Source organism: Streptomyces sp. NPDC006368, from assembly GCF_040612535.1.
Classification (GTDB): Bacteria; Actinomycetota; Actinomycetes; order Streptomycetales; family Streptomycetaceae; genus Streptomyces.
This window is the reverse complement of record NZ_JBEXQK010000001.1, coordinates 1-55,017: the sequence shown is the minus strand read 5'-3', so window position 1 is coordinate 55,017 and position 55,017 is coordinate 1. Positions and strand designations below refer to the sequence as shown.

55 protein-coding genes, 1 rRNA gene and 1 pseudogene are annotated in these 55,017 nt (G+C 71.2%); 17 read left to right on the top strand and 40 right to left on the bottom strand.

All coding sequences use genetic code 11. The annotated features are described in order from the left end of the window. Positions 1 to 281: 281 nt before the first annotated feature. From ABZZ38_RS00285 to ABZZ38_RS00265, 5 genes are all read right to left on the bottom strand, one after another. Positions 282 to 581, bottom strand: a complete 300-nt coding sequence (locus tag ABZZ38_RS00285; RefSeq protein WP_356734270.1) for a DUF4229 domain-containing protein — start codon at positions 579 to 581, stop codon at positions 282 to 284. Between the two features lie 64 nt (positions 582 to 645). Further along, positions 646 to 1,173, bottom strand: coding sequence for a GNAT family N-acetyltransferase (locus ABZZ38_RS00280; protein ID WP_356734269.1), 528 nt, complete (start codon positions 1,171 to 1,173; stop codon positions 646 to 648). Positions 1,174 to 1,192: 19 nt separating this feature from the next. Continuing rightward, a complete protein-coding gene (locus ABZZ38_RS00275) occupies positions 1,193 to 1,855 on the bottom strand; it encodes a UdgX family uracil-DNA binding protein (RefSeq protein WP_356734268.1) in 663 nt (220 codons plus the stop codon). Between the two features lie 73 nt (positions 1,856 to 1,928). Beyond that, positions 1,929 to 3,092: an aminofutalosine synthase MqnE gene (gene mqnE, locus ABZZ38_RS00270; protein WP_356734267.1), complete on the bottom strand. Its 1,164-nt coding sequence runs from the start codon at positions 3,090 to 3,092 to the stop codon at positions 1,929 to 1,931. A 91-nt stretch (positions 3,093 to 3,183) separates the two neighbouring features. Beyond that, a complete protein-coding gene (locus tag ABZZ38_RS00265; RefSeq protein WP_356734266.1) occupies positions 3,184 to 3,639 on the bottom strand; it encodes an Lrp/AsnC family transcriptional regulator in 456 nt (151 codons plus the stop codon). 115 nt (positions 3,640 to 3,754) lie between these two features. Here ABZZ38_RS00265 and ABZZ38_RS00260 point away from each other — a divergent pair, with 115 nt between their 5' ends. Then, positions 3,755 to 3,910 (top strand): hypothetical protein, encoded by a 156-nt coding sequence (locus ABZZ38_RS00260; RefSeq protein WP_356734265.1) that lies wholly within the window; start codon positions 3,755 to 3,757, stop codon positions 3,908 to 3,910. A 28-nt stretch (positions 3,911 to 3,938) separates the two neighbouring features. On the opposite strand, the gene ABZZ38_RS00255 is transcribed toward ABZZ38_RS00260, so the two are convergent. From ABZZ38_RS00255 to ABZZ38_RS00240, 4 genes are read right to left on the bottom strand one after another with little or no spacing between them, the layout of a single operon-like run. Then, the gene (locus tag ABZZ38_RS00255; RefSeq protein WP_356734263.1) at positions 3,939 to 4,610 is read right to left on the bottom strand and encodes a UbiX family flavin prenyltransferase; all 672 of its coding nucleotides are present in this window, start codon (positions 4,608 to 4,610) and stop codon (positions 3,939 to 3,941) included. Positions 4,611 to 4,651: 41 nt separating this feature from the next. Beyond that, the gene (mqnP, locus tag ABZZ38_RS00250; protein ID WP_356734262.1) at positions 4,652 to 5,584 is read right to left on the bottom strand and encodes a menaquinone biosynthesis prenyltransferase MqnP; all 933 of its coding nucleotides are present in this window, start codon (positions 5,582 to 5,584) and stop codon (positions 4,652 to 4,654) included. After that, the gene (locus ABZZ38_RS00245; protein ID WP_356734261.1) at positions 5,584 to 6,054 is read right to left on the bottom strand and encodes a hypothetical protein; all 471 of its coding nucleotides are present in this window, start codon (positions 6,052 to 6,054) and stop codon (positions 5,584 to 5,586) included. The genes mqnP and ABZZ38_RS00245 overlap by 1 nt, the downstream gene beginning before the upstream one ends. Continuing rightward, on the bottom strand, positions 6,051 to 7,502 hold the full coding sequence (locus ABZZ38_RS00240; RefSeq protein ID WP_356734260.1) for a menaquinone biosynthesis decarboxylase: 1,452 nt from the start codon (positions 7,500 to 7,502) through the stop codon (positions 6,051 to 6,053). The genes ABZZ38_RS00245 and ABZZ38_RS00240 overlap by 4 nt, the downstream gene beginning before the upstream one ends. A gap of 195 nt (positions 7,503 to 7,697) precedes the next feature. Between ABZZ38_RS00240 and ABZZ38_RS00235 the strand changes: the two genes are divergently transcribed. After that, positions 7,698 to 8,117 carry a PLD nuclease N-terminal domain-containing protein gene (locus tag ABZZ38_RS00235; protein ID WP_356734259.1) on the top strand — a complete coding sequence of 140 codons (420 nt, stop codon included), beginning with the start codon at positions 7,698 to 7,700 and terminating at the stop codon, positions 8,115 to 8,117. Between the two features lie 88 nt (positions 8,118 to 8,205). Here the strand turns inward: ABZZ38_RS00235 and ABZZ38_RS00230 are convergent, their stop codons facing one another. The 8 genes and pseudogenes from ABZZ38_RS00230 to hemL form a co-directional block, all read right to left on the bottom strand. Further along, positions 8,206 to 8,718 carry an SRPBCC domain-containing protein gene (locus ABZZ38_RS00230; RefSeq protein ID WP_356734258.1) on the bottom strand — a complete coding sequence of 171 codons (513 nt, stop codon included), beginning with the start codon at positions 8,716 to 8,718 and terminating at the stop codon, positions 8,206 to 8,208. A gap of 37 nt (positions 8,719 to 8,755) precedes the next feature. After that, positions 8,756 to 9,844, bottom strand: a complete 1,089-nt coding sequence (gene ccsB / locus ABZZ38_RS00225) for a c-type cytochrome biogenesis protein CcsB (RefSeq protein ID WP_356734257.1) — start codon at positions 9,842 to 9,844, stop codon at positions 8,756 to 8,758. Further along, positions 9,841 to 11,562: a cytochrome c biogenesis protein ResB gene (locus ABZZ38_RS00220; RefSeq protein ID WP_356734255.1), complete on the bottom strand. Its 1,722-nt coding sequence runs from the start codon at positions 11,560 to 11,562 to the stop codon at positions 9,841 to 9,843. The genes ccsB and ABZZ38_RS00220 overlap by 4 nt, the downstream gene beginning before the upstream one ends. Before the next feature lie 4 nt (positions 11,563 to 11,566). Then, positions 11,567 to 12,304, bottom strand: a complete 738-nt coding sequence (locus ABZZ38_RS00215) for a cytochrome c biogenesis CcdA family protein (protein WP_356734254.1) — start codon at positions 12,302 to 12,304, stop codon at positions 11,567 to 11,569. A gap of 144 nt (positions 12,305 to 12,448) precedes the next feature. Further along, positions 12,449 to 13,051, bottom strand: a pseudogene (locus tag ABZZ38_RS00210) (TlpA disulfide reductase family protein); the annotation flags it as partial. 67 nt (positions 13,052 to 13,118) lie between these two features. Continuing rightward, complete coding sequence (locus ABZZ38_RS00205; protein WP_356734253.1) at positions 13,119 to 14,369, bottom strand: hypothetical protein; 1,251 nt, start codon at positions 14,367 to 14,369, stop codon at positions 13,119 to 13,121. Between the two features lie 191 nt (positions 14,370 to 14,560). Continuing rightward, on the bottom strand, positions 14,561 to 15,262 hold the full coding sequence (locus ABZZ38_RS00200) for a histidine phosphatase family protein (RefSeq protein ID WP_356734252.1): 702 nt from the start codon (positions 15,260 to 15,262) through the stop codon (positions 14,561 to 14,563). Next, a complete protein-coding gene (gene hemL, locus ABZZ38_RS00195) occupies positions 15,259 to 16,566 on the bottom strand; it encodes a glutamate-1-semialdehyde 2,1-aminomutase (RefSeq protein WP_356734251.1) in 1,308 nt (435 codons plus the stop codon). The genes ABZZ38_RS00200 and hemL overlap by 4 nt, the downstream gene beginning before the upstream one ends. Before the next feature lie 306 nt (positions 16,567 to 16,872). Between hemL and ABZZ38_RS00190 the strand changes: the two genes are divergently transcribed. After that, the gene (locus ABZZ38_RS00190; protein ID WP_356734250.1) at positions 16,873 to 17,559 is read left to right on the top strand and encodes a hypothetical protein; all 687 of its coding nucleotides are present in this window, start codon (positions 16,873 to 16,875) and stop codon (positions 17,557 to 17,559) included. Between the two features lie 383 nt (positions 17,560 to 17,942). Here the strand turns inward: ABZZ38_RS00190 and ABZZ38_RS00185 are convergent, their stop codons facing one another. Then, the gene (locus tag ABZZ38_RS00185) at positions 17,943 to 18,638 is read right to left on the bottom strand and encodes a type 1 glutamine amidotransferase domain-containing protein (protein ID WP_356734249.1); all 696 of its coding nucleotides are present in this window, start codon (positions 18,636 to 18,638) and stop codon (positions 17,943 to 17,945) included. Between the two features lie 129 nt (positions 18,639 to 18,767). Between ABZZ38_RS00185 and ABZZ38_RS00180 the strand changes: the two genes are divergently transcribed. After that, positions 18,768 to 19,790, top strand: a complete 1,023-nt coding sequence (locus ABZZ38_RS00180; protein WP_356734248.1) for a LysR family transcriptional regulator — start codon at positions 18,768 to 18,770, stop codon at positions 19,788 to 19,790. 19 nt (positions 19,791 to 19,809) lie between these two features. Here ABZZ38_RS00180 and ABZZ38_RS00175 read toward each other — a convergent pair whose 3' ends face one another. Then, positions 19,810 to 20,241: a hypothetical protein gene (locus ABZZ38_RS00175; protein ID WP_356734247.1), complete on the bottom strand. Its 432-nt coding sequence runs from the start codon at positions 20,239 to 20,241 to the stop codon at positions 19,810 to 19,812. Here ABZZ38_RS00175 and ABZZ38_RS00170 point away from each other — a divergent pair. Together ABZZ38_RS00170 and ABZZ38_RS00165 are read left to right on the top strand one after the other, a co-directional pair. Next, positions 20,240 to 20,764: a GNAT family N-acetyltransferase gene (locus ABZZ38_RS00170; RefSeq protein ID WP_356734246.1), complete on the top strand. Its 525-nt coding sequence runs from the start codon at positions 20,240 to 20,242 to the stop codon at positions 20,762 to 20,764. The two genes, ABZZ38_RS00175 and ABZZ38_RS00170, sit on opposite strands and share 2 nt — an antisense overlap. Before the next feature lie 292 nt (positions 20,765 to 21,056). After that, positions 21,057 to 21,791 carry a Mut7-C RNAse domain-containing protein gene (locus ABZZ38_RS00165; RefSeq protein WP_356734245.1) on the top strand — a complete coding sequence of 245 codons (735 nt, stop codon included), beginning with the start codon at positions 21,057 to 21,059 and terminating at the stop codon, positions 21,789 to 21,791. 83 nt (positions 21,792 to 21,874) lie between these two features. Here ABZZ38_RS00165 and ABZZ38_RS00160 read toward each other — a convergent pair whose 3' ends face one another. Beyond that, positions 21,875 to 22,462, bottom strand: coding sequence for a TetR family transcriptional regulator (locus tag ABZZ38_RS00160; RefSeq protein ID WP_356734244.1), 588 nt, complete (start codon positions 22,460 to 22,462; stop codon positions 21,875 to 21,877). Positions 22,463 to 22,566: 104 nt separating this feature from the next. Here ABZZ38_RS00160 and ABZZ38_RS00155 point away from each other — a divergent pair, with 104 nt between their 5' ends. After that, positions 22,567 to 23,982 carry an FAD-dependent oxidoreductase gene (locus ABZZ38_RS00155; RefSeq protein ID WP_356734243.1) on the top strand — a complete coding sequence of 472 codons (1,416 nt, stop codon included), beginning with the start codon at positions 22,567 to 22,569 and terminating at the stop codon, positions 23,980 to 23,982. A gap of 101 nt (positions 23,983 to 24,083) precedes the next feature. On the opposite strand, the gene ABZZ38_RS00150 is transcribed toward ABZZ38_RS00155, so the two are convergent. After that, complete coding sequence (locus ABZZ38_RS00150; protein ID WP_356734242.1) at positions 24,084 to 24,710, bottom strand: hypothetical protein; 627 nt, start codon at positions 24,708 to 24,710, stop codon at positions 24,084 to 24,086. Between the two features lie 41 nt (positions 24,711 to 24,751). Between ABZZ38_RS00150 and ABZZ38_RS00145 the strand changes: the two genes are divergently transcribed. Continuing rightward, entirely contained in the window at positions 24,752 to 25,102 is a 351-nt protein-coding gene (locus tag ABZZ38_RS00145; RefSeq protein ID WP_356734241.1) for a YnfA family protein, read from the top strand. A 65-nt stretch (positions 25,103 to 25,167) separates the two neighbouring features. Next, positions 25,168 to 25,959 (top strand): SDR family NAD(P)-dependent oxidoreductase, encoded by a 792-nt coding sequence (locus ABZZ38_RS00140; RefSeq protein WP_356734240.1) that lies wholly within the window; start codon positions 25,168 to 25,170, stop codon positions 25,957 to 25,959. A gap of 324 nt (positions 25,960 to 26,283) precedes the next feature. Here ABZZ38_RS00140 and ABZZ38_RS00135 read toward each other — a convergent pair whose 3' ends face one another. Further along, positions 26,284 to 27,477, bottom strand: coding sequence for an RtcB family protein (locus ABZZ38_RS00135; protein WP_356734239.1), 1,194 nt, complete (start codon positions 27,475 to 27,477; stop codon positions 26,284 to 26,286). A gap of 175 nt (positions 27,478 to 27,652) precedes the next feature. On the opposite strand from ABZZ38_RS00135, the gene ABZZ38_RS00130 reads away from it, so the two are divergent. From ABZZ38_RS00130 to ABZZ38_RS00120, 3 genes are all read left to right on the top strand, one after another. Beyond that, a complete protein-coding gene (locus ABZZ38_RS00130) occupies positions 27,653 to 28,528 on the top strand; it encodes a DUF3558 domain-containing protein (protein WP_356734238.1) in 876 nt (291 codons plus the stop codon). Between the two features lie 111 nt (positions 28,529 to 28,639). After that, on the top strand, positions 28,640 to 29,371 hold the full coding sequence (locus ABZZ38_RS00125; protein WP_356734237.1) for a DUF3558 domain-containing protein: 732 nt from the start codon (positions 28,640 to 28,642) through the stop codon (positions 29,369 to 29,371). A gap of 108 nt (positions 29,372 to 29,479) precedes the next feature. Next, on the top strand, positions 29,480 to 30,847 hold the full coding sequence (locus tag ABZZ38_RS00120) for a DUF2637 domain-containing protein (protein WP_356734236.1): 1,368 nt from the start codon (positions 29,480 to 29,482) through the stop codon (positions 30,845 to 30,847). A gap of 19 nt (positions 30,848 to 30,866) precedes the next feature. Here ABZZ38_RS00120 and ABZZ38_RS00115 read toward each other — a convergent pair whose 3' ends face one another. Together ABZZ38_RS00115 and lysS are read right to left on the bottom strand one after the other, a co-directional pair. After that, a complete protein-coding gene (locus tag ABZZ38_RS00115) occupies positions 30,867 to 31,070 on the bottom strand; it encodes a hypothetical protein (protein WP_356734235.1) in 204 nt (67 codons plus the stop codon). 174 nt (positions 31,071 to 31,244) lie between these two features. Next, entirely contained in the window at positions 31,245 to 33,005 is a 1,761-nt protein-coding gene (gene lysS / locus ABZZ38_RS00110) for a lysine--tRNA ligase (protein ID WP_356734234.1), read from the bottom strand. A gap of 173 nt (positions 33,006 to 33,178) precedes the next feature. Between lysS and argS the strand changes: the two genes are divergently transcribed. Continuing rightward, entirely contained in the window at positions 33,179 to 34,945 is a 1,767-nt protein-coding gene (argS, locus tag ABZZ38_RS00105) for an arginine--tRNA ligase (RefSeq protein ID WP_356734233.1), read from the top strand. An 87-nt stretch (positions 34,946 to 35,032) separates the two neighbouring features. Here the strand turns inward: argS and ABZZ38_RS00100 are convergent, their stop codons facing one another. Beyond that, complete coding sequence (locus tag ABZZ38_RS00100; protein ID WP_356734232.1) at positions 35,033 to 36,325, bottom strand: hypothetical protein; 1,293 nt, start codon at positions 36,323 to 36,325, stop codon at positions 35,033 to 35,035. Positions 36,326 to 36,690: 365 nt separating this feature from the next. Between ABZZ38_RS00100 and ABZZ38_RS00095 the strand changes: the two genes are divergently transcribed. Further along, positions 36,691 to 37,425, top strand: coding sequence for a DUF4253 domain-containing protein (locus ABZZ38_RS00095; protein WP_356734231.1), 735 nt, complete (start codon positions 36,691 to 36,693; stop codon positions 37,423 to 37,425). Between the two features lie 8 nt (positions 37,426 to 37,433). On the opposite strand, the gene hemB is transcribed toward ABZZ38_RS00095, so the two are convergent. From hemB to ABZZ38_RS00065, 6 genes are all read right to left on the bottom strand, one after another. Next, positions 37,434 to 38,432, bottom strand: a complete 999-nt coding sequence (hemB, locus tag ABZZ38_RS00090) for a porphobilinogen synthase (RefSeq protein WP_356734230.1) — start codon at positions 38,430 to 38,432, stop codon at positions 37,434 to 37,436. Positions 38,433 to 38,999: 567 nt separating this feature from the next. Next, positions 39,000 to 40,664 (bottom strand): bifunctional uroporphyrinogen-III C-methyltransferase/uroporphyrinogen-III synthase, encoded by a 1,665-nt coding sequence (locus tag ABZZ38_RS00085; protein ID WP_356734229.1) that lies wholly within the window; start codon positions 40,662 to 40,664, stop codon positions 39,000 to 39,002. Then, positions 40,661 to 41,629, bottom strand: coding sequence for a hydroxymethylbilane synthase (gene hemC, locus ABZZ38_RS00080; protein ID WP_356734228.1), 969 nt, complete (start codon positions 41,627 to 41,629; stop codon positions 40,661 to 40,663). The genes ABZZ38_RS00085 and hemC overlap by 4 nt, the downstream gene beginning before the upstream one ends. Continuing rightward, a complete protein-coding gene (locus tag ABZZ38_RS00075) occupies positions 41,626 to 42,981 on the bottom strand; it encodes a glutamyl-tRNA reductase (RefSeq protein WP_356734227.1) in 1,356 nt (451 codons plus the stop codon). The genes hemC and ABZZ38_RS00075 overlap by 4 nt, the downstream gene beginning before the upstream one ends. Further along, complete coding sequence (locus tag ABZZ38_RS00070; protein WP_356734226.1) at positions 42,978 to 43,748, bottom strand: redox-sensing transcriptional repressor Rex; 771 nt, start codon at positions 43,746 to 43,748, stop codon at positions 42,978 to 42,980. The genes ABZZ38_RS00075 and ABZZ38_RS00070 overlap by 4 nt, the downstream gene beginning before the upstream one ends. A 274-nt stretch (positions 43,749 to 44,022) precedes the next feature. After that, positions 44,023 to 44,292: a glutaredoxin family protein gene (locus ABZZ38_RS00065; RefSeq protein WP_356734225.1), complete on the bottom strand. Its 270-nt coding sequence runs from the start codon at positions 44,290 to 44,292 to the stop codon at positions 44,023 to 44,025. 101 nt (positions 44,293 to 44,393) lie between these two features. Between ABZZ38_RS00065 and ABZZ38_RS00060 the strand changes: the two genes are divergently transcribed. From ABZZ38_RS00060 to ABZZ38_RS00050, 3 genes are all read left to right on the top strand, one after another. Continuing rightward, positions 44,394 to 45,284 (top strand): HAD-IB family hydrolase, encoded by an 891-nt coding sequence (locus ABZZ38_RS00060; protein ID WP_356734224.1) that lies wholly within the window; start codon positions 44,394 to 44,396, stop codon positions 45,282 to 45,284. Positions 45,285 to 45,662: 378 nt separating this feature from the next. Beyond that, on the top strand, positions 45,663 to 46,442 hold the full coding sequence (locus ABZZ38_RS00055) for an ECF subfamily RNA polymerase sigma factor, BldN family (protein WP_356734223.1): 780 nt from the start codon (positions 45,663 to 45,665) through the stop codon (positions 46,440 to 46,442). Between the two features lie 214 nt (positions 46,443 to 46,656). Then, positions 46,657 to 47,832, top strand: a complete 1,176-nt coding sequence (locus ABZZ38_RS00050; RefSeq protein ID WP_356734222.1) for a DUF5667 domain-containing protein — start codon at positions 46,657 to 46,659, stop codon at positions 47,830 to 47,832. A 67-nt stretch (positions 47,833 to 47,899) separates the two neighbouring features. On the opposite strand, the gene ABZZ38_RS00045 is transcribed toward ABZZ38_RS00050, so the two are convergent. From ABZZ38_RS00045 to rrf, 9 genes are all read right to left on the bottom strand, one after another. Beyond that, complete coding sequence (locus tag ABZZ38_RS00045; RefSeq protein ID WP_356734221.1) at positions 47,900 to 48,994, bottom strand: lysophospholipid acyltransferase family protein; 1,095 nt, start codon at positions 48,992 to 48,994, stop codon at positions 47,900 to 47,902. A gap of 15 nt (positions 48,995 to 49,009) precedes the next feature. Then, the gene (locus tag ABZZ38_RS00040; protein ID WP_356734220.1) at positions 49,010 to 50,095 is read right to left on the bottom strand and encodes an NAD-dependent epimerase/dehydratase family protein; all 1,086 of its coding nucleotides are present in this window, start codon (positions 50,093 to 50,095) and stop codon (positions 49,010 to 49,012) included. 147 nt (positions 50,096 to 50,242) lie between these two features. Next, the gene (locus ABZZ38_RS00035) at positions 50,243 to 50,341 is read right to left on the bottom strand and encodes an AURKAIP1/COX24 domain-containing protein (RefSeq protein WP_003948845.1); all 99 of its coding nucleotides are present in this window, start codon (positions 50,339 to 50,341) and stop codon (positions 50,243 to 50,245) included. Between the two features lie 131 nt (positions 50,342 to 50,472). Beyond that, positions 50,473 to 50,685: a helix-turn-helix domain-containing protein gene (locus ABZZ38_RS00030; protein ID WP_064070100.1), complete on the bottom strand. Its 213-nt coding sequence runs from the start codon at positions 50,683 to 50,685 to the stop codon at positions 50,473 to 50,475. Between the two features lie 128 nt (positions 50,686 to 50,813). Further along, positions 50,814 to 51,629 (bottom strand): phosphatase, encoded by an 816-nt coding sequence (locus ABZZ38_RS00025; protein WP_356734219.1) that lies wholly within the window; start codon positions 51,627 to 51,629, stop codon positions 50,814 to 50,816. Between the two features lie 181 nt (positions 51,630 to 51,810). After that, positions 51,811 to 52,986: an acetoin utilization protein AcuC gene (locus ABZZ38_RS00020; RefSeq protein ID WP_356734217.1), complete on the bottom strand. Its 1,176-nt coding sequence runs from the start codon at positions 52,984 to 52,986 to the stop codon at positions 51,811 to 51,813. Then, positions 52,955 to 54,130 (bottom strand): MFS transporter, encoded by a 1,176-nt coding sequence (locus tag ABZZ38_RS00015; RefSeq protein WP_356734216.1) that lies wholly within the window; start codon positions 54,128 to 54,130, stop codon positions 52,955 to 52,957. The genes ABZZ38_RS00020 and ABZZ38_RS00015 overlap by 32 nt, the downstream gene beginning before the upstream one ends. A gap of 42 nt (positions 54,131 to 54,172) precedes the next feature. Continuing rightward, positions 54,173 to 54,817, bottom strand: a complete 645-nt coding sequence (locus ABZZ38_RS00010; protein WP_356734215.1) for an HAD family hydrolase — start codon at positions 54,815 to 54,817, stop codon at positions 54,173 to 54,175. 95 nt (positions 54,818 to 54,912) lie between these two features. Next, positions 54,913 to 55,017: ribosomal RNA gene (gene rrf / locus ABZZ38_RS00005) — 5S ribosomal RNA — on the bottom strand; the annotation flags it as partial.

The following is a 55,017-nucleotide window of genomic DNA, read 5'->3' as shown; positions in this document are numbered from 1 at the left end:
TCAGACCTCGCGGCAACAGACCGCGGACATACAGCGGCACAGGTCGACATGCAGGCGCGCCACGAGCGGGGGGCTCATGGCTTCACGGGGGCGCACAGCTGTCTTCACATCGAACACGTTAACACTTGTACTTTGAGATCCTCAAAGCAGTTCTTTGGGACACGGGCCCCGGGAGGCCTCCCGGACGGGCCCGGGAACGCCAACACCCCCGTGCGAAGCGCGGCTTCGGCACGGGGGCGCGGCGGATACGTGGGCTACGTCACTCGACGCCGCCGGGGCGGTCACCGGACGGCGGTGTCCTCCTGGGACCGGTTGGCCTCCAGCCGCGCCTTCGCGCTGTCGACCTTCTCGACGATCCGGGCGGACATCGCGTCACGCTGCTTGCGCAGCAGGACGAAGCTGAGCGGCGCCGAGATCACGATCGCGAGCAGCAGCACCCACAGCAGGTTGGAGTCGCCCAGACCGCGCGGCAGCACCCCCACGTACACCAGTCCCCATAGGGCGAGGAAGCAGCCGGCGAAGATGCCGAAGCGCATGAGGGTGTACCGGATCGTGGCGCTCGTCCTGGCAGAAGCGGACACGGCGGGACCTTCTTCCTACTCGCTTGCTTGCCCCTCAAGTGAAGCACGCGCCGGATGGATCATTTCAGCGGGTGAGCGGCAGATACATGATGACGTCGTCACGGTCGTCCCCCTCGGCGACGCGGATCGCGTCGGGTACGCGCCCGACCTCCTTGTAGCCGCACGAGGCGTAGAACGCTTCGAGCCCGTGGCCGCCGCGGCAGGTGAGCCGTATCGCCTCGATGCCGTCGAAGCCGCGCACGGCCGTCTCGGTCGCGGCCAGCAGGTCCCGCCCGTACCCCTTGCCCTGGTGCCGGGGGTGCACCATCACCGTGTACAGCCACACCCAGTGCTTCATCAGCCGGTGCGCGTTGTACGCGATGAACGCCGTCGCGGCGACGGCGCCCTCCTCGTCGTAGCCGACCACGGCCCGCATGCGTCCCTCGGCCAGGGCGGTGAGGTGCTTGAGCAGTTCGGGCCGGACGTCGTCGGCGGTCACGGGCGGTACGAAGCCGACGGCGCCGCCCGCGTTGGAGACGTCCGTCCACAGGGCGAGGATGCCGTCGCGCGCTGCGGGGTCGATCGGCGGGGCGAGTTGGAAGGTCAGCGGCATGCCGTCGACGATAAACGGCTCAGCTCAGCGCCCGGGCGGCCATCCGCAGGTCGGACACCAGGCCCTCGTACACCGCCTCGCGGTCGTCGGCGCGCAGCACGGCCGACGGGTGGATGGTGGCGAGCAGGCTCTCGCCGCGGTCCTCGTACGGCAGGAGGATGCCGCGCTGCCTGGTCACCCGGAACGACGAGCCGAGCAGCGCCTTCCCGGCGGTCGCGCCGAGCGCGACGATGATCTCGGGGTCCACGAGCCGCACTTCGGCGTCGAGCCACGGCTTGCAGGCGGTCATCTCGCGCAGGCTGGGCGACTTGTGGATACGGCGCTTGCCGCGCTCGGGGACGACCTCGAACTTGAAGTGCTTGACGGCGTTGGTCGTGTACGTGTCGCCGGGGTCGATCCCCGCCTCGTCCAGGGCACGGTCCAGGAGCTTCCCGGCGGGCCCGACGAACGGCGCGCCCTGCCGGTCCTCCTGGTCGCCCGGCTGCTCGCCGACGAGCAGGACGCGGGCGTGGGTGTTGCCGGCCCCGAAGACGGTCCGGGTGGCGTCGCGGTGCAGTGGGCACCCCCGGCACCCGGCGGCGGCCTCCCGCAGCGCCTCGATCCCTCCCCGCGCGGGCAGGAACGGCTCCGCGGTGTACGCGTCCTCCGGCGCTGCCGGGGTACGGCCCGTGCGGCTGACCATGCGCCCCGGGTACCCGCCGGAGGCGCGCGCGAACACGGGGGCCGGGCGGTGGTGGAGCCCCGCCCCCGGTGGGTCAGACGCGCATCGGCTGCGGGGACTCGCGGCGGTCCGGGTCCGGGCCCGGGTACTCGCGGATGATCTCGTAGCGCGTGTTGCGCTCCACCGGGCGGAAGCCGGCGTCCCGGATCAGGTCCAGCAGGTCCTCGCGGCTCAGCTTGTTGGGCGTGCCGTAGTTGTCGGCGTCGTGCGTGATCTTGTACTCGACGACCGAGCCGTCCATGTCGTCCGCGCCGTGCTGGAGTGCGAGCTGCGCGGTCTGCACGCCGTGCATGACCCAGAAGACCTTGACGTGCGGGACGTTGTCGAACAGCAGCCGCGAGACCGCGAAGGTCTTCAGGGCCTCCGCTCCCGTGGCCATCGTCGTCCGCGCCTGCAGGCGGTTGCGGATCTTGCCGTCCTTCATGTCCACGAAGTCGTGCTGGTAGCGCAGCGGGATGAAGACCTGGAAACCGCCGGTCTCGTCCTGGAGCTCACGCAGCCGCAGCACGTGGTCCACGCGGTGGCGGGGCTCCTCGATGTGGCCGTACAGCATCGTGCACGGGGTCTTCAGGCCCTTCTCGTGCGCGAGGCGGTGGATCCGCGACCAGTCCTCCCAGTGGGTGCGGTGGTCCACGATGTGCTGACGGACCTCCCAGTCGAAGATCTCCGCGCCACCGCCGGTCAGCGACTCCAGACCGGCCTCGATCAGCTCGTCGAGGATGTCGGAGGCGGACATCCCGGAGATCGTCTCGAAGTGGTGGATCTCGGTCGCCGTGAAGGCCTTCAGGGAGACGTTCGGCAGCGCCTTCTTCAGCTCGCTCAGGGAGCGCGGGTAGTACCGCCACGGCAGGTTCGGGTGGAGCCCGTTGACGATGTGCAGCTCGGTGAGGCTGTCGTTCTCCATCGCCTTGGCGAGGCGGACGGCCTCCTCGATGCGCATGGTGTACGCGTCCTTCTCGCCCGGCTTGCGCTGGAAGGAGCAGTACGCGCACGACGCGGTGCACACGTTCGTCATGTTGAGGTGCCGGTTGACGTTGAAGTGCACGACGTCGCCGTTCTTGCGCGTGCGCACCTCGTGGGCGAGACCGCCGAGCCAGGCCAGGTCGTCCGACTCGTAGAGGGCGATGCCGTCCTCGCGGGTCAGCCGCTCCCCGGAACGGACCTTCTCCTCCAGCTCGCGCTTGAGCCCCGCGTCCATACGGCCGCCTCCCATACCTGTGTCAATCGGGCTCCCCCACCGTACTCCCCCGTGTTTTCCCGGCGGGGGCGGCCCCGTCGGCGGTCGCGCGTCAGTCCCCCTCGGGCAGATCGCCCACCCGGTTCTCCCACTTCGTCGAGAGCACGATCGTCGTCCGCGTGCGGGAGACGCCCTTGGTGCCCGACAGCCGGCGGATGGTCTTCTCCAGGCCGTCCACGTCCGTGGCGCGCACCTTGAGCATGTACGAGTCGTCGCCCGCGATGAACCAGCAGTCCTCGATCTCGGCCAGGTCCTTCAGCCGGCGCGCGACGTCCTCGTGGTCGGCGGCGTCGGAGAGCGAGATGCCGATCAGCGCCGTGACGCCGAGGCCCAGCGAGGCGGAGTCGACGGTGGCGCGGTAGCCCGTGATGACGCCCGCCGCCTCCAGGCGATTGATGCGGTCGGTGACGGAGGGCCCGGAGAGGCCCACGAGCCGGCCGAGCTCGGCGTACGAGGCCCTGCCGTTCTCCCGCAGGGCCTGGATGAGCTGCCTATCCACGGCGTCCATATGCCTGAAGCCTTCCATTGTCCAGCGAAACCGCGCGTATGAGTGTAGAATCTAAGGCAATGCAGGGTCGACACCCTGCGAATCATTCAATTGAACAAAGACGATCCGTCAGGAGTTGACCCTCATCGTGTACACGATCGAGATGGCCTACGCCCACATGCGCTCCCTGCAGGAGCTGGCCAACCGCTCGCGTGCCCACCAGCCGCAGGCCGCCCGCCGCGCCGACGAGGCCGCCGCCCGCGCCACCTCGCGCCGCGCCCGCAAGCGCTGATCATCACCCCGGGAGCACCCGGTCCGTCCTAGCCCCGCTGGGGTGACCCCCGGCCGAGCTCTCCCTTCCACCGGCGGTACAGCTCGTGCGGCACCTCCGCCGCGTCGAGCACCCGCCCCGCGACGAAGTCCACCAGATCCTGGATGTGCGTCGCGCCCGCGTAGAACGCCGGAGAGGCGGGCAGCACCACGGCGCCCGCCTCGTCCAGCGCCACCAGATGCCTCAGCGTCTGCCCGTTCAGCGGGGTCTCCCGCACCGCCACCACGAGCCTGCGCCGCTCCTTCAGCGTGACGCTCGCCGCCCGCTGCAACAGGTCCTTCGACAGCCCGAGCGCCACCCCGGCCACGCACGCGGTGGACGCGGGCACGATCAGCATCCCCTTGACCGGGTACGACCCCGACGACGGCCCCGCGGCCAGGTCACCGGCCGCCCAGTGCCGTACGTCCGTCACGTCCACCCGGAACGTGCCGGGCTTGCCGTCCGCACCCCGCGCCAGCCACTCCCGCAGGTCCTCCCGCCAGTGCGCGTCGCGGAAGGCGATCCCCGTCTCGTCGAGCAGCGTCAGCCGCGACGCGCGGGACACCACCAGATCCACGCTCTCGCCCGCCGCGAGCAATCCGCGCAGCACGGCGGCGGCGTACGGGGTTCCCGACGCCCCGGACACCCCCACGACCCAGGGAACGCGCTTGCCGACAGTCATACGCCGAGCCTATCCGGCGTCACGGCGCCCGAGGACGCAGGTCAGGACGGTGACCAGGGGGTCAGGCCCCGAACGACGAGATCGAGCAGGGCACACACGAACAGGGCGATGCCGATGAAGCCGTTGACGGTGAAGAACGCCCTGTTCAGGCGGGACAGGTCGTGCGGGCGGACGATCGTGTGCTCGTAGACGAAGGCGACGGCCACGATGGCCAGGCCCGCCCAGAAGAACGCCCCCGCGCCGGTGGCCAGCGCGTACCAGACCAGCAGGGCGGTGGTCACCCCATGGGCACCCCGCGCCCCGTACAGCGCCGCCGGGATGCCGAAGCGGGCCGGGACCGACCTCACCCCGTGTGCGCGATCCGCCTGGACGTCCTGGCAGGCGAAGATCAGGTCGAAGCCGCCGATCCACACGCCGACGGCGAGGCCCAGTATCACCGCGTCCCACGACCAGGCCCCGGTGACCGCGATCCACGCGCCGACCGGGCCCATGGCCTGGGCCAGGCCCAGGATGGCGTGCGGGAAGTTCGTGAACCGCTTCCCGTAGGGATAGACCACCATCGGTACGACCGCGAGCGGCGCGAGCGCCAGGCACAGCGGGTTGAGCAGCGCCGCCGCGCCGAGGAAGACCACGAGTGCCACCAGCGCGCCGGTCCACGCGGACCGCACCGACACGGCGCCGGTGACGATCTCGCGGTTCGCGGTGCGCGGGTTACGGGCGTCGATCTCGCGGTCGATGACGCGGTTGCAGGCCATCGCGAAGGTCCGCAGGCCCACCATCGCGACGGTGACCAGCAGCAGTTCGAACCAGTGGACGCTCCGGTCGGCCCGGAACATCGCGGTGAGCGAGGCGATGTACGCGAAGGGCAGCGCGAAGACCGAGTGCTCGATCATCACCAGGCGCAGGAAGGCCTTCACCTTCCCGGCCGGCCGCGGCGCGGGGCCGGAACCCACGACGCCGTCGGTGGTCGTCATCATCCGAGGCTCCCGAGGAACGCGTCGAGGTCGGCCAGCAGCCCGGTGACGGACACGGGGCCCGTCTCCACGGTCAGCTCCGTCTCGGGGTCGTCGGGCGGGGTGACGCGCGCCGTGAAGGCGTACGCGCCCTCGCAGGCGGGACGGGCCTCCAGGCGCAGCACGGCGCCGCCGTCGACGGTGAACGGCCCGGACGCCGCCGCCAGCTCGGCGCGCAGCCGCTCGGCGAAACCGGCCGGCTCGGAGTCGCGCACACCGGGCAGTTCGAAGCCGTCGCCCTCGCCGTCGGTCTCACAGAGGACCGCCCAGATGTCTCCGGGACCCGCGAACTCCTCGGGCGCCACGCCCGCCTGCTCGGCGGCCAGCCGGACGCCCGGGTCGGCCGGGTCGAGCTCGGGGCGCACCAGGGCCACGTAGTCGGTGTCGGTGCCGATGAAGAGGGCCGGGCCGCCGGGGGCGATGGGGCTCACAGGCCGTACTCCTTCCAGCGGCGGTCCACCAGCGCCGCCGTCGCCGGGTCCGACTCGACCATGTCCGGCCAGCCGCCGTCGCGGGTGTAGCCCTCCTCGGGCCACTTCCTCGTGGCGTCGATGCCCGCCTTGCCGCCCCAGAACTGCTGGTAGGAGGCGTGGTCCAGGTGGTCCACCGGGCCCTCGACGACCGTCAGGTCACGGGCGTAGTCGGTGTTGCCCAGCGCCCGCCACGACACCTCGTGCATGTTGCGGACGTCGCAGTCGGCGTCGACGATCACGATGAGCTTGGTCAGCGACATCATGTGCGCGCCCCAGATGGCGTGCATGACCTTCTGCGCGTGCTTGGGGTACTTCTTCTCGATCGAGACGATCGCGCAGTTGTGGAAACCGCCCGACTCCGGCAGGTGGTAGTCCACGATGTCCGGCACGATGATCTTCAGCAGCGGCAGGAAGAAACGCTCCGTCGCACGGCCGAGCGGACCGTCCTCCGTCGGCGGCCGGCCCACCACGATCGACTGGAGCAGCGGACGCTTGCGCATCGTCACGCAGTCGATCGTCAGCGCGGGGAACGGCTCCTGCGGCGTGTAGAAGCCGGTGTGGTCGCCGAACGGCCCCTCCGGCAGCATCTCGCCGGGCTCCAGCCAGCCCTCCAGGACGACCTCGGCCTGCGCCGGGACCTGGAGCGGCACGGTCTTGCAGTCGACCATCTCGATCCGCTTGCCCTGGAGGAAGCCGGCGAACAGGTACTCGTCGATGTCCTCCGGCAGCGGCGCCGTCGAGGCGTACGTCACGGCCGGCGGCGCCCCGAAGGCGATCGCGACCGGCAGCCGCTCCCCGCGCCGTGCGGCCACCTGGTAGTGGTTGCGGCTGTCCTTGTGGATCTGCCAGTGCATGCCGATCGTGCGCTTGTCGTGGCGCTGGAGCCGGTACAGGCCGAGGTTGCGGATGCCGTTCTCGGGGTGCTTGGTGTGGGTCAGGCCCAGGTTGAAGAAGGACCCGCCGTCCTTGGGCCAGGTGAAGAGGGCCGGGAGCCTGTCGAGGTCCACGTCGTCGCCCCGCACCACGACCTCCTGCACGGGCGCGTCCTTGACCTTCCTCGGCGGCACGTGCGTCATCGCGCCCAGCTTGCCGAACGCCTCCCGCACGCCCACGAAACCGTGCGGCAGCTCGGGCTTGAGCAGCCCGCCGATCTTCGCGCTGATCTCGTCGTACGACTTCAGTCCCAGCGCCTTGAGCAGCCGCCGGTCCGTCCCGAAGACGTTCATCGCGAGCGGCATCGACGAGCCGCGCACGTTCTCGAAGAGCAGCGCCGGACCGCCGGACTTCTGGACCCGGTCGACGATCTCCCCGACCTCCAGATGGGGGTCGACTTCGGCCTTGATGCGCTTGAGGTCGCCTTCGCGCTCCAGCGCCCTGAGCAGCGAGCGGAGATCGTCGTAAGCCATGGCCCCAGTATGTCCGAGCCTGACCCGTCGGCCCGCCCCGGGGGCGGGCGGTCCCCGCCGGGGCTCCGGCGGCCGTGCCGCGCGGCGGCCGTGCGGTGCAGCGGCCGGGATGGCACAGCCGCCACCGGCTACGCTGGCCTTGTCACCAGGGCTGCCGGAACGCGGCCCGCCGATGCTTCCAGGGGGCTGTCCCACATGCTCAGGGCACTGCTGTACATCCTGCCGCTGGCGCTGACGATCTACGCGTTCATCGACTGCCTGAACACCCCCGAGGACGAGGCAAAGCACCTCCCCAAGCTGGCCTGGATCTTCATCATCCTGCTCTTCTGGGTCGTCGGGCCGATCGTCTGGTTCGCCGCCGGGAAGACGCGGCACGCCACGGCGGGTGGCCGCACGCCGTCCGCGTGGCACCGCGCCCACCGCTCGCAGTGGGTGGCGCCGGACGACAACCCGGAGTTCCTGGAGTCGCTGCGCGACGAGGCCGCCTCTGCCGAGGAACGGGACGAGTCGCTCCTGAAGGACTGGGAAGCCGACCTGCGCCGCCGCGAGGAGGAGCTGAAGAAGCGCGAGCAGGACGGCGACGACGACCCGGAGCACGACGGCCCCAAGCAGTAGAAGGCGGCCCGAAGCGGTAAAGGCGCGAAGCAGCAAAAGGCCCGAAGCGGTAACAGGCGCGGCGAGGAAGACGGGCCCTGCCCGAGTCCTAGGTCGCGTCGAAGTCCCGCGCCTCGTACCGGTCGCGCAGCTCCTGCCAGCGCTCGCGGGACCAGGCCGACCAGTCGGCCGGCTTCCCCTCCAGCGCGTCGACCAGGTACGTGAAGTGGTCGTGCCAGCCCGTCAGGCGGTCCAGCCGCACGTCGTCGGTGCCCCGGAACTCGTTGGCGAAGCGCAGCACGGTCGTGTCCGGCGCGCCGCCCGGCTCCAGGTGCAGCCGGATCCGGCCGTGGACGTCGACGGTGTACTCGACGATCCGCTCCACGTCCCACGCGGTGACCGTGCCGGACACCACGGTGTCCGTGTTCGGCCAGCGCAGGGTGACGGCCCCGCCGAGGTGCGCTTCCAGTACCTCGGCGACGGCGAGCCAGCCGCGCAGCCCGCCGGGCGTGGAGACGGCGAGCCAGACTCGCTGCACGGGGTGGTCCAGACCCACCGCGAACCGCACGATGTGCGTGTCGCCGCGGGTCTCGGTCGTGCCGGGAGGGATGGGATCGGCCATGTATCCAGGCTCGCGCGGTCCCCCGCCCGGCGCTACCTCAGACGCCCGCGTAGGAGTGCTTGCTGCTCACGAAGATGTTGACGCCGTAGTAGTTGAAGAGCCAGCAGCCGAAGGCGATGAGCGCGATGTACGCGGCCTTGCGGCCCTTCCAGCCGGCCGTGGCGCGGGCGTGGAGGTACGCGGCGTACGCGACCCAGGTGATGAACGACCACACTTCCTTGGCGTCCCAGCCCCAGTAGCGGCCCCACGCGTCACCGGCCCAGATCGCACCGGCGATGATCGTGAAGGTCCACAGGGGGAACACCGCCGCGTTGACGCGGTACGCGAACTTGTCCAGGCTCGCGGCGGCCGGCAGCCGCTCCAGCACGGAGCGGGCGAAGCCGTTCGGCGTGCCGCCGGCCGCGAGCCTGCTCTCGTACGCGTCGCGGAAGAGGTAGAGCAGGGTGGCGACCGCGCCCAGGTAGAAGACGGCGCCGCAGAAGATCGCCGTGGAGACGTGGATCCACAGCCAGTACGAGTGGAGCGCCGGGACGAGCTGGTCGCTCTCGGTGTAGAGCCAGGTGGTGGCGATGCCGAGGTCGAGCAGGACCGTGGTGACCAGCGGCAGGCCCATCCAGCGGACGTTCTTCCTCGCGACCAGGAAGCCGAGGTACGCGCCGACCGCCACCGTCGAGAAGGTGGTGGAGAACTCGTACATGTTGCCCCAGGGGGCCCGCTGCACCGACATCGCGCGGGTGACCACGCCCGCGGCCTCGACGAGGAAGGCGAGCGTGGTCAGGGAGACCGCGATCCGCCCGTACAGGTCGCCCTGCTCGTCACCGCCCGCGGCGCCGGGGCCGTCCGGTACGTCACGGGCGCCGGCGGCGGCACGCGTGATGACCTTCGGCTGGTCGAGGACGGCGGTGGCGCCGCCCTGGCGCCGGACCTGTACCGCGGGGGCCGCGGTCGCGCTCGTGGTTCCGGTCGTGGTCAGCGCGGCTGCCGTGCGGCCGACCTTGCTGCGGCTGCCCAGGACCCACTCGGCGATGTGCGCCAGGAAGGCGAGGGTGTAGACGGCCATCGAGGAGTAGATGAGCACATTGCTCATCTGCGCCAGGCTCTCGTTGGTCGCGGCGGCGAGATTCACTTCTCAGCCCCTTCGGCAGGTGCTTCATCGGCTACGTCGGGCGCGGTCGGCGCCACGGAATGGAGTAGGGCCGCCAGATCGGCCAGTTCCTCGGGGAGCTTCGCGGACTCGCTCCGCCCCAGCCCCGCCATCTCGACCACGGTCAGCCCCCCGGTGGAGGCGTCACCGCGTACGGCGCGGACCCAGACCCGGCGGCGCTGGATGAACAGCGAGCCGACCAGTCCGGCGATCGCGGCGATCGCGCCCGCGAGGGCGAGTCCGTTGCCGGGCTGCTGCGAGATCTGGAAGCTGGCCCACTCCTTGATCTCCTTCTCGAAGGTGATCGAGCCCGCCCCGTCCGGCAGTGTCATGGTCTCGCCGGGCAGCAGCGACTTCTTGAAGATGTCACCGCTCGCGGTCTTGAACGGCTTCATCTTGCGGGTGTCCAGCTGGTACACGTTCTGCGGCATGCCGCCGTCGACCCGCAGGTCGCCGTGGTAGGCGCTCAGGTTGAGCACGGGGTAGGCCAGCCCGGGGAAGGTGGAGAACATCTGCCCCTTGCCCTTGCCCGCGTACGTCGGGACGAAGAAGGCGGGGAAGCCGAGCTGGTCCCTCTTGCCGTTCCGGTCCCGGTAGCCGTCCATCACCTTGATCACGCCGGTGGAGGTGACGTTGTTGTCGATCGGCAGGAGCGGGACGGCGCCCTTGTAGACCTCGTTGCCCTTGCCGTCGCGGACGGTGACGACCGGCGCGTACCCGTGCGAGATCAGGTAGACCTTCGAGCCGTCGATCTCCAGCGGCTCGTTGACCCGGATGACGCCCTTCTTCTCCGGGCCGCCGGCCTTGGAGTACGTGACGTCCGCCTCGAACGTGCGGGGCGTGCCGCGCTGCGGGCCGCTCGTCTCGTATGTGCCGGTGAAGCTGTTCAGGGTGAAGCTGAACGGCACGAGCTCGTCCGTGCTGAACAGGGGGCCGGACTTGAAGTCGTCGTACTGGGTGAGCGTGTTGGAGAAGCCGTCCTCCTCGACGATCAGCTTGCCGCCCTCGGACTTGAACAGCTGCCCGGCCGCGAAGGCCACCAGCATGACGATGAGCGCGACGTGGAAGAGCAGGTTGCCGACCTCGCGCAGGTAGCCCTTCTCGGCGGCGACGGCGTCTCCCGCCGTGTGGGCCCGGAACCGCCGCTTCTTCAGCAGGGCGAGCGCGGCCTCGCGCACCTCCTCCGGGCCGGCCTCGGTGCGCCACGTCGTGTACACCGGCATGCGGGTCAGCCGGCTGGGCGCGGCGGGCGGGCGCCCGCGCAGCTGGCCGACGAACTGCCAGGTGCGGGGCACGATGCAGCCGATGAGCGAGACGAACAGCAGGATGTAGATCGCCGAGAACCACACCGAGCTGTAGACGTCGAAGAGCTGGAGCCTGTCGTAGATCGGCGCCAGGACGTCGTGCTGCTCCTTGAAGGTGCGCACCTTCAGCTCGTCGGCGCTGTTCTGCGGGATGAGCGAACCGGGGATGGCGCCGAGGGAGAGCAGGAAGAGCAGGATCAGCGCGACCCGCATGGAGGTCAGCTGGCGCCAGAACCAGCGGATCCAGCCGATGACGCCGAGCGTCGGCCCGCCGGCGAGCTCCTCCTTGGGAGCGGTGGAGAGCTGGGCCGTGGCCGCCGCGTCGGCGGCGTCCCGCTGCTGGGACGCCGCCGTCGAAGTCGTCGCCGCCGTCGTCGTCGTCTCAGTCTTGCTCATCGCACTAGATCCCCACCTGGAAGCCTTCGGACCAGCCCTGCATCTCCTGCACCAGGGTGTCCCACGCGCCTGTGAGCAGCAGCAGACCGGTCGCGATCATCATGCCGCCGCCGATCCGCATCACCCACGCATAGTGCCGCTTGACCCACGTGAACGCGCCCAGCGCCTTGCGGAAGGCGACCGCGGCGAGCACGAACGGCAGGCCGAGACCGAGGCAGTACGCGAAGGTCAGCAGTGCCCCGCGGCCCGCGCTGGCCTCGTTGGCGGCGAGGAAGTTGACGGAGGTGAGCGTCGGCCCCAGGCACGGCGTCCAGCCGATGCCGAAGAGCGCGCCGAGCAGCGGCGCGCCGGCCAGGCCCGTCACCGGCCGGCGGTGGAAGCGGTACTCGCGCTGGGTGAACCACGGCATGAGCCCCATGAAGAAGGCGCCCATGAGGATCATGAGCACACCGAGCACGGTGGTGAGCGTCTCGCGGTGCGCCTGGAGGGTCCAGCCGAAGTAGCCGAACAGCGCCCCGCCCGAGACGAAGACGACGGAGAAGCCGAGCACGAACAGGCCCGCCCCGGCGGCCATCCGGCCGCGCCGGGCGTCGGCGAGGTCGGTGCCGGTGACGCCTGTCACGTACGAGAGGTAGCCGGGTACGAGCGGCAGGACGCACGGCGAGAAGAACGAGACCAGGCCTCCGAGCACGGCGATGGGCAGGGCGAGCAGGAGCGCCCCGTTGACGACCGTCTCGTTCATTTACTCGCCGGCCTTCGCGCCGGAGTCCGCGCCGGGTTCGGCGCCCGTCTTCGCGGCAGGCTTCGCGCCGGGCTCGGCAGCGGGCTTGGCGTCGGTCGTCCCGGCGGGCTTGGCGTCGGGCTTGGCGTCGGTCGCCCCGGCGGGCTTCTCGGCCACCAGCGGGTCGATCATCGAGCGCAGCTTCTCCTCGCTCAGCGCCATCAGGGCCCGCGCGGCGATCTTCCCGTCGCGGTCGAGCACGAGGGTGGAGGGGATGGACTGAGGGGGCAGGGTGCCCTTGGGGAAGGCGTTGAGGATGAGTTTGCCGGCCGGGTCGTACAGGCTCGGGTACGCGACCCCGTAGTCCTTCTCGAAGGCGAGGGCGGGCTGCTTGTTGGGGTCGCGGGTGTTGATGCCGACGAACTCCACGCCCTGCGGCTTGAGCTCCTTGGCGACCTTGGCGAAGTGCGTGGCCTCGGCGCGGCACGGCGGGCACCAGGAGCCCCAGACGTTGAGGACGACCACCTTGCCCTTGAGGTCGGCGACGTCGAGCCGCGAGCCGTCGAGCGTCTCGCCCGCCAGGTTGTGGGGAGAGGTGCGCTCGCCCTTGGCGATGGTGGAGATACCGCCGGTGTTGGTGACGAAGTTGGTGTCGCCGCCACCGCCGGACTTTCCGGTGGAGTCGCCGCTGCACGCGGAGAGCGTGAGCGCGGCCGCCAGGACGCCGGTGGCCAGCAGGGTGCCTCGGGGGGCGCGGCTAAGGCTCATGTGAAAAGTTTCGCATGAGCGTTCCGGGGATCTTCCGCGCCCCCCTGGGTGCCCGTAAAGCACCTTGTCAGGAAACGGTGAGGAAGGTCTTCCAGCCACCCGCCGGCGATTGTCCGACCTCCAGCGTACGGAGCTTGGCGATGATCTTGGGGTCCTGGACGTCCAGCCAGTCGACGAACTGCTTGAACGACACCAGCCGGACGTCCTTCTTTCCGGCCATGCCCTTGAGCGCTTCCTCGACGGCGTCCATGTAGATGCCGCCGTTCCACTGCTCGAAGTGGTTGCCGATGAAGAAGGGCGCGCGATTCGATTCGTACGCCCGCCGGAATCCGGCGAGATAGGCGTCGGTGGCCTGCTTCTTCCACTCGGGATAGCGGGACGGCATGCCCTTGGTCGTGTTCTTCGACTGGTTGGCGAGCATGTTGTAGTCCATGGACAGCACTTCGAAGGAGTGTCCGGGGAACGGCACCTGCTGCAGCGGCAGGTCCCAGATGCCCTGGCGTTCGGTGGGCCACTTCTGGTGGCCGCCGGGCGAGCTGGCGTCATAGCGCCAGCCCAGCTTCCTGGCGGTGGGCAGCAGGTTGTCCTGGCCGAGGAGGCAGGGGGTGCGGGCGCCGACGAGCTCCTTGCGGTAGTCGAAGGGCAGCGGGTCGAGGTCGGTCCAGCCGCTGTTGGTCTTCCACTCCGTGACGAATTTCACCGCCTGGTCGATTTCGCTCTGCCAGTCGGCGGGAGTCCACTTCTCGACCGATCCGGAGCCCGCGCAGAAATGTCCGTTGAAGTGGGTGCCGATCTCGTGTCCGTCGAGCCAGGCCTGGCGGACGTACTTCAGGGTCTGCTTGATGTGGTCGTCGGTGAGGTAGCCGATGTCGGAGGCGCCGACGCGGTTGTTCGGCGGGCGGTAGAGGGTTTTCTTCGATTCGGGCAGGAGATACAGCCCGGAGAGGAAGAAGGTCATGGCCGCGCCGTGGTCCTTGGCCAGTTCGAGGAAACGGGGAAAGAGGCCATTGCCGACCTCTCCCGCCCCGTCCCAGGAGAAGATGACGAACTGCGGCGGGGTCTCACCCGGTTCGAGGGGGACGGGCCGCTCGGGCTGGTGGGGCTGCTTTCCGGTGTCGGACGTGGAGCCGTCGCCTATGAGCCGTCCCTGCGGCTTGCCGGGCGGGTTCCCCCGGCCGTCGTCACCGCCGGCCCGGACGGGCCGCTGCGCCCCGGCGTCGCCCTTGCCGCCGCCGTCAGGGCCGCATCCGGCGATTCCGATCGCGGCTGCGGCCCCAACTCCGGCTCCCAGCAATCCCCTTCGGCTGATCCCGCGCATATCGTTCCCATCCGCGCTCGCTTTTCGCCGGAAATGTCTTTCGATCCGGCAATGAGGGAGATGCGGAGAGGAACGCCAGGGTTCCAGGGGCGATCACATAATCTTCTCGGTGATCCGTTGACTACGGCTTCCATGATCCGTTGGCTACCGGTCCCGTGATCCGTTGGCTACGGGCTCCGTACGCCGGCCGGCTACGCGCCGAAAGCCTTCGTCTTCCCCTTCACCGGCTTGGCACCGGCCAGCAGATGCGCCGGCACCAGATCACGGGCCGGTTCGCTGTAACCCACGGAAACGATCCTGTCGCCGTGATAGGTGAAGGACGTCAGGGACGCCAGCGTGCACTGCCGCCGGCGCGGATCGTGCCAGAGCCGGCGCCGCTCGACGAAGCTGCGCACGATCCAGATCGGCAGCTGGTGGCTGACACAGACCGCCTCGTGGCCGCGTGCCGCGTCACGCGCCGCGTTCAGCGCCCCCATCATCCGTACGACCTGGTCGATGTACGGCTCGCCCCAGGAGGGCCGGAACGGGTTGGTCAGGTGCCGCCAGTTCGACGGCCGGCGCAGCGCGCCGTCGCCCACGCCGAAGGTCTTGCCCTCGAAGACGTTCCCGGCCTCGATCAGCCGCTCGTCCGTCACCAGCTCCAGGCCGTGCGACGAAGCGATCGGCTCGGCGGTCTCCTGGGCGCGCTCCAGCGGAGAGGCGACGACGTGCGTGATGTCACGCCCCGCCAGGTGCTCGGCGACCCGGTCGGCCATCTGGCGGCCGAGCTCGGAGAGGTGGTAGCCGGAGCGGCGCCCGTACAGGACGCCGTCCGGGTTGTGCACCTCACCGTGGCGCATCAGGTGAACGACCGTGATGTCACCGTCGTCACGGCTCTTCTGTCCCGTGCTCATGCCGTGGCCTCCGCGGCGGCCCGGGCGGCGCCCGGCAGAGCGGCGGCGATCCGCTCGATCGCGCGCTCGTCGTGGGCGGTGGACACGAACCACGACTCGAAGGCCGACGGCGGCAGGTAGACCCCCTGCGCCAGCATCGAGTGGAAGAACGCGTTGAAGCGGAACGCCTCCTGCTTCTTCGCGTCGTCGTAGTTCACGACCTCGGCGTCCGTGAAGAAGACGGAGAACATGTTGCTCGCCGTCTGCAGCCGGTGGGCGACACCCTCCTTGCCCAGCGCCTCGGAGACCAGGCCCCGGATCTCGCGCGAGACCGCGTCGACCTTCTCGTACGCCGCGTCGTCCAGCAGCCGCAGCTGCGCGAGCCCGGCGGCGGTGGCGATCGGGTTACCGGAGAGGGTGCCCGCCTGGTAGACGGGGCCGGCGGGCGCGAGGTGCGCCATGACGTCGGCACGGCCACCGAACGCCGCGGCCGGGAAGCCGCCGCCCATCACCTTGCCGAACGTCAGCAGGTCGGGGGCCACGCCGTCGACGCCGTACCAGCCGGCCTTCGACGTGCGGAAACCGGTCATGACCTCGTCGGAGATGTACAGCGCGCCGTTCTCGGCGCACAGCTCCTTCAGACCGGCGTTGAACCCGTCGCGCGGCGGGACCACGCCCATGTTGCCGGGCGACGCCTCGGTGATCACGCAGGCGATCTCGCCCGGGTTCGCGGCGAAGGCCTGGCGCACGGCCTCCAGGTCGTTGTACGGCAGGACGATCGTGTCGCCGGCCTGCGCGCCGGTGACACCCGGCGTGTCGGGCAGCCCGAACGTCGCCACGCCCGACCCGGCCGCCGCCAGCAGCGCGTCCACGTGCCCGTGGTAGCAGCCGGCGAACTTGACCACCTTGGCGCGGCCGGTGAAACCACGGGCCAGGCGGATCGCGGACATGGTCGCCTCGGTGCCGGACGACACCAGCCGTACCTGCTCGACCGGCGCGACCCGGTCCACGATCTCCTCGGCGAGCGCGACCTCGCCCTCCCCCGGCGTACCGAAGGACGTACCGCGCGCGACGGCCTCCTGCACGGCGGCGATCACCTCGGGGTGCGCGTGGCCGAGGATCATCGGGCCCCACGAGCAGACGAGGTCGACATATTCGCGCCCGTCCGCGTCCGTGAGGTACGGACCCGTACCGGACACCATGAACCGGGGCGTTCCGCCCACCGCTCGGAAGGCGCGTACGGGAGAGTTCACGCCACCGGGCGTCACCTGGGAAGCGCGGTCGAAAAGCGTCTGTGAGACTGGGGCTTCGTATGAATACGGCACTTTGGTCCTGACCTGCGAGAACGAGTGGACGGGAGGCAATCCGCCGACACGGCCGCCGCATGACGGCGATCGTGTTGACGTCTTACTGACGACCTGGCTGACAACCTTGTTTTACGACGGGGCGCCGGCCCTCCGCGTCTGCGAAACTGGGGCGTCATTGGGAAAGCTCACGGAAACCATGGTGTCAGAGGCCCGGACGTTCTTGCGGACAGGTGTTTCACCGCACGCGCGTGGGGGAGGTCACTGTCACGATGATCGGGTTGCGCGGCGGGGGCCGCGGTACCTAAAAAGCAGTCGGGTGGAGATATGCATCGCGGTGGCGGACTGGGTGAAGGGGCCGGCGATCTGGGTCCTGAGCCCGCCCGGCGGGGGAAGCACCGACGAGAGCGGGACAAACCCCTGGAGAACGGACCCGGCGGCATCCCCGGAGACTTCCCTGACCTCCCCGGCGGCGGGCGGGGGCCCGGCCCGTCCGGGCACGACCCGCGCGGGAGCAGGCCTCTGGGAAGCAGTCCGCTGGGAAGCGCTTCCGTGGGAAGCGGGGGTGGTCGGGGCATGGGCGTGACCTACAAGTACTTCGGCGCGCCCAACGGCGCCACGGCCGCGCGCGTACCGATCTCGATGCGCCCGGAGGAGCTCGGCGGCGACGAGCTCGGCATGGGCGGCATGTTCACCAAGATCAAGCCCGAGACGATAGCGGCGATGGTCCTCACCGGCATCCAGGGCATGCCGCTGCACAAGGTCCCGCCCCTGGAGCTGGTGGTCCTGCACCCGGACTACGCGGTGGTGAAGCTCCCGATGACGGCGGTCGACCCGCTGCGCGGCATCGGCGAGGAGTCGGTGGGCGCGGCGGCCTTCATATGGTCGACGGTCCCCGACCGCGGCGGCCCGCGGGACGCGTTCGACGTGTACCAGCTGCTGCACGAGTGGCAGGACTTCTCGCACCGGTTGCACGAGGCCGGGCACCAGCCGTACTGCCTGGTGTGGCCCTGAGCCACTGAGGCGGGACCGTTCCGGGCGCCCGGGCTTCCGGGCGCCTGGGGGCAGTCTTCCCGGCTTCCGGGCTACGGAGCCCCTGGGGTTCCGTTTTTCTGGACTTCCAGCGCCTTCCCGGCTTTCCCGGCTTTCCCGGCTTTCAGGGTGTTCGGGGCTGTCCCGGCCTTCGGGGGGCCGTCGGGCTTTCGCGCTTTTCGGCCTTCGGGCTTCGGGCTTCGGGCTTCGGGCCTTCGAAGCGTGCTGCCCTGCTGCGTGCCGCGTGCGCCGGACAGGCCTGACGCCCCGCACGCGGGGGCGTACGGGGCGTCGGGGGAGGTACGTGGCGCAGGGGGCCGGGTTGCCCCGTGCCGCAGGCCGGCGGCCGACGGCCGGCGATCGGGTCAGGCGAGCTTCTTCAGCAGCTCGGTGGCGACCGCCGCGGACGACGCCGGGTTCTGGCCGGTGACCAGGTTGCGGTCGACCACGACGTACGGCGCCCACGGCTCCCCTTCCCGGAAGTCCGCACCCGCTGCGACGAGGCGGTCCTGGAGCAGCCACGGGGCCTTGGCGGCGTGCCCGGCGAGAGTCTCCTCGGCGTTGGTGAACCCGGTCAGGCGGTAGTCGGCGAACGGAGACGAGCCGTCCTCCCCCACGGCGGCGAGCAGCGCGGCGGGCCCGTGGCAGACGACGCCGAGCGGCATGCCGGTCCGCAGGGCGAGGGTGATCAGCCTGCCGGAGTCGGCGTTGACGGCCAGGTCCTCCATGGGCCCGTGGCCACCGGGGTAGAACACGGCCGCGTAGTCGTCGAGACGGATGCCCTCGAGCGGAACCGGGTGGTGGAGTTCGGTGACGGACGCGAGGGCGCGGGCGAGCCTGTCGGCGGTCTCCTGGCCGCCGTTGGCCTCGGCGGAGAGGCTGGCCTCGTCCACGGGAGGGACGACGCCGCCGGGCGTGGCGATGACGACTTCGTGGCCCGCGGCCGTGAACGCCTCGTACGGGGCGACGGCCTCCTCGGCCCAGAAGCCGGTCGGGTGCTTGGTGCCGTCGGCGAGCGTCCAGTGGTCGCTGCCGGTCATCACGAAAAGGATCTTCGACATGGGTCGTGCCTCCGGGGTGGGGCGGTCGCTGACTCACTCGACGGTAGGACCTCCAGTCATAGGAATCCAATGACGAACATGATGTCTGCCATACGGGCGCCTATGGCGGGCGGACGTACAGTTCCCCGTGTGAGGCATCCGGATTCCGACGGGACCGCCGCGGCGACACCGCGCCCCTCCCCTCCCCGCTCTTCCTCCCCTTCTCCCTCCTCCGCGCCCGCTGCTGTCCGCCCGACCGGGACCGCGCAGCCGGACCTGAACCTCCTGCGGACCTTCCTCGCCGTGTACCGCTCCGGTTCCTTCACCGCCGCCGCGCACCTGCTGGGCCTGTCCCAGCCCACGGTGACCACGCAGATCCGCGCCTTGGAGCGGCAATCCGGGCGCGAGCTCTTCGAACGACAGCCGCGCGGAGTCACCCCCACCCCGGTGGCGGACGAGCTCGCCGCGCGTATCGCCGCGCCCCTGGACGCCCTCGCGGCCGTGACAGGACAGGCCGGCGGGCCGGGCTCCGCCGAGGGCGCTCCGGCCGAACCCGTCCACCTCGCCGGTCCGGCCGAGCTGTTGTGCGTCCGTGTCCTGCCCGCGTTGGCGCCGCTCGTCACCGACGGGGTGCGGCTGCGCGTCGCCACCGGTCTGACGGAGCCGCTGCTGGACGAGTTGCGCGCCGGCCGCCATGACCTGGTCATCTCCACCGTCCGCCCGCGCGGGCGGACGCTGACCGCCGTGCCCCTGATGGACGAGGAGTTCGTCCTGGTCGCCGCGCCCTCGTGGGCCGAGCGGCTCGCGGGGTGGCCGGCCGATGAGATCCCCGCCGCGCTGCACTCCGTACCCCTGATCACGTACGCCGAGGATCTGCCCATCGCGCGCCGCTACTGGCGCCACGTCTTCGGCAGACGCCTCACCTGCCGGGCCGCCGTCACCGTGCCCGACCTGCGCGGCGTCCTGGCCACGGTCGCGGCGGGCGCCGGCTTCACCGTGCTGCCCCGCTACCTGTGTCTCGACGAGCTCGCCTCGGGTGCGCTCGTACCGCTCCACGTGACCGACGACCCGCCCATCAACACCGGCTACCTCGTCCAGCGCCCCGGGACCTCCGACAACCCCCATGTCGCCCGGGTCCGTGATCACCTGCTCGGACTCGGCCGCACCTGGTGAAGGCCCTTCGGTCGGTGCGTCATGCGGTGAGCCGCAGCCGGGCCGGGGCGTCGGCGACGGTGCGGAAGAAGCGGGACGCCGAGCCTGCCGGCGAGGGCCCTTCGACGGTGTAGGCGTTCTTGTCGTCGTACGTCACGTCGACGATCGGATCCGGTTGTACGGCGCCGAGGGCGTCGTCCGTCGTGTCCTCGCCCGGCCCGAGGTACGGGACGGCCACGGGGGTCAAGGAACCGGCTTCGGCAGGGTCGATGACGTCACCGGCATGGGCGGAGCCGTACACCGCCGCCGGGCGGACCGAGGTGGCGCAAGACCTGTCCCGTGTCGTCCGCGCACTCCCGCACAGCCGCTGCCCTCCGCTTGCGTGGCCGGACTCCGCCCCCACCTCGGAGCCGATGACCACCCCGCACAGGACCGCCTCGGTGGCGGACCCCCGCCCTACAGTGAGGCGCATGACCGTACGGATCGAGGTGTGGTCGGAGCGGGACTTCGACCTGCTGCGCGCAGCCAACGCACCGGAGTTGATGGACTACCTGGGGGGACCGGAGACGGAGGAGCAGTTGGTCAAGCGCCACCAGCGGTACGTCGACCTGAGCGCGGCCCGGGCGGACGAGGGGCGGATGTTCCGGATCGTGCTGTTGCCGGAGGAGGTGCCGGTGGGGGTGATCGGCTTCTGGGAACAGACGTGGAACGGCGCGCGGGTGTACGAGACGGGGTGGACGGTGCTCCCCGGTTTCCAGGGGCGCGGGGTGGCGACGGGCGCGACGGCGCAGGTCATCGAGGAGGCGCGGGCAGCCCGGAAGCACCGGTATCTGCACGCCTTCCCGTCGGTGGACAACGCCGCGTCGAACGCGGTGTGCCGGAAGGCGGGGTTCGAACTGCGCGGCGAGTGCGACCTCGAATACCCGCCGGGGCACCCCCTGCGCAGCAACGACTGGCGCCTGGACCTCCGAGATCCGCTGAGCCGCTCCCTCTGAGCGGGGGTCGGGAGGCGGGAGCCGGTGAGCCGGGGGTCGGGAGCCGGGGGTCGGGAGGCGGGAGCCGGTGAGCCGGGAGCCGGGGGTCGGGACGCCGGAGTCCGGGGAGCCGAGGTCGGCAATCGGGAGCCGGAGTCCGGGACGCCGAGGTCGGCAATCGGGAGCCCGAGTCCGGGACGCCGGGGGCCGGCCGGAAGCCGGGGGGTCGGAAGCCGGGGGCGGTCTCCGGGGCGCCGGTGGGCGCGGTGAAATGACGTGGCCGGGCCGGCGGACCCGGTGGCATGCTGGCGGCGTGAACGGACCGGAGATCCACATCAGCTTCGCCCCCGAGCTGGACCTGTTCGTCCCGGCGTCGCGCCGTGGGGGCCGCACGACCGTGGTCACGGACGGCGCCTCGACGCTCGGGCATGTCGTCGAGTCGCTCGGCGTGCCGCTGACCGAGGCGGGCACGCTGCGGGTGGACGGCCACGCGGTCGCCACCTCGCACATCCCGGCCGACGGCGAGCACGTCGAGGTGCTGGGTCACGAACGCCCTCAGCCGGTCCCCGGTGCGCCGCTCCGGTTCCTGCTCGACGTCCATCTCGGCACGCTGGCACGCCGGTTGCGGTTGCTCGGCGTCGACGCGGCGTACGAGAGCGAGGACATCGGGGACGCGGCGCTGGCGGCCTGGTCGGCGAAGGGGCGGCGCGTGATGCTCTCACGCGACCGGGGTCTGTTGCGCCGCCGCGAGTTGTGGGCCGGGGCGTACGTCTACAGCGACCGGCCGGACGACCAACTGCGCGATGTGCTGGAGCGGTTCGCACCCCCGCTCGCCCCGTGGACGCGCTGCACCGCCTGCAACGGCGAGCTGGCCCACACGGACAAGGACGCCGTGCGCGAGCACCTGGAACAGGGCACGCAGCGGACGTACGACGTCTTCGCCCAGTGCACCGCCTGTCGCAGGGTGTACTGGCGCGGCGCGCACCACGCCCGCCTGGAGGCGATCGTCGAGAGCGCGCTGCGCGAATTCGGCGGCGCGGCGGCTTGAGCCGGCGCCCGGCCGTCCTGCTCCCGCGGCGCGCCGACCTCGCCGCGCCCCTCCTGGGACGATCCCGTCGCCCCGTCACCCCGTCACGGCCGCTCGGCCGTCAGGTACCGCTGAATCGTGGGCGCCAGCCAGGCGATCACCTCTTCCCGGGACATCTCGACGGCGGGCGGGAGGCGCAGCACATAGCGGGCCAGGGCCATGCCCAGAATCTGTGAGGCGGCGAGGGACGCACGGCGCGGGGCGTCAGCCGGGTCCGGGCAGACGCCGGCCGCTATCGGGCCCAGCTGGGCCTTGAACACCGCGCGCATACGCTCGGCGCCCGCGGCGTTGGTGACGCCGACCCGCAGGACGGCCGTGAGGATGTCGTCCTCTTCCCAGCGGTCGAGGAAGTGGGAGACGAGGACGGCGCCGATGTGCTTGGCGGGCAGCGCGCCGATCTGCGGCAGACGGAGGTCGATCTCGGAGGCGGCGGCGAAGAGCCCCTCCTTGTTGCCGTAGTAGCGCATCACCATCGACGGGTCGATGCCCGCGTCCCGGGCGATGGCCCGGATGGTGGCGCGCTCGTACCCGTCCTCGGCGAACCGCTCGCGGGCGGCGTCGAGGATCGCGGCGCGTGTGGCGTCCGAGCGGCGTGGGGCACTCGGGGTGTCGGCGGCGGCTTCCGTCATCATGCCAACAACTGTAGGCCAACAGGCGTTGACATACCAGACCCGCAGCCCCTACATTTGCCAACAAGCGTTGACCAACAGTCGTTGGCACCACTCTGGAGGCAGCCATGAACGGCAAGCCGGACACGGAGACCGACGTCATCGTCGTGGGCGCGGGCCCCACCGGGATGATGCTCGCCGGTGACCTCGCCGCCGCGGGCATCGAGGTGACGGTCATCGAGCGCCGACCACGGACGGCGAGCAACCTGACGCGCGCTTTCGCGGTGCACGCCCGCACCCTGGAGCTGCTCGACGCCCGCGGCCTCGCGGACGAGCTGCTGAAGACGGGCACGCGCCTCAGCCGGCTGCGTCTGTACGCCCGGCTGACGCTCGACCTGTCCCGGCTGCGCTCGCGCTTCCCCTTCGTCCTCATCACCCCGCAGTACGAAGTGGAGCGGCTCCTGGAGCGGCGCGCCGTCACCGCGGGCGCCGACTTCCGGTACGGCACCGAACTGCGCGCCTTGCACCAGGACACCCAGAGGGTCTCCGCCCAGGTCACCGGCCCGGACGGCGCACCCATCACCCTGCGCGCCCGCTACCTCGTGGGCGCCGACGGAGTGCGCAGCACCGTGCGCACGAGTCTCGGCGTGCCCTTCCCCGGCCGCTCGGTCATCCGCTCCATCGCCCTCGCCGACGTCCGGCTCGCCGAAGAGCCCGAGGACGTGCTCACGGTCAACGGCACGGGGGACGCCTTCACGTTCATCGCCCCCTTCGGTGACGGCTGGTACCGCGTCATGGGCTGGGACCGCCACCACCAGTCCCCCGACAGCGCGCCGGTCGACCTGGACGAGCTGCGCGGGATCGCCCGCCGGGCCCTCGGCTCCGACTTCGGCATGCACGACGCCCGCTGGATCTCCCGCTTCCACAGCGACGAGCGCCAGGTCCCCGCGTACCGCACAGGCCGGGTCTTCCTCGCCGGTGACGCCGCGCACGTCCACTCCCCCGCCGGCGGACAGGGCATGAACACCGGTCTGCAGGACGCCGCGAACCTCTCCTGGAAGCTGGCCGCCGTTCTGCGCGGAGAGGCGTCCGACCCCGAGGCGCTCCTCGACAGTTACCACTCCGAGCGACACCCGGTCGGCACGATGGTGCTGCGCAGCAGCGGGGCGATCGTCCGGTTCGCCATGGCCCGCACCCCGCTGCTGCGGGCGATCCGCGCCCTGGGCGCCGGCTTCCTCGACGTGGCCCATCCCGCGGCCACCAAGGCGATGGGCATGGTCAGCGGCATCGGCATCTCCTACGCCGCTTCGCGCGGCGCCCACCGCCTCACGGGCCGACGCGCCCCTGACCTCGCCCTGACCGAGGGCCGGCTTTACGAACTGCTGCGCGAAGGCCGGTTCGTCCTCATCGCTCCCCAGGGCGGCTCCGCCCCGGACACCCCCGCCGCACCCGGCCGTGTCATACGAACGAGCTGGGCCAACGCGGCCCGCCGCGACGCCATTCTGGTGCGCCCCGACGGGTACATCGCCTGGGCCAAGGACTGACCCGCCCGCACGCCACGCCCGGCGCCCGCGCCAAGAGCCGGACCACCGGACCACCCGGCGGACCGGCGGCGGACCGGCGGACCGGAACACCGGAGGCGTCGTCAGAAGGCGTAGGCGTCCGCCGTCGCCGGGACCACCACCTGGTGGTCGTCGTTCTCCGGGTTCCGGTCGGTCGCCCCGCCGTTCCACGCGGTCGCCACCCGCACCGTCACCTCAACAGGCGCGCCCGCCAAGCGCAGCTGGAACGTCGTCTCCCGGCCGGGACCGTCCGCCCGCAGCGGACCCGCCGAGCACAGCACCTCCCGCTCACCGCCCCACAGGCAGTGCGACGGCAACGCGGTGCCGACGGCCGGCGGCACGGAGAAGGAGAGGCGCACGGTCACCGTCTCCAGGCTCGACGGCCCGTGGTTCTGCGTCACCAGCAGCACACCGAGCCGGTCACCGGAGAGAAAGGCATGCCCATGGTGCGCGACATCCGCCTCGGGTGCGATCAGCGCGAACCCGGCGTCCCCGACACCGGCGTCCCCGACACCGGCGCCCCCACCACCGTCCGACCCGGCACGGAGCGCGCCACCCGCACCACCCGCCCCGACACCACCCGAACCGAGAGCACCCGAACCGAGACCACCCGACCCCGCACCCGCCGCTCCCGCACCGGTGCCCGTGCCCGTCACCGTCAGGGCGACCGCGAGGGACGCCACCAGCGCAGCCTTGCGCATCTCAACCATGTCCAGAACATACCGATTTCCCCACCCTCTAGGCTGACGCCATGCTCATCGCCCGCTCCGCCGCCCTGTTCCTCCTGGCCGCCCTCTGTGAGATCGGCGGCGCCTGGCTGGTCTGGCAGGGCGTCCGGGGCGGTGGCCAGGGAGCGGGGCGCGGCTGGGCCTGGATCGGCGCCGGAGTGCTCGCCCTCGGCGCGTACGGCTTCGTCGCCACGCTCCAGCCGCAGGGCGACTTCGGCCGGATCCTCGCCGCGTACGGCGGGGTCTTCGTGGCGGGTTCCCTCGCGTGGGCCAGGGTGGCGGACGGATACCGGCCCGACCGCTGGGACGTGGTGGGAGCGCTGATCTGCCTGGCCGGCATGGCCGTGATCATGTACGCCCCACGCGGGCGCTGATCGGCCGCACACCTATCCTGACCGCGTATCGACCGTCCTTCGATCACCTGCGCGAGGAGACCCGCATGACCGCCGCCACCTCGGCCGCCGCCCCCGCCGCACCCGTCGCCGTCGTCACCGGAGCGAGCAGCGGCATCGGCGCCGCCACGGCGCGGCAGCTCGCCGCGGTCGGCCACCATGTCGTCCTCACCGCCCGTCGCAAGGACCGCGTCGAAGCCCTCGCCGCCGAACTGACCGCCGCCGGGCACCGGGCCACCGCGTACGCCCTGGACGTCACCGACCGCCCTGCCGTCGACGCCTTCGCCACCGCGCTCGGCGCGTTCCCGTCCGTCGACGTGCTCGTCAACAACGCGGGCGGCGCCCTCGGCGCCGAACCCGTCGCCACGGGGGACCCCGCCGACTGGCTCCGCATGTACGAGGTGAACGTCATCGGCGCCCTCAACATGACCCAGGCACTGCTGCCCGCCCTCACCGCGAGCGGCGCCGGCACGGTCGTCGTCGTCACCTCCACCGCCGGTCACGCCACCTACGAGGGCGGCGCCGGGTACGTCGCCGCCAAGAACGGCGCACGTGTACTCGCCGAGACGCTCCGCCTGGAAATCGTCGGCACCCCGGTCCGTGTCATCGAGATCGCGCCCGGCATGGTCAAGACGGAAGAGTTCGCCACGACCCGTTTCCGCGGCGACGCCGAGAAGGCGGCCAAGGTCTACGCCGGTGTCCCCGAACCCCTCACCGCCGACGACGTCGCCGACACCATCACGTGGGCGGTCACCCGCCCCGCCCACGTGAACATCGACCTCCTGGTGGTCCGCCCCCGTGCCCAGGCGTCCAACACCAAGGTGCACCGCGAGCTGTAGCCCGGCGGCATGGGGACAACGCGAAGGCCCAAAGGGGAAGGCCCCGGCGCCAACCCGCCGGGGCCCGTGACCCGAAGCCCGTGACCCAGGGTCCGAAGCCCCTGACCCGGGACCCAGGCCAGGGCCCGTGACCCGAAGCGCGTGCCCCAGGGCCCGAAGCCCCTGACCCGCACCCAGGCCCCGTAACCCGAAGCGAGTGATCCGTGGCCCATCACTATTGGCCGAAGCCGGGAAAAGGGGCCCGGTGTGCCCGTGCCCGGTGCCCGGGGCTCCGGGCCGCGGCCCCGGCTCATCCCTCCGCGCCGCCACGACCGGCCGTCTGCGTCAGCCCTTCACGCACACGACCTGCTTCAGCTTCGCCACGACCTCCACCAGGTCGCGCTGCTGGTCGATGACCTTCTCGATCGGCTTGTACGCGCGCGGGATCTCGTCCACGACACCGGAGTCCTTGCGGCACTCCACGCCCCGCGTCTGGTCCTCCAGGTCCCGCGTCGAGAAGCGCCGCTTCGCGGCGTTCCGGCTCATCTTGCGACCCGCGCCGTGCGAGGCCGAGTTGAAGGACGCCGCGTTCCCGAGCCCCTTCACGATGTACGAGCCGGTGCCCATCGAACCGGGGATGATCCCGTAGTCCCCGGAACCGGCCCGGATGGCGCCCTTCCGCGTGACCAGCAGGTCCATCCCGTCGTACCGCTCCTCCGCCACGTAGTTGTGGTGGCAGGAGATGACCGGCTCGAAGGTCACCTTGGCCTTCTTGAACTCCTTGCGGACCACGTCCTGGAAGAGCGCCATCATGATCGCGCGGTTGTACTTCGCGTACTCCTGGGCCCAGAACAGGTCGTTCCGGTACGCCGCCATCTGCGGGGTGTCGGCGATGAAGACCGCCAGGTCACGGTCGACGAGCCCCTGGTTGTGCGGCAGGTCACGGGCGACGCCGATGTGGAAGTCGGCGAGCTCCTTGCCGATGTTCCGGGAGCCGGAGTGCAGCATCAGCCAGACCGACCCCGACTCGTCGAGGCAGAACTCGATGAAGTGATTGCCGCTTCCGAGCGTCCCCATCTGCTTCATGGCCCGCTCCTGACGGAACTTCACCGCGTCGGCCACGCCACCGAAGCGCGCCCAGAAGTCGTCCCAGCCCGCTGTCGGGAAGCCGTGCAGCCGGCCCGGGTCGATCCCCTCGTCGTGCATGCCGCGCCCCACGGGAATGGCCTGCTCGATCTTGGAGCGCAGCCGCGACAGGTCACCCGGCAGGTCGTTCGCCGTCAGGGAGCTCCTGACCGCCGACATACCGCAGCCGATGTCCACACCGACCGCCGCCGGGCAGACCGCGCCCTGCATCGCGATCACGGACCCGACCGTCGCGCCCTTGCCGTAATGCACGTCCGGCATCACGGCCAGGCCCTTGATCCACGGCAGCGTGGCGACGTTCCGCAGCTGCTGCATCGCGACGTCCTCCACCGTCGAAGGGTCCGTCCACATCCGGATCGGCACCTTCGCGCCGGGCACCTCTACGTACGACATAAGTCCTCAAATCCCCCGAAAGCCTGGAAGCGCAAAAACCGCCACCGATATCCGCGTAAGCGACAACGGACCGGCATCGACGGGTGCGCGTGCGATACACATTGTGTCCATCCGCCGGCGTCGGGCGGCAACATGTTTTCGGTTGGCAGGCACCCGAGCGAAAGGAGCCCGGACCGTGCAGCGAAAGGCGTACGCACCCGGCCTGGCCGCAGTCCTCGCGGCGGTCACCGCCGGCGTCACCGGCCTCACCGGCTGCAGCGCCGGCTCCGGCGGCACCAGCTCCGCCACCGACTCCAAGGCCGGCGGCCCGGCCCAGGCCGTCGCGCCCCCGGGCAGGTACCGCACCCTCCTCGAGCCCTGCGGCTCCATCCAGCGCTCCACCCTCAGGGACCTGCTCCCCGGCGCCGACTTCCTCCCCGTGGAGCAGCGCGAACGCGTCTACCGCGGCACCGCCGCCGTGACGTACGACACCGACCGCCGCGCCGGGTGCAGTTGGAAGGCCGACGGGCCGGACGCCTCCCACCAGCTCACCCTCGACTTCGAGCGCGTGGTCTCGTACGACCCCGCCGTCAGCGACGACGACCGCGCGCAGCAGGTCTACGCCGCGAAGGAGACCGCCACCGGCCTGCCCGCCGGCGGGACCACCCCGCCCCGCGCCCCCGCCACCGGCACGGGTACCGCCGCCGGGAACCTGCCCCAGACGGCCACCCCCGGGCCGAGCACGCCCGCCTCCGGCACCGCCGCCGCCCCCGCCACCACCGCCACCCCCGGCACCACCGCCACCCCGGGCACCACCGCCGCCCCCGTGGGCCTGGAGCCCCGCATCCTGGCCGACCTCGGCGACGCGGCGTTCCTCGACGACGTCCTCACCCGCGCCGGTTCGACCGCCCAGCGCCGCACCGTCAGCGTGGTGTTCCGCACATCGAACGTCATCGTGACCATCCGGTACGGCGAGCAGCCCAGCCGCATCACCGAGGTGCCCGACAGCAAGGAACTGCAGGAAAAGGCACAGGGTCTGGCCCGCAGGCTGGCCGAGAAGTTCGACGAGTGACGGGCCCCGCGCCCCGCACCGCGCCCCGGCCGGCCGCCCCCGACCCCCTCCCGACTCGGGCTACCGTGTCGGAACTGCCGGACGACCGTACGACAAGCGACTGAAGGAACCATGCACCGATCAGCCCCGCGACTCACCCGCATACTCGCCTGCGCAGCCGTACCGGTGATGCTCGTCGTCGCCGGCTGCTCGTCGGACTCCGACAGCAAGGGCGCCCCGGGGAAGGACACCTCCTCCTCCGCCGCCGCCTCGCCCGAAGCCGCCGCCACTCCGTCCGCGAAGGCGGTGGAGCCCGCGAAGTTCGCCAAGCTGCCCGACGCGTGCAAGGCGATCACGGTGAAGACGATCGAGGCCATGGTGCCCGACGTGAAGACCAAGGCCGGCACCCCGGGCAAGTCCAGCGACATCGCCAGCCGCGGCAGCTGCTCCTGGAACGGCCTGGAGGACAAGGGCGTCAAGGGCTCGAACTACCGCTGGCTCGACGTCTCCCTCCTGCGCTACGACTCCGATCCGGTGCTCGGCAGCGGCGAGGAACGAGCCGAGGAGAGCTTCGACAAGGAGGTCGCCAAGGTCCAGGCGACCCAGGGCGCCACCGCCGTCCGCACCTCGGCCGCCACGGGCGTCGGCGACCGGGCGACGGCCATCGGCTACGCCCTGAAGAAGACCGGCGAGGACTTCGAGTACGCGGCGATCGTGACCCGTACCGAGAACGCGGTCATCACCCTCTCCTTCAACGGCGCCGGTTACGCGGGGGCACCGACCCCCGACCCGGCGGACCTGATGAAGGACGCCGTGAAGGCGTCCAAGGAGGCCGTGGCGGCCGTGGCCGCCGCCAACAAGTAGGCGCACCTCCAGCGTCGTTGCGGAGTCCGGCCCTCCCCCCGGGGGCCGGACTCCGTACGCGTGTGCCAGGCTGTGCCCGCAGAACTCGACAACGGGAGGGGATCGCGGGTGGCCGCGATGCAGCTGACACGCACGCACCGGATGCTGATAGGCATCGTCGTCGCGGGTGCGGTGATCATCGCCGGTATCGGTTTCGCCGGCTCGTACGCGGCGGTCCGCGAGCTCGCCGAGGACAAGGGCTTCGGCGACTTCTCCATCGTCTTCCCCATCGGCATCGACGCCGGCATCTGCGTCCTGCTGGCGCTCGACCTGCTGCTGACCTGGCTGCGCATCCCCTTCCCCCTGCTGCGCCAGACGGCCTGGCTGCTGACCGCCGCGACGATCGCGTTCAACGGAGCGGCCTCCTGGCCCGACCCGCTCGGCGTCGGCATGCACGCCGTGATCCCCATCCTCTTCGTGGTCGCGGTCGAAGCCGCGCGGCACGCCATCGGCCGGATCGCCGACATCACGGCCGACAAGCACATGGAGGGCGTACGCCTCACCCGCTGGCTGCTGTCGCCCGTGCCGACCTTCCGGCTCTGGCGGCGGATGAAGCTGTGGGAGCTCCGCTCGTACGAGCAGGTCATCAAGCTGGAGCAGGACCGGCTGATCTACCAGGCGCGGCTCCAGGCGCGGTTCGGCCGGGCGTGGCGCCGCAAGGCGCCGGTCGAGGCCCTGATGCCGCTGCGGCTGGCGAAGTACGGCGTGCCGCTCGCCGAGACCGCCCCGGCGGGCCTGGCGGCGGCGGGCATCGAGCCCGCGCTCCTGCCGCCCACCCCCAGCCGGCACCAGAACCCGGCTCCCGGCCCGAACCCGGGACAGTCCCCCGCGCCCGCCGGCCTGCTCCCCCAGGCGCAGCCCCAGCTGGCCAAGGCCCCCCAGGGTTCCCCGGACTCCCCGGATCCCCAAGCTCCCCAGGACCCGCGTAACGCCCACCGCCCGCAGGGTTTCCAGGGCGCCCCGGACCAGGAACTCCCCGCCCAGCACCCCCAGGAGCCCCTCGGCCAGGAGCCGCCCGAGCCGCCCGCCCAGGAAGCCGGGACCGGACCGGGCCTCCCCGCCAACCACGAAAGCCCCTGGTTCGCCGCGCCCCAGCTCCCGCCCACCGCGTACGAGGGCGCCTACGACCCGACGTACGTCGAAGGCCTTGAGCCCACCCCCGTGCGCGTGCCGCCGGGCCCGGACGCCGACACCGGCGAGACGCCGCAGGGCGAGTTCGCCGACCCGGAGGCCGACCAGTTCCGCGAGCAGGCGTACCCGGTGTTCAAGCAGTACGTCGACGAGAACAACGACTGGCCCAGCGTGGACGTCCTCGACATACACCTCGCCGACGGCTACGGCATCCGGCACCCGCTGAGCGCGGTCCTGCTGCGCCGCATGCTGCCGGAGTTCAAGAACCGCTACCAGGCGGAGCTCGCCGCCGAGCACATCGCGTAACCGCCGTACGGGGCGGAGCTCAGCGCCTCGCCCGGATCTTCGCCGTCTCCCCGTACACGGCGAGGACCGCGCCGAGCACCGCGATCACCGCGTACCCGGCCGTCGGGATCTCCCACCACTTGTGGAGCAGGCCCCAGGGCCCGTCCCCGAAGGCCCGTCCGGCGACGCCGAGCGCGCCCTGGATGCCGGTGACCCAACCGATGACTGCCACGATCTCTCTCATGGCTCCACGGTCCCGTGCCCCGCGCCCGGAAGCGTCCTGCGGCGGACCGAACCGGGGGTCCTCCGAAGGATGCAGAAACGGCCGGAGGGCCTCACCCCCGGGTGAGAACCCTCCGACCGGAAAACCCACGCCGACCGGGCGCCGGGCACCGCGCGCCCCCGCCGGCCGCGCCGGCTAGGCGCCGAGCAGCTTGCGCACCCGGTCCGCGCCGACCGCCAGCAGCAGCGTGGGCAGGCGCGGCCCGGTGTCCCGGCTCACCAGCAGCCGGTACAGCAGCGCGAAGAAGTTCCGCTGGGCGGCCTTCAGCTCAGGCGTCGGCTTGGCCTCCGGGTCGAGCCCCGCCATCACCTTCGGCACGCCGTAGACGAGCGTGGTGAGGCCGTCCAGCGACCAGTGGCTGTCCAGTCCCTCCAGCAGCAGCCGCAGCGACTCGCGCCCCTCCTCGTCCAGCGAGCCCAGCAGCTCGGTGTCCGGCTCGGAGCGGACGATGGTGCGCTGTTCGGCCGGGACCTGGGTGGAGATCCAGTTCTCGGCGCGGTCGAGCCGGGGCCGGACCTCGTCCAGCGAGGCCGGCGGACGGGCCGGGTCCAGCTCGCTGAGGATGCGCAGCGTCTGCTCGTCGTGCCCGGCCGTGATGTCGACGACCGAGGCGAGCGTGCGGTACGGCAGCGGGCGCGGCGTGCGCGGCAGCTCACCGGCGGCCGTGCGCACCGCCCGGGAGTGGGCGGCGGCGTCCGCGGGCAGCGCGGTGCCGTCCGCGACCTTGGCCTCCAGCTTGTCCCACTCGTCGTAGAGCCGCTGGATCTCCTGGTCGAAGGCGATCTTGAAGGACTGGTTGGGCTTGCGGCGGGCGTACAGCCAGCGCAGCAGCGGCGCCTCCATGATCCGCAGGGCGTCGGCCGGGGTCGGCACGCCGCCCTTGGAGGACGACATCTTCGCCATGCCGGAGATGCCGACGAACGCGTACATCGGCCCGATCGGCTGGACGCCGTCGAAGACCTCGCGCACGATCTGCCCGCCGACCACGAAGGACGACCCTGGCGAGGAGTGGTCGACACCGCTGGGCTCGAAGATGACGCCTTCGTACGCCCAGCGCATCGGCCAGTCGACCTTCCAGACCAGCTTGCCGCGGTTGAACTCGCTCAGCTTCACCGTTTCCGAGAAGCCGCAGGCACAGCTGTAGGCCATCTCGGTCGACTCGTCGTCGTACGAGGTGACGGTGGTCAGGTCGCGCTCGCACCGTCCGCAGTACGGCTTGTACGGGAAGTACCCGCCGGCGCCGCCGGAGCCGTCGTCCTCGCCGGCCGCGCCGGAACCCTCGGCGGCCTCCAGCTCGGCCTCCTCGACCGGCTTCTGCTGCTTCTGCTGCTGCTTGGCCTGCTGCTTCGGCTGCCCGGTCGCTTTGTCCTTGGTCCGGTACCGGTCGAGGATCGCGTCGATCGTGCCGCGGTGCTTCATGGCGTGCAGGATCTGCTCGCGGTACACACCGGACGTGTACTGCTCGGTCTGGCTGATGCCGTCGTACTCGACGCCCAGTTCGGCGAGCGACTCGACCATGGCGGCCTTGAAGTGCTCCGCCCAGTTCGGGTGCGCCGAGCCGGCCGGGGCCGGGACCGAGGTGAGCGGCTTGCCGATGTGCTCGGCCCACGACTGGTCGACACCGGGAACACCGGCCGGGACCTTGCGGTACCGGTCGTAGTCGTCCCACGAGATCAGGTGGCGGACCTCGTACCCACGCCGCCGGATCTCGTCGGCGACCAGGTGCGGGGTCATGACCTCGCGGAGGTTGCCCAGGTGGATGGGGCCGGACGGCGACAGGCCCGAGGCAACCACGACCGGTTTGCCAGGCGCACGTCGCTCCGACTCGGCGATGACCTCGTCCGCGAAACGGGAGACCCAGTCGGTCTCGGTGCTGCTCTGAGCCACGATCGGCACGTCCTTGTTTCTGCTCGGGATCTCGAAGGCTGGCGTACGCCATTGTCCCAGACGGAACAACCACATCCGAGGTTGTCCACAGGCGGGGGAAGCCGCGCCAAAGAGCTTGCGGGCCCGTGGGACACTTGACAACCGGAATACACCCGCATCGAACCAGACAGAAACGGAAGCTCATGGCCTCGGTCCCGTCCCTCGCTTCGACCGTGCAGCAGCGCCTCGCGGACGCCCTCTCGGCAGCACTGCCGGAGGCCGCCTCCGCCGACCCGCTGCTGCGACGAAGCGACCGGGCCGACTTCCAGGCCAACGGCATCCTGGCCCTGGCCAAGAAGCTCAAGGGCAACCCGCGCGAGCTCGCCACCAAGGTCGTCGAGGCGATCCCGGCCAACGACGTCCTCCAGGACGTCGAGGTCTCGGGCCCCGGCTTCCTCAACCTCACGATCACCGACCGGGCGATCACCGAGACGCTGGCCGCCCGCGCCGCCGACGAGCGCCTCGGCGTCCCGTACAAGGACGAGGCCGGCATCACGGTCATCGACTACGCCCAGCCGAACGTGGCGAAGGAGATGCACGTCGGCCACCTGCGCTCCGCCGTCATCGGCGACGCCATGGTCAAGATCATGGAGTTCGCGGGCGAGACGGTGATCCGCCGCCACCACATCGGCGACTGGGGCACCCAGTTCGGCATGCTCATCCAGTACCTGATCGAGCACCCCCACGAGCTGGACCACAAGGACGCGGACGTCTCCGGCGAGGAGGCGATGTCCAACCTCAACCGGCTCTACAAGGCCGCCCGCGCGCTGTTCGACTCCGAGGAGGAGTTCAAGGCCCGCTCCCGCGACCGTGTGGTGGCCCTCCAGTCCGGCGACGAGCGGACCCTCGCCCTGTGGCAGCGGTTCGTGGACGAGTCGAAGATCTACTTCTACTCGGTCTTCAACAAGCTGGACATGGAGATCCGCGACCCGGACGTGGTCGGCGAGTCCGGGTACAACGACATGCTCGAGGAGACGTGCCGCCTGCTGGAGGAGTCCGGCGTCGCGGTCCGTTCCGAGGGCGCGCTGTGCGTGTTCTTCGACGACGTGAAGGGCCCGGACGGCAACCCGGTCCCGCTGATCGTGAAGAAGTCGAACGGCGGTTACGGATACGCCGCCACCGACCTGTCCGCGATCCGTGACCGCGTGCAGCGCCTGAACGCGGACACCCTCGTGTACGTCGTGGACGCCCGCCAGTCGCTGCACTTCAAGATGGTCTTCGAGACCGCCCGCCGCGCGGGCTGGCTCAGCGACCGGGTCCACGCCGTCCAGCTCGCCTTCGGCACGGTCCTCGGCAAGGACGGCAAGCCGTTCAAGACCCGTGAGGGCGAGACGGTCCGCCTGGTCGACCTGCTGGACGAGGCGATCGACCGCGCGACGGCCGTCGTGCGGGAGAAGGCCGAGAAGGTGGGCCTGAGCGAGCAGGAGATCGCCGAGAACGGCCGGTACGTCGGCATCGGCGCGGTGAAGTACGCGGACCTGTCCACCTCGGCCTCCCGCGACTACAAGTTCGACCTGGACCAGATGGTCTCGCTCAACGGCGACACGTCCGTGTACCTCCAGTACGCCTACGCCCGTATCCAGTCCATCCTGCGCAAGGCGGGCGACGCCAAGCCGGCCGCGCACCCGGAGCTCCCGCTGGCACCGGCCGAGCGCGCACTGGGCCTGCACCTGGACCAGTTCGGCGAGGTGCTGGCCGAGGTCGCCACGTCCTACGAGCCGCACAAGCTGGCCGCGTACCTGTACCAGCTGGCCTCGCACCTGACGACGTTCTACGACCAGTGCCAGGTCATCAGCGACCAGAACGCGCCGGAGGTCGTGGAGAACCGGCTCTTCCTCGTCGACCTGACCGCCCGCACCCTGCACCTGGGCATGGGGCTGCTCGGCATCCGCACGCCCGAGCGCCTCTGACGCCCGCACGCTTCCACGCGCGTCCACGCGGGAAGGCCACCGGTCCCCGGACCGGTGGCCTTCCCCGTTACCTGTTCCGACGAGCCGTCAGACGATCTTGTTGTACCGCAGGGCCACGTAGTTGCTGTAGTTGTGACCGTCGATGCTGCCGCTGTTGATGTCCGCGGACCCGTAGTTCATGTCGCTGGTCGGGTTGCCCTCGGAGTAGTAGTAGAAGGTACCGGCGGCCTTGTCCTTCCAGCCCGCGAAGAGGACGACGTGCATCTCGCGGTAGTTCAGGATGTCACCGGGCTGCAGGTCGCTCTTGGAGATCTGGGTGCTGACGGTCGGGAGGCTGTAGGTCGTCAGCGAGTCCTGCAGGTGCCAGGCCATGGAGACGAAACCGGAGCAGTCGGTCCGGTACTTCACGTCGGTCGTCGGGCCGTACTCCCAGTCCGCCATGTTGGTGCTCTGGCTGTACTGGATGTTCCGGTCGTACCAGTTCTTGGCGCGGGACATGACCTCGCTGCGGGAGATCTGGCCGTTCGCGGACGAGCTCGGCACGACGTACGAGCAGTCGCTGCCGAAGGCGGACAGCAGCGTCTGGGTCCAGCCCGACGCGTCCACCGGGTCGTCGGAGTGGTAGGCGATGTCGCTGCCGTCGCTGTCGTTCGGGTCGGCGTCGTGGTACCAGTACATGCCGCCGTTCGTACGGCCGTAGTACAGGCCGCCGCCGGGCGAGACCAGGGAGTCGACCGCGGCCCAGCCGGCGGACTTCAGCTGCGTGCTGCTCCAGTCGTTCACGCCGTTGACCTTGTAGCCGAGCAGGCGGCCGTCGGAGGTCGAGGCGATGAGCCGGTCCTTGCCGGCCGCGGCCAGCGTCTTCAGGACGAAGCCCGAACCGATCACCTGGTGCTGCCCGATGTGCGCCGGCCCGGACGGCTTGTCCTCCGTGACGAGGTACCGGTGCAGGTCACCGTTGACCGTGCCGTACAGGTGGCCGGCGCCGTCGTAGGTCAGCTTGTCGAAGGTCCAGCCGTCGCTCCAGATCTTCACCTTGTTGGCCACGGCGAGCGAGGTGTTGTTGGTCTGGATGTCGATTCGGTAGAGCTCACCGGCGGTCGAACTGACCAGGATGGTGTTGAAGTTGAGGGTGGCCATCGCCTTCGGCGTGAAGCCGAGGTCCTCGCCGACCAGGGTCTTCACCCGGTCGCCGGTGTTCGGCGATATCGCCGTGTAGGTGAGTCTGCCGTCGGAGAGGATGCCGTACACCGAGACGTCGCCGCCGCAGCTGGCGACCGCCGCGGCGGTGCCCGAGCCGATCGTGGTGACCATGCCGAGCGACATGGCTCCGATGGCGAGGGTGGCGCCGGTACGGCGAAGGGCGTGGCCGAACTTCATGACTTTCTCCTGCGGAGTAGTGAGAACAGGGCGCGGGACACACACGTCGGCCGCCAACAGCTGCCCTGCAGGTGCAGCTGTGAGGCTTTGTCTCGGGTGTGGCGCCCGGTGACATCACTTACCTTCGCCGCCGGGGAGTCCGGCCGGAAGAGAGATCAACTGGACGGAAGGGGACCTGGCCCATTGGGGCCTTCGGGACGCCCCTCACGACCGCGCGGCGAGCTCCGGGGCGAAGGGGGCAGCCGCGTCGCAACTTCCCGCCGTGCGGCGGCGGTTGGGGGCATCGAGCAGCCCGCGACCGGCCTGACGGCGGATCACGGGCACACGCCGGCCCGATTGTCAGTGGCGGCCTCTATGGTCGGCTCATGGTGATCAACCCGAACTCGCTGGGCCTCGACCTGCCCGCCGGCGCCGTCCGCGTACAGCCGTCCTTCTGGTACGCCGACGAGCCCGCCGCGTCCGACACGTGGGGCCGCCTCCTGCCCGCGCGGGAGGCGGCCGGGTTGCAGCCCCTGCTGCTCACCGAGGTGCAGTACCTCCACCCGAGCCAGGTGGCCGATCCCGACGACCACGACCCGGTCGCGGTCCTGGCCCGGCTGTGGGAGGAGGTCCAGGAGGAGGACGAGGACGAACCCGACGCCTCCGTCGCGCCGTTCACCCGTGCGTGGCCCGGCCTCGCGCCACCCGGCGAGGGGGACGCCGACCCCGACGCCGTGGCCGCCCGCGTGGCGGCCGAACTGGCAGAGGGCGACGAGTGGTTGGACGGAGCTCGCGGCGCCCTGGTCCCGGCCCGCCGGAGCGCCGACATCCCGGGCGTCCTCGGCTGGGGCGGCGCCGCCCACCACGCCGACGCCCTGGAGCTGTCCACCGTCCTGCGCTCCTGGGAGGAGCGGTTCGGCATACGGGTGGTGGGCCTGGGACCGGACCTCCTCACCGTCTCCGTCGCGGCGCCACCGCGCACCATGGCCGGCGCGCTCGCCGTGGCGGCCGAGCACTACGCGTTCTGCCCCGACAACGTCTGGGACGGGTACGACACGATCGGCGCGTACGCCGCCGAGGAGGTGCTCGACCGCCACCACTGGACGTTCTGGTGGGACTGAGGGGTGGGTCAGCCCCGGGCCAGGCCCTGGGCGACCTCCGTCGCCCAGTAGGTGAGGATCATCTGCGCACCCGCCCGCCGGATGCCCGTGAGGGTCTCCAGGATCGCCTTGTCCCGGTCGATCCAGCCCTTCTCCGCAGCGGCCTCGACCATCGCGTACTCACCGCTGATCTGGTACGCGGCCACCGGCACGTCCACCGCGTCCGCGACCTTGGCGAGGATGTCCAGGTACGGCCCGGCCGGCTTGACCATCACCATGTCGGCGCCCTCTTCGAGGTCGAGCGCCAGCTCCCGCATCGACTCGCGCACATTGGCCGGGTCCTGCTGGTACGTCTTGCGGTCGCCGCGCAGCGACGAGCCGACGGCCTCGCGGAACGGCCCGTAGAAGGCGGACGAGTACTTCGCCGTGTAGGCGAGGATCGACACGTCCTCCTTGCCGATGGTGTCCAGCGCGTCGCGGACCACCCCGACCTGTCCGTCCATCATCCCGCTGGGACCCACCACATGGACGCCCGCGTCCGCCTGTACCTGCGCCATCTCGGCGTACCGCTCCAGGGTGGCGTCGTTGTCGACCCGCCCCTGAGCGTCCAGCACGCCGCAGTGGCCGTGGTCGGTGTACTCGTCCAGGCACAGATCCGACATGATCACCAGGTCGTCCCCGACCTCGGCCCGTACGTCCCGGATCGCGACCTGGAGGATGCCGTCGGGGTCCGTGCCCGCGGTCCCGGCCGCGTCCTTCTTCGACTCCTCGGGCACGCCGAACAGCATGATCCCGGAGACACCGGCCGCGGCAGCCTCCACGGCGGCCTTCCGCAGCGTGTCCCGCGTGTGCTGGACGACCCCGGGCATGGCCGCGATCGGCACCGGCTCGGTGACGCCCTCGCGTACGAACGCCGGCAGGATCAGGTCCGCCGGATGCAGCCGCGTCTCCGCGACCATCCGCCGCATGGTGGGGGTGGTACGCAGGCGACGCGGCCGCGCACCGGGGAAGGATCCGTACACAGTCATGCCAGCCACGCTACGCCCGCCGGGGCACCACTAATGCCGACACCCCGTCGGCCGGGCGCCGCCCGCGGGCCCCGCCCCCCGGACTCCGGCCCCCGGGTCTCCCCGCCCCCGTCAGGGCGCCGCCGTCGGGGCCCCTCCGGGCTCGACTCCTCGGGCCGGCGTGCCGCCCGAACCCGCGAAGTGACCGCACCCGACCGCCGATCCCCTGCGGGGACGGACCCTGCACGACCCCTCCTCCAAGGACGCACGGACCGGCGACCCGTCCGGACACCGGACGCCACCACCGACCCGGAGGACCGGCACCCGGGCGCACGGCCCCTCCTCCACCGGGCCTGCCCGGCAGACCCGCCCCCGTCAGGGCGCCGCCGTCGGGGCCCCTCCGGGCTCGACTCCTCGGGGCCGGCGTGCCGCCCGAACCCGCGAAGTGACCGCACCCGACCGCCGATCCCCTGCGGGGACGGACCCTGCACGACCCCTCCTCCGAGGACGCACGGACCGGCGACCCGTCCAACGCGGACGGCCGGGCGCGCCCGAAGGCGTGCCCGGCCGTGGGACCCCACCGGTGCGTTACGTCGTACGGCGTCGCCGCGCGCCCGGACGCCGCTCGCTGGGGCGCGTCACCGGGTCGCCGGCCTCCAGGGCCGCCTGGCGGCGCCGTATGCCGAACTCCGCCAGCGCCTCCGCCAGCTTGTGCACCGACGGCTCCGGCGACAGCACGTCCACCCGCAGTCCGTGCTCCTCCGCCGTCTTCGCGGTGGCGGGCCCGATGCAGGCGATCACCGTCACGTTGTGCGGCTTGCCCGCGATGCCGACCAGGTTGCGGACCGTCGAGGAGGACGTGAAGAGCACGGCGTCGAAGCCGCCGCCCTTGATGGCCTCCCGCGTCTCGGCCGGCGGCGGCGAGGCGCGCACGGTCCGGTACGCGGTGACGTCGTCGACCTCCCAGCCCAGCTCGATGAGCCCGGCGACGAGGGTCTCCGTCGCGATGTCGGCGCGCGGCAGGAAGACGCGGTCGATCGGGTCGAAGACCGGGTCGTACGGCGGCCAGTCCTCCAGCAGACCGGCGGCCGACTGCTCACCGCTCGGCACCAGGTCCGGCTTGACGCCGAACTCGATGAGCGCCTTCGCGGTCTGCTCGCCCACCGCCGCGACCTTGATCCCGGCGAAGGCGCGGGCGTCGAGCCCGTACTCCTCGAACTTCTCCCGCACCGCCTTGACGGCGTTCACGGAGGTGAAGGCGATCCACTCGTACCGGCCCGTCACCAGGCCCTTGACCGCCCGCTCCATCTGCTGGGGGGTGCGCGGCGGCTCGACCGCGATGGTCGGGACCTCGCTGGGCACGGCCCCGTAGGACCGCAGCTGGTCGGAGAGCGACGCCGCCTGCTCCTTGGTCCGCGGTACGAGGACCTTCCAGCCGAACAGCGGCTTGGACTCGAACCACGCGAGCTGGTCGCGCTGGGCGGCGGAGCTGCGCTCACCGACCACGGCTATGACGGACTGGTGGCCCTCCGGCGACGGCAGCACCTTCGCCTGCTTGAGCACCTGCGCGATCGACCCCAGGGTCGCGGTCCACGTCCGCTGCCGGGTCGTCGTCCCGGCCACGGTCACGGTCAGCGGGGTGTCGGGCTTACGGCCCGCCGACACCAGCTCACCGGCCGCGGCCGCCACGGAGTCCAGCGACGTCGACACGACGACCGTCCCGTCCGACGAGCCGACCTCCGCCCAGCACCGCTCACTGGCGGTACGGGCGTCGACGAACCGGACGTCCGCGCCTTCGGCGTCCCGCAGCGGCACACCGGCGTACGCGGGCACGCCCACCGCCGTGGCGACGCCCGGCACGACCTCGAAGGGGATGCCCTCGGCGGCGCAGGCGAGCATCTCGGCGCCCGCGTTGCCGTCGAGTCCGGGGTCGCCGCTGACCGCACGGACGACCCGCTTGCCGCCCCGCGCGGCCTCCATGACAAGATTGGTCGCATCCCTCAACACGGGGACACCGGCGGGGATTGACGCGTCGTCAACAACCGCCAGCTCAGGCGTGCTCACGCCCGCCCGGGCATGGCCGCGTACGACGTCGAGCACATCCGGCTCGGCGATGAGTACGTCGGCGCCCGCCAGCGCCTCGACGGCGCGCAGTGTCAGCAATCCCGGATCCCCGGGTCCGGCGCCGAGGAAGGTGACGTGCCCGCACGCGGTGAACGCCGAGGAAGGCTTGGATGCAGCGGTGGGGCTCAAAGTGCTCGCTCCCCCATAAGACCGGCCGCACCCTTGGCGAGCATCTCGGACGCGAGTTCGCGACCGAGCGCGACGGCGTCGCCGTGCGACGTGGGTACGGGACCGGTGGTGGACAACTGCACCAGCGTGGAACCGTCGGTCGTGCCGACGACGCCCCGCAGGCGCATCTCATGAACAACCTGCCCATCGGCCAGCAGGTCGGCCAGGGCACCCACGGGTGCGCTGCAGCCGGCCTCCAGGGCGGCGAGCAGGGATCGCTCGGCGGTCACGGCGGCCCGGGTGTGCGGGTCGTCGAGCCCGGCGAGCGCGGCGGCGAGGTCGGTGTCGGCCGCCGTGCACTCGATCGCCAGTGCTCCCTGTCCGGGAGCGGGCAGAACGGTGTCGACCGACAGGAAGTCGGTCACTTCGTCGCCACGGCCGATGCGGTTCAGCCCGGCAGCGGCGAGAACCACCGCGTCCAGTTCCCCGTTCCGTACGTAGCCGATGCGCGTGTCGACGTTCCCCCGGATGGGCACGGTCTCGATCCGCATCCCGTGACCGCGCGCGTACGCGTTCAGTTGCGCCATGCGCCGCGGCGAACCGGTGCCCACGCGGGCCCCGGCAGGCAGCTGCTCGAACGTCAGCCCGTCCCTGGCCACCAGCACGTCGCGCGGGTCCTCGCGCCGCGGGATCGCGGCGAGCACCAGCTCGGCCGGCTGCGCGGTCGGCAGGTCCTTCAGCGAGTGCACGGCGAAGTCCACCTCACCGGCGAGCAGCGCGTCGCGCAGCGCCGTGACGAAGACGCCGGTACCGCCGATCTGCGCGAGGTGCTCACGGGAGGTGTCCCCGTACGTGGTGATCTCCACGAGCTCCACGGGGCGTCCGGTCAGCTGCCGTACCGCCTCCGCGACATGCCCGGACTGGGCCATGGCGAGCTTGCTGCGCCTGGTTCCCAGCCTCAATGCCCTCTGGGCCCTCTCGGTCATACTCGCCCTCGGTTCTTGAGATCGGCGTCGTTCACGTCGGCCCGGCTGACGGAGGCGACCGCCTCCGGGTCGAGGTCGAAGAGTGTGCGAAGCGCGTCCGCGTACCCGGCGCCGCCGGGCTCCGCGGCGAGCTGCTTGACCCGCACGGTGGGCGCGTGCAGGAGCTTGTCGACGACGCGGCGCACGGTCTGGGTGATCTCCGCGCGCTGCTTGTCGTCGAGGCCGGGCAGCCGCCCCTCCAGCCGGGCCATCTCCCCGGCGACCACGTCGGCGGCCATGGTGCGCAGCGCGACGACGGTGGGGGTGATGTGCGCGGCGCGCTGGGCGGCGCCGAAGGCGGCCACCTCGTCGGCGACGATGCCGCGCACCTGGTCCACGTCGGCGGCCATCGGCGCGTCCGCGGACGCCTCGGCGAGCGACTCGATGTCGACGAGCCGGACGTTGACCAGCCGGTGGGCGGCGGCGTCGATGTCGCGGGGCATGGCGAGGTCGAGCAGCGCGAGCGGGGCCGTACGGCCCGCGGTGGCGGCCTCGACGACTCCCCCGGTCAGGACGAGCCCGGTGGCGCCGGTGCAGGAGACGACGACGTCGGCACGTGTCAGTTCGTCCCGTACGGAGGCCATGTCGACCGCGTGGGCGGCCACGCCCGTGCCTCCGGGCTCGGTGAGGATCCGGACGAGCCGCTCGGCGCGCTCCATCGTCCGGTTGGCGATGACGATCTCGTCCACGCCGGCCCGCGCGAGCGTGGCGGCGGCGAGCGAGGACATCGACCCGGCGCCGATGACGAGCGCCCGCTTGCCCTTGACCCAGGTCGGGACCTCGGTGCCGGCGGCGAGCTGTTGGAGCCCGAAGGTGACGAGCGACTGACCGGCGCGGTCGATGCCGGTCTCGCTGTGGGCCCGCTTGCCGACCCGCAGCGCCTGCTGGAACAGGTCGTTCAGCAGGCGGCCCGCGGTGTGCAGCTCCTGGCCGCGCGCGAGGGCGTCCTTGATCTGGCCGAGGATCTGGCCCTCGCCGACGACCATGGAGTCCAGCCCGCACGCCACCGAGAAGAGGTGGTGGACGGCCCGGTCCTCGTAGTGCACGTAGAGATACGGAGTGAGCTCCTCCAGCCCGACCCCGCTGTGCTGGGCGAGCAGCGTGGACAGCTCGGCGACGCCCGCGTGGAACTTGTCCACGTCGGCGTAGAGCTCGATGCGGTTGCAGGTCGCGAGGACGGCGGCCTCGACGGCCGGTTCGGCGGCGAGGGTGTCCTGCAGCAGCTTGGCCTGCGTGTCGGAGTCGAGGGAGGCCCGCTCCAGGACGCTGACGGGGGCGCTGCGGTGGCTGAGACCGACGACGAGGAGGCTCATGCCGGCATCACGGCGGGCATGTCCCCGTCAGGTCCCTTGCGTCCGCCGACCGGGGCGGTGGCGTCGCGCACCACCGGCGGCACGACGGCGGCAGCGTCCGCTTCCTCGCCGGCCTTGCGCTGCTCGTGGAAGGCGAGGATCTGCAGCTCGATGGAGAGGTCTACCTTGCGCACGTCCACGCCGTCGGGCACGGAGAGCACGGTCGGCGCGAAGTTCAGGATGGAGGTGACGCCGGCCGCGACGAGCCGGTCGCAGACCTGCTGGGCGGCGCCGGCGGGGGTGGCGATGACGCCGATCGAGACCCCGTTCTCGTCGATGATCCTCTCGAGGTCGTCGATGTGCTGGACGGCGATGCCCGCGACCGGCTTGCCGACCATGGCGGGGTCGGCGTCGATCAGCGCGGCGACGCGGAAGCCGCGGGACGCGAAGCCTCCGTAGTTGGCGAGGGCCGCGCCGAGGTTACCGATACCGACCATGACGATCGGCCAGTCCTGGGTGAGCCCGAGCTCGCGGGAGATCTGGTAGACGAGGTACTCGACGTCGTACCCGACGCCGCGCGTGCCGTACGAGCCGAGGTAGGAGAAGTCCTTGCGCAGCTTCGCGGAGTTGACCCCCGCCGCGGCCGCGAGTTCCTCGGACGAGACCGTGGGTACGGAGCGCTCCGACAGTGCGGTGAGCGCCCGCAGATACAGCGGAAGCCTGGCGACGGTGGCCTCGGGGATTCCTCGGCTACGGGTCGCCGGTCGGTGTGTTCGGCCAGTTGCCACGGTGCTCCTGCGGGATGAGCGGGGCTGCAGGCGGCCATACGTCCCAAGGCCGCCCCGTCGACAGCAGGCTATGTCTTTGTGAACGCGTGCACAAAGATGGTGTCCCTTTTGTCCGGCCAAAGTGACCGGGGTCACGCGAACCGTTCGCGCCATCCCGGAACCAGGGGCCACCTCAGTCCGTTCGCGAGCCGAAGGAGGCAAAACCGTACACACTCCTTACGACTACGCCCCCGAAGCCGAACAAATCGCTCATGATGGTAACCGCCTTTCCCGGTCATCCCCCCAGCTCGCGCCGCAGGCGCCCGGCGTCCACCTTCCAGAACGTGTGCTGCTCGCCGTCCACCAGGACGACCGGGATCTGCTCCCAGTACGCGCGGTACAGCTCCTCGTCCCGGAGGATGTCCTTCTCCTCCCAGACCGCGCCCGTCTCGGCGCACACCCGCTCGATCACCTCACGCGCGTCGTCACAGAGGTGACAGCCGGGCTTCCCGATGAGCGTGACCGTCCGCGGGCCGTCGGCCTTCTTCTTCGTACGTCCGAACATGCCCCCATTCTCCGCCTCCGTCATGGCGTCGCCTCCCGGAGTTCACGCCATGGCATCCCCACAAGTCGGGAAGCACCGAACACAGTGGCTATGCTCACGGCATGGCCGCACTGGGATGGCTCACCCCTCACAGGCGCTCCGCCACCGCGCGCAGTGTGCTGGCAGGCGAAGCGTCGGCCGAGGCCGCCCGCAAGACGTCTCAGCCGTTCCCCGTCCCCGGGGACGAGCGCGCCGCCGCCTTCTTCGACCTCGACAACACCGTCATGCAGGGCGCCGCGCTCTTCCACTTCGGCCGGGGCCTGTACAAGCGGAAGTTCTTCCAGCGCCGCGAGCTGGCCCGGTTCGCCTGGCAGCAGGCCTGGTTCCGGCTGGCCGGGGTCGAGGACCCCGAGCACATGCAGGACGCCCGCGAGAGCGCCCTGTCCATCGTGCGGGGCCACCGCGTCTCCGAGCTGATGACCATCGGCGAGGAGATCTACGACGAGTACATGGCCGACCGCATCTGGCCCGGCACCCGCGCCCTGGCCCAGGCCCACCTCGACGCCGGCCAGAAGGTCTGGCTGGTCACCGCCGCCCCCGTCGAGACGGCGACGATCATCGCCCGACGCCTCGGCCTGACCGGCGCCCTGGGCACGGTCGCCGAGTCGGTGGACGGCGTCTACACCGGCAAGCTGGTGGGCGAGCCGCTGCACGGCCCGGCCAAGGCGGAGGCGGTCCGCGCCCTGGCCGCCGCGGAGGGCCTGGACCTGTCGCGCTGCGCCGCGTACAGCGACTCGCACAACGACATCCCGATGCTCTCGCTGGTGGGGCACCCGTACGCCATCAACCCGGACACCAAGCTGCGCAAGTACGCCCGCGAGCGCGAGTGGCGCCTGCGCGACTACCGCACGGGCCGCAAGGCCGCCAAGGTCGGCATCCCGGCCGCGGCCGGGGTCGGCGCCCTGGCGGGCGGCACCGCGGCAGCCGTGGCCCTCCACCGCCGCCGGCGCTGACGGACAACGCCTCGCCGACGGACACCCCCCGATCACCGCCGGACGGCCGTACGCCCCGGCCGGCTCCGCTCGTACGCCCAAACCCGGGTCTTACCCGCGTCAACCCCCGGCAAGCCCCCACCGCCGCACTCGGCCACAAGTCATCCCGCACCGGAACAGATCTCGAAGTAATCCGATCAGCAAACGGTCACTATGTGCTGCTTGATCAGCCGCGTAGACGTAAGAGAAGCGACTGAATCGATGATTTGAGCAACTCGGTGTAGCAGTCCCTGCACGAAGCGTTATTCTCCTGGGACGCATACGGGACCTCCGCACGTCGCTACGACGAGTGAACGGTTCCGCACTGCACGTGATGGAAGCTCTGCCTCTGGGAGTCCCGTGTACCCACACGTCGGGGTTGACGCCTCGGGCCTGGCTACGCTCCGCGCAACGGTCCTCGACCACCTGCGCGGTTTCGTCCCCACCGCGTACGCCGTCCCCGCCTTCGCCTCACCGGCACCCGCCGGCCCCTGCTATGCCCTCGCCGACGGCGGTGCCGCCGTCGGCAGACGGGGCGGCCGGGGCAGCGCGGGCACCTCGACCACCCCCCGCCGCCCCACCGCCGACAGCGACAGCGCCCGCATGATGGAGCTGGTCGAGCGCGCCCAGGCCGGTGAGGCCGAGGCCTTCGGCCGGCTGTACGACCAGTACAGCGACACCGTCTACCGCTACATCTACTACCGCGTCGGCGGGAAGGCGACGGCCGAGGACCTGACCAGCGAGACGTTCCTGCGCGCCCTGCGCCGCATCTCCACCTTCACCTGGCAGGGGCGCGACTTCGGTGCATGGCTGGTCACGATCGCGCGCAATCTGGTCGCCGACCACTTCAAGTCGAGCCGATTCAGGCTCGAAGTGACCACAGGCGAAATGCTCGACGCCAACGAAGTCGAGCGCAGCCCGGAGGACTCCGTCCTGGAGTCGCTCTCGAACGCGGCCCTGCTGGAGGCGGTCCGCAAGCTCAATCCGCAGCAGCAGGAGTGCGTCACCCTGCGCTTCCTGCAGGGACTGTCCGTCGCCGAGACCGCTCGCGTGATGGGCAAGAACGAAGGCGCGATCAAGACCCTCCAGTACCGGGCGGTCCGCACCCTCGCGCGACTGCTCCCCGACGACGCCCGATGAACCCGCTCCCCGCCCTGCCCCGCCGCCCCTCCCGACTGGTCGGATCATCCTTCGTCCGTAACCCAGGTGCCGAGACGCTCGTTGTGCGGGATGCAGGCTCCCTCTGGTCACACCTGACCGTACCCACTCACTCGTTCGTGTGAAGGTGCTCAAGGTGTGCAACCTTCCGGACCTTCCGGGGAGTCGACCGTGATGACGAGAGGAGGTGCCGCCAGTGATCGCGAACGTATCGGCGCACCGGCGGGCGAACGCCTTCGCCCTGGCCCTGGAAGAGCAGGCGGCCGAGCAGCCCGACGCGTCGGCCGAACCGACCGAGCCGGCTCGGCTGTTGGCCCTGGCGAGCGATCTCGGCAAGCTGCCGAAGCCGGAGTTGGACCCCGAGGTGAAGGTCGTGCAGCGAGCCCAGCTCGTCGCCGCCATGGAGGCGATGACGGCCGAGGGGGGTGCGTCCGCGGGCCCTACCGTGCCGGAGCAACGGGCAGCGACCGGGCGGGGCGCCCACCGGGCGACCGGGCTCCGGAAGTTGCGCCCCCGCTCCCGCTGGTCGAAGGGGCTCGCCGCCGGCGGCCTCACGGTCGGGGTGGCGGCGGGCGCGTTCAGCGGGGTGGCCGCTGCCAGTTCCGACGCCCTCCCCGGTGATTCGCTGTATGGGCTGAAGCGGGGCATGGAGGACATCAAGCTGGGCCTGGCGGACGATGACGCCGACCGCGGCGAGCTCTATCTGGACCAGGCGTCGACCCGGCTCAGTGAGGCCCGCCGCCTGGTCGAGCGCGACCGTTCCGGAGCCCTCGACCACGAGTCACTGAACGAAATCCGGCGCGCGCTCAACGGCATGCAGCACGACGCCGCCGAGGGCCACCGGCTGTTGCTGCGGGCGTACGAACGGGACGGCGCCATCGCTCCCATGGCCACGCTCGACTCGTTCACGCGCAACCACCGCGACGCCTGGCAGGGTCTCCGCGACCGGCTCCCTCCCCAACTGACCGATGTACGGGACCGGGTGAGCTCTGTCTTCGCCGCCATGGACGAAGAGGTCGAGCCGCTGCAGTCCAAGCTGCCGCGTCCGCCGGAGAGAGAGAGTCACCGCCCCTCCGGCTCCGGTAGCGCCCAGGACTCGACCGGCTCCCGAAACCCGTCGCAGCAGTCCCCGTCCGCCCCGGAGTCGCGCCCTTCGGGCAGCAGCGGCAAACCGGGCCCCTCGAGTTCCGGCCCGGCTCAGGACGAAGGCCTGCTCGGCGGCAATACGGGCGGCCTCCTGGAACCGGACCCGTCGACACCGCCGCCCGACGGGGACCAGAAGTCGCCCGCGCCGGCTCCGGACGTCACGATCCCCCCGCTGCTGCCGGGCATCATCCCCGACTTCGGCATCAGCGAGGAGGACGCGCGGTAGGACGCGAAGCGGTACGAGGATGGGGCCCCCTTCACACAAGGGGGCCCCATCCTCGTACCGGAAAGACCTAGAAGAACACCGACCGCCGCTGCACCAGCAGCTTGTAGAGCGTGTGCTGGATCTGCTCCCGCACCTGGTCCGTCAGGTTGAACATCAGCATCGGGTCCTCCACCGCCTCCGGCGGATAACCGTCCGTCGTGATCGGCTCCCCGAACTGGATCGTCCACTTCGTCGGCAGCGGCACCGCGCCCAGCGGTCCGAGCCACGGGAAGGTCGGTGTGAGCGGGAAGTACGGAATACCCAGCAGCCGCGCGAGTGTCTTCGCGTTGCCGATCATGGGATAGATCTCCTCCGCGCCCACGATCGAGCACGGCACGATCGGCACCCCCGCCCGCAGCGCCGTCGACACGAACCCGCCCCGCCCGAACCGCTGCAGCTTGTACCGCTCGCTGAAGGGCTTCCCGATGCCCTTGAAGCCCTCCGGCATCACCCCGACGACCTCACCCCGCCGCAGCAGCCGCTCCGCGTCGTCCGCGCACGCCAGGGTGTGCCCGGCCTTCCGCGCCAGCTCGTTCACGACCGGAAGCATGAAGACCAGGTCCGCGGCGAGCAGCCGCAGATGGCGCTCCGCCGGGTGGTTGTCGTGCACGGCGACCTGCATCATCAGCCCGTCCAGCGGCAGGACGCCCGAATGGTTCGCCACCACGAGCGCCCCGCCCTCGGACGGGATGTTCTCGACGCCCTTCACCTCGACGCGGAAGTACTTCTCGTACAGCGGCCGGAGCAGCGACATCAGGACCTGGTCGGTCAGCTCCTTGTCGTACCCGAAGTCGTCGACCTCGTACTCGCCGGTGATCCGCCGCCGCAGGAACGCCAGGCCTCCCGCGATCCGCCGCTCCCAGTCGCCGCCGCCACCCGTGTCCGGGCGGGGTTCCGGCGCACCGTCGGCCGAGGGCCCTTCGCCCGCCTCCGTCGCCGCGCCCTCGGCCACGCCAGCCGTCTCGGCTGCCTCGGCCGCCTGCGACCCGGGCAGGGGGCTCACCGCCGCCTCACCCTTCCGCAGCGCGCCGCCGCCCGCCACGGGCCGCCTGCGCCCCTGCCGCGGGGGCACACCCCCGCGCGACCGGTCGTCGTCGAACGGAATGACCTTGGCGTCCGCCATCGTTGCTCGCGCTCCTTATCCGGCGTGGTGACCGGCGCTGTGAGTCGTCTTCGGACCGGGATCCGTGGCGCCGCCCAGTGGCGGCCACGCGGCGACCCGGTCGACCGCCCCCGCCAGGGCCTCGGGCGGCAGCAGCCCCGGCCCCCGACTGCGCGCGAAGTCCGCGAAGGTCTCCGCGGTCGTGTACGCCGGCTCGAACCCAAGGGTTTCGCGCATCTGCACCGTACTGACCACCCTGCCGTGCGTCAGCAGTCTGATCTGTTCGGGTGAGAAGTCGGTCACCCCGACCGTACGCAGCGCCGTGCCGACCCAGGTGACGGCCGGCAGCAGCACGGGCACCGTCGGCCGTCCCAGCCGCCGGGAGCACTGAGAGAGCGTCAGCACACCGTCCCCGGCGATGTTGAAGGTGCCACTGTTCAGCGTGGCCCTGCGCGGCTCGCGCGAGGCGATCCGCAGCACCTCCAAAACATCGTCCTCATGGACGAACTGGAGCCGCGGGTCGTACCCGAAGACCGTCGGCAGGACCGGCAGCGAGAAGTACTCGGCCAGCGACGAGTCGGCTTCCGGCCCGAGGATGTTCGCGAAGCGCAGCACGCACACCGCCACATCCGGCCGCCGGCGGGCGAACCCCCGCACGTACCCCTCGACCTCGACCGTGTCCTTCGCGAAGCCACCGCTGGGCAGCGACTTCGCAGGTGTGGTCTCGGTGAAGACGGCCGGATCGCGCGGCGCCGAGCCGTACACGCTGGTACTGGACTTCACCACCAGCCGGCGGATCGTCGGCGACTTCTGGCACGCGCCGAGGAGCTGCATCGTGCCGATGACGTTGGTCTCCTTGACCGCCGTCCGGCCGCCGCTGCCGAGCGGCCTGCCCGTGACGTCCAGATGGACGACGGTGTCGACGCCGTACTCGGCCAGCACGCGCGCGATGGCGGGTTGCCGGATGTCCGCGCGGACGAACTCCGCGGCACCCAGCTGGTGCGCGGGGGCCACGGCGTCCACACCGATCACCCGCTCCACGTCGGGATCGCGCTGGACGCGCCGGACGAAACGGCCGCCGAGCGGCCGGGCCACACCGGTGACGAGTACGACCTTCCCCAAGATCAGCGCCTTCCGTTCGGTCCTCGTCCAGCTGTCACCGTAGCGGTTCGCCGGTGCGCTGTGACGACCGCCGCACCCCCATAAACACCGCGGCCCTCCCACCGGAACCGGTGGAAGGGCCGCAAATGCCGCACGTACAGACGTCGCCTACTTCTTGTTGCGACGCTGAACGCGGGTGCGCTTGAGCAGCTTGCGGTGCTTCTTCTTGGCCATCCGCTTGCGCCGCTTCTTGATAACAGAGCCCACGACTACCCTCGCTCACTTCTCTTCACTCGGTGCGGGGCGTCTGGGCCCACACGACCTACGTCGGCCTAGCCTACCGGCCCGAGCGCCGAGCTTGTAATCCGAGGGGCACATGGGACCCCGCTCGCGCCCCGCTACGCGGTTTCCACCCCCACAAATGACTCACGGAGGTACTCGTGAACCGCTTGCTCCGGCACCCGGAAGGACCTCCCCACCCGGATCGCCGGCAGATGACCGCTGTGCACCAAGCGGTACACGGTCATCTTCGACACTCGCATCACCGAGGCGACTTCCGCCACGGTCAGGAACTTGACCTCGTTGAGAGGCCTCTCGCCAGCAGCAGCCATGACCCACCTGTACCTTCCGCACACGACGCCCACCGGCTTCCCCTCCGGTGACTCTTCGTCGCGGTGCGCTCACTCACCAGACTAGGGGCGGGTGATACGAGTGGGGAAGAGGAGCAGCCATCGGCCGCCTACTGTGACAGACTCGCCCGATTGAGTACATAGCGAGTAAGCGGTCGGTAGTAATCGGACCGCACACCGTCATCAAGGGGAACGGCGACGGACACGCGCCCCTCCGCCTCACCGACGAACAGCGCGGGGTCGTCCGTGTCGGCCAGGCCGATGGCCTCACAACCCAGCTGACCTGCCCCGCAGACCCATCCGTGGTCCCCGACGACGAGGTCCGGAAGCGGCCGGCCGGCCATCGCGAGACCCTCCAGAGCGGCCCGGACCGGCAGCGGGGAATGCGTATGCGCGCCGGTCTCACAACCGGCGCCTTCCGCCTCCGGTTCCCGCACCAGCGCGACTCCCCGTACGTAGTCGAGGTTGTACGTGCGTACGCCAAACCGGGTCGTTATGTCGACACATCGCCCCTGCGCGGGTGTGAGAACCCTGCATCCGGCCGCCGACAAAGCGTCTGCCAACGCGGCGTAGAACCCAAGCAGCCGATGCGGATGCCCGGTCCCCAGCAACACCGCCCCCCGCCGCGCGGCCACCTCCCCCAACCGGGCGGCGAACGCGTCCAGCGCGGCCAGCGTCCGCTCCGGGTCGATGACATCGGACCCCGACCGGTGCTCCGGATCGGCGGAGACCCCGCACCGGTCCGCCATGAGCCGCAGCAGGTCCGACTCGCTCCACCCCCACTCGGGATCGAGCCCGAGCAGCACCCGCGGGTCACGGGCGGCGAACAGCCGATAGCTCCGCAGGCTCTCCTCCCGCGAGGTGGCCACGGTCCCGGCCAACCCGGCGGCCAACAAATGCGCCCGCAACGCCCCGACACTCAGCACGCCCCCGATGCTGCCGTACACGGCAGCCCCGGGCGTCAAAAAGCCGCAGGGGCCCCACAGTTGGCGTAACACCCGCCTCACCGACGCCGTCCTCGCCGGGACGCGCCGGCCCGCGCCCGTACGACGACGGCGCCAGGCCGCCGCCCACGCGGCACCACCCCCGCCGCCGGGCGGCTCCCGCCTAAGCCAGCAGGCCCCGCAGCGGGAACGCCGCCCGGCGTGCCGCCAGCACCGCCTGGTCCAGCCGGTCGGCGGGGTCGTACCCCTCCTCCCAGCCCCGCCACCGCACGGGCCACCGCCCGTCCGTCATCCGCCCGGGCGCCAGCTGCCGCGTACGCGCGTACACCTCGTCGCGCCACGACGACGGAATGACCGACTCGGGCTCCACCGGCGCGCCCGCGGCGATCCCCACGAGGTGCGTCCACGATCTGGGCACCACGTCCACCACGGCGTATCCCCCTCCGCCGAGCGCGACCCACCGCCCCTCGGCGTACTCGTGCGCCAGGTCGTGGCAGGCCACCTGGACCGCGCGCTGCGCGTCCAGCGACACCGCCAGGTGCGCCAGCGGGTCCTCGAAGTGCGTGTCCGCCCCGTGCTGCGTCACCAGTACCTGTGGCCGGAAGTCCGCCAACAGTTCCGGCACGACCGCGTGGAACGCCCGCAGCCATCCCGCGTCCCCGGTCCCCGCCGGCAGCGGCACATTGACCGCTCCGCCCGCCGCGTCCCCGGCCGCACCCGTCTCCTCCGGCCACCCGGTCCCCGGGAACAGCGTCCGCGGGTGCTCGTGGAGCGAGATGGTGAGCACCCTGGGGTCCTCCCAGAACGCCGCCTGCACCCCGTCCCCGTGGTGCACGTCCACGTCCACGTACGCGACCCGCTCCGCACCCAGCTCCAGCAGCCGGGCGATCGCCAGCGACGCGTCGTTGTAAATGCAGAAGCCCGCTGCCGACCCCGGCATCGCGTGGTGCAGCCCGCCCGCGAAGTTCACCGCGTGCGCGGCCTGCCCACGCCACACCGCCTCGGCCGCGCCCACGGACTGCCCGGCGATCAGCGCCGACGCCTCGTGCATCCCGGCGAACGCCGGGTCGTCCATCGTCCCGAGCCCGTACGCCTGGTCCGCCGCCCTCGGATCGGCCGACGCCGCCCGCACCGCCGCCACGTAGTCCTCACGGTGCACGAGCCGCAGGGTGGACTCCCCGGCCGGCTTGGCCGCCACCACCTGGACCGCGCGATCCAGGCCATAGGCCCGCACCAACCCCATGGTCAGCGCGAGCCGCACCGGGTCCATCGGGTGCCCGGCCCCGAAGTCGTATCCGGTTACTGCGTCATCCCACATCAACAGTGCGCGACCGCTCATGACCGCCACCGTATCGGTCCGGTTCAATACCGAACGAACGGGTGTACCTCAAGGTCACCAGCATCAACACCAATGGCACCACCATCGCCCCGCGGTAGCTCCACGTGTCACCCAGCGCTCCCACGAGCGGGGAGCCGATCAGGAAGCCGACGTAGTTGCAGACGTTCAGCCGCGCAACCTCGGCGTCACCGCGCGCCGCCGCGAACGTCTGCGGCACCACCACACTCAGCCCGAGCCCCAGCACCGAGAATCCGGCCACCCCGGCCCACGCGCCCGGCGCCACGGCCACCACCCCGAACCCGGCCGCCGCGAGCAGCGCCCCACCCCGCACCACGGCCACGGCCCCGAAGCGCCGCACCCCCCGATCCCCCACGGCCCGCCCCAACAGGGTGGTGACCATATAGACGTTGTACGGAACCGTCGCCAGCTCCTCCGAGCCGCCCAGCACGTCCGACAGGTACGTGGCGCTCCAGTTCGACACGGTGGCGTCACCGATGTACGCGAACGTCATCACCAGGCACAGCGGCAACAGCACCGCACCCGCTCTCCCAGCCGGAACGCCCGTCCCAAGCCCCCGCCCCCGGCCGGCGTCCACGTACCAGCGGCTCGCGATCAGGGCCACCGGCATGAGCACCGCCACGACCGGCACGTACGACTCGACCAGCTCCAACCCCCAGTGCGCCCCCACCCACGCCAGCGAGGCCCCCACGATCCCGCCCAGGCTGTACGCCGCGTGGAACCCGAGCATGATGCTGCGCCCGTACGCCCGCTGGAGGCTCACCCCGAGCATGTTCATCGACGTGTCGAGCACCCCGACCGCCGGCCCGAACACCGCGAGCGCGAAGCCCAGGTGCCACAGCCGGTCGCCGGCACCCAGCGCGACCAGGGTCGACAGCACCACCGGCTGCGCCCACCGGAGGATCACGCTCGGCGCCACTCGCCGCACCAGCTTCCCGGTGAGCACGCTGCCCACTCCGGCGAGGAGCGGCACGGCCGCCAGGAAGACCGGCAGGAGCCCGGCGGATATCCCGTACCGGTCCTGGATGGCGGGGATGCGGGTCACCAGCAGCGCGAAGGTCACGCCCTGCGCGAAGAAGACGACCGCCAGCGATCCCCGCCCACGCCGCGACCACGCTTCCGTCATGGCGGCACAGCGTAGGCCGCCCACCTACTCCCGGGTAGGCACTCACACGAGCAGGGCTGCCAACTCCCCCATGTCATTGACGTACTTGTGGGCACCGACGAGCTTCTCCGCCGGCGTCATCGCGGTGAACCCGTACACATCCATCCCGGCCGCCAGCGCCGCCCGCACCCCGAGCGGACTGTCCTCGACGACGACACATCGCTCCGGGTCCACGCCCATCCGCTCGGCCGCATGAAGGAAGAGGTCCGGTGCCGGCTTGCCCCGCCCCACGTCCTGCGCGCTGAAGACGCTGCCCTCTCCGAACCACAGGTCGAGCCCCGTCTTCCGATGCCCGACCCGTATCCGCTCATGGCTCCCGGACGACGCCACGCAGTACGGCACGCGTTCCGCGACCAGCTTCCCGAGGACTTCCGTCACCCCCGGGACCGCCTGGAGCTCCCGCTCGAACGCGGCGAAGACGCGCGTATGAAACGTCTCGTCGAAGTCCTCCGGCAACCGCTGCCCGGTCCGCTCCAGCACCAGGTCGTGCACTCGATGGAGCGCGCCCCCCATGTAGTCACGCAAGGAGTCGTCGTAGGAGGTGGGGTGCCCCAGCTCGGTCAGGTAGCCGGCCAGGATGGTGTTGGAAATGGGCTCACTGTCGACGAGGACCCCGTCGTTGTCGAAGATGACCAGTTCATAGCGCATGTAACCACCCTGGGAGTTTCCGGCCCGCTGCCTTTTCCTGAACGCAAAAAAGCCTCGGTCCCCGCACTATGTGCGGGGACCGAGGCATAATAATTGTTCGGCGGTGTCCTACTCTCCCACAGGGTCCCCCCTGCAGTACCATCGGCGCTGAAAGGCTTAGCTTCCGGGTTCGGAATGTAACCGGGCGTTTCCCTAACGCT

What these genes read in the sequence shown, in the direction of transcription:
- ABZZ38_RS00145 (WP_356734241.1), top strand. Translation starts at nt 24,752, where the DNA reads ATGCTCATCGCCCGCTCCGCCGCCCTGTTCCTCCTGGCCGCCCTCTGT.
- ABZZ38_RS00215 (WP_356734254.1), bottom strand. Translation starts at nt 12,304, where the DNA reads ATGAACGAGACGGTCGTCAACGGGGCGCTCCTGCTCGCCCTGCCCATC.
- mqnP (WP_356734262.1), bottom strand. Translation starts at nt 5,584, where the DNA reads ATGACGACCACCGACGGCGTCGTGGGTTCCGGCCCCGCGCCGCGGCCG.
- ABZZ38_RS00205 (WP_356734253.1), bottom strand. Translation starts at nt 14,369, where the DNA reads ATGCGCGGGATCAGCCGAAGGGGATTGCTGGGAGCCGGAGTTGGGGCC.
- ABZZ38_RS00095 (WP_356734231.1), top strand. Translation starts at nt 36,691, where the DNA reads ATGGTGATCAACCCGAACTCGCTGGGCCTCGACCTGCCCGCCGGCGCC.
- ABZZ38_RS00185 (WP_356734249.1), bottom strand. Translation starts at nt 18,638, where the DNA reads ATGTCGAAGATCCTTTTCGTGATGACCGGCAGCGACCACTGGACGCTC.
- ABZZ38_RS00255 (WP_356734263.1), bottom strand. Translation starts at nt 4,610, where the DNA reads ATGACTGTCGGCAAGCGCGTTCCCTGGGTCGTGGGGGTGTCCGGGGCG.
- ABZZ38_RS00175 (WP_356734247.1), bottom strand. Translation starts at nt 20,241, where the DNA reads ATGCGCCTCACTGTAGGGCGGGGGTCCGCCACCGAGGCGGTCCTGTGC.
- ABZZ38_RS00115 (WP_356734235.1), bottom strand. Translation starts at nt 31,070, where the DNA reads ATGAGAGAGATCGTGGCAGTCATCGGTTGGGTCACCGGCATCCAGGGC.
- ABZZ38_RS00220 (WP_356734255.1), bottom strand. Translation starts at nt 11,562, where the DNA reads ATGAGCAAGACTGAGACGACGACGACGGCGGCGACGACTTCGACGGCG.
- ABZZ38_RS00170 (WP_356734246.1), top strand. Translation starts at nt 20,240, where the DNA reads ATGACCGTACGGATCGAGGTGTGGTCGGAGCGGGACTTCGACCTGCTG.
- ABZZ38_RS00135 (WP_356734239.1), bottom strand. Translation starts at nt 27,477, where the DNA reads ATGTCGTACGTAGAGGTGCCCGGCGCGAAGGTGCCGATCCGGATGTGG.
- ABZZ38_RS00280 (WP_356734269.1), bottom strand. Translation starts at nt 1,173, where the DNA reads ATGCCGCTGACCTTCCAACTCGCCCCGCCGATCGACCCCGCAGCGCGC.
- ABZZ38_RS00155 (WP_356734243.1), top strand. Translation starts at nt 22,567, where the DNA reads ATGAACGGCAAGCCGGACACGGAGACCGACGTCATCGTCGTGGGCGCG.
- ABZZ38_RS00265 (WP_356734266.1), bottom strand. Translation starts at nt 3,639, where the DNA reads ATGGACGCCGTGGATAGGCAGCTCATCCAGGCCCTGCGGGAGAACGGC.
- mqnE (WP_356734267.1), bottom strand. Translation starts at nt 3,092, where the DNA reads ATGGACGCGGGGCTCAAGCGCGAGCTGGAGGAGAAGGTCCGTTCCGGG.
- ABZZ38_RS00045 (WP_356734221.1), bottom strand. Translation starts at nt 48,994, where the DNA reads ATGGCGGACGCCAAGGTCATTCCGTTCGACGACGACCGGTCGCGCGGG.
- ABZZ38_RS00240 (WP_356734260.1), bottom strand. Translation starts at nt 7,502, where the DNA reads ATGGCTTACGACGATCTCCGCTCGCTGCTCAGGGCGCTGGAGCGCGAA.
- hemC (WP_356734228.1), bottom strand. Translation starts at nt 41,629, where the DNA reads ATGACCGAGAGGGCCCAGAGGGCATTGAGGCTGGGAACCAGGCGCAGC.
- ABZZ38_RS00060 (WP_356734224.1), top strand. Translation starts at nt 44,394, where the DNA reads ATGGCCGCACTGGGATGGCTCACCCCTCACAGGCGCTCCGCCACCGCG.
- ABZZ38_RS00140 (WP_356734240.1), top strand. Translation starts at nt 25,168, where the DNA reads ATGACCGCCGCCACCTCGGCCGCCGCCCCCGCCGCACCCGTCGCCGTC.
- ABZZ38_RS00275 (WP_356734268.1), bottom strand. Translation starts at nt 1,855, where the DNA reads ATGGTCAGCCGCACGGGCCGTACCCCGGCAGCGCCGGAGGACGCGTAC.
- ABZZ38_RS00030 (WP_064070100.1), bottom strand. Translation starts at nt 50,685, where the DNA reads ATGGCTGCTGCTGGCGAGAGGCCTCTCAACGAGGTCAAGTTCCTGACC.
- ABZZ38_RS00075 (WP_356734227.1), bottom strand. Translation starts at nt 42,981, where the DNA reads ATGAGCCTCCTCGTCGTCGGTCTCAGCCACCGCAGCGCCCCCGTCAGC.
- ABZZ38_RS00150 (WP_356734242.1), bottom strand. Translation starts at nt 24,710, where the DNA reads ATGGTTGAGATGCGCAAGGCTGCGCTGGTGGCGTCCCTCGCGGTCGCC.
- ABZZ38_RS00020 (WP_356734217.1), bottom strand. Translation starts at nt 52,986, where the DNA reads ATGAGCGGTCGCGCACTGTTGATGTGGGATGACGCAGTAACCGGATAC.
- hemB (WP_356734230.1), bottom strand. Translation starts at nt 38,432, where the DNA reads ATGACTGTGTACGGATCCTTCCCCGGTGCGCGGCCGCGTCGCCTGCGT.
- ABZZ38_RS00190 (WP_356734250.1), top strand. Translation starts at nt 16,873, where the DNA reads ATGCATCGCGGTGGCGGACTGGGTGAAGGGGCCGGCGATCTGGGTCCT.
- argS (WP_356734233.1), top strand. Translation starts at nt 33,179, where the DNA reads ATGGCCTCGGTCCCGTCCCTCGCTTCGACCGTGCAGCAGCGCCTCGCG.
- ABZZ38_RS00100 (WP_356734232.1), bottom strand. Translation starts at nt 36,325, where the DNA reads ATGAAGTTCGGCCACGCCCTTCGCCGTACCGGCGCCACCCTCGCCATC.
- ABZZ38_RS00230 (WP_356734258.1), bottom strand. Translation starts at nt 8,718, where the DNA reads ATGGCCGATCCCATCCCTCCCGGCACGACCGAGACCCGCGGCGACACG.
- ABZZ38_RS00065 (WP_356734225.1), bottom strand. Translation starts at nt 44,292, where the DNA reads ATGTTCGGACGTACGAAGAAGAAGGCCGACGGCCCGCGGACGGTCACG.
- ABZZ38_RS00125 (WP_356734237.1), top strand. Translation starts at nt 28,640, where the DNA reads ATGCACCGATCAGCCCCGCGACTCACCCGCATACTCGCCTGCGCAGCC.
- ABZZ38_RS00010 (WP_356734215.1), bottom strand. Translation starts at nt 54,817, where the DNA reads ATGCGCTATGAACTGGTCATCTTCGACAACGACGGGGTCCTCGTCGAC.
- ABZZ38_RS00160 (WP_356734244.1), bottom strand. Translation starts at nt 22,462, where the DNA reads ATGATGACGGAAGCCGCCGCCGACACCCCGAGTGCCCCACGCCGCTCG.
- ABZZ38_RS00235 (WP_356734259.1), top strand. Translation starts at nt 7,698, where the DNA reads ATGCTCAGGGCACTGCTGTACATCCTGCCGCTGGCGCTGACGATCTAC.
- ABZZ38_RS00015 (WP_356734216.1), bottom strand. Translation starts at nt 54,130, where the DNA reads ATGACGGAAGCGTGGTCGCGGCGTGGGCGGGGATCGCTGGCGGTCGTC.
- ABZZ38_RS00200 (WP_356734252.1), bottom strand. Translation starts at nt 15,262, where the DNA reads ATGAGCACGGGACAGAAGAGCCGTGACGACGGTGACATCACGGTCGTT.